Annotated in this window: 61 protein-coding genes, 1 tRNA gene and 5 pseudogenes (1 of these 67 cut by a window edge); 18 read left to right on the top strand and 49 right to left on the bottom strand. The window is 37.9% G+C overall.

Annotated features, from left to right (window positions below):
* Positions 1-16: 16 nt before the first annotated feature.
* The 3 pseudogenes from AC6H0J_RS06920 to AC6H0J_RS06930 all read right to left on the bottom strand — a co-directional run.
* Positions 17-160 (bottom strand): annotated as a pseudogene (locus tag AC6H0J_RS06920) (PP2C family protein-serine/threonine phosphatase); the annotation flags it as partial.
* Positions 160-312: pseudogene (locus AC6H0J_RS06925) on the bottom strand (NAD-dependent deacetylase); the annotation flags it as partial. The pseudogenes AC6H0J_RS06920 and AC6H0J_RS06925, both read right to left, overlap by 1 nt.
* A 4-nt stretch (positions 313-316) precedes the next feature.
* Positions 317-433 (bottom strand): annotated as a pseudogene (locus AC6H0J_RS06930) (DNA translocase FtsK); the annotation flags it as partial.
* 217 nt (positions 434-650) lie between these two features.
* Here AC6H0J_RS06930 and AC6H0J_RS06935 point away from each other — a divergent pair.
* Positions 651-1,652: pseudogene (locus AC6H0J_RS06935) on the top strand (virulence RhuM family protein/type II toxin-antitoxin system death-on-curing family toxin).
* 51 nt (positions 1,653-1,703) lie between these two features.
* Here the strand turns inward: AC6H0J_RS06935 and AC6H0J_RS06940 are convergent.
* The 8 genes from AC6H0J_RS06940 to AC6H0J_RS06975 form a co-directional block, all read right to left on the bottom strand.
* On the bottom strand, positions 1,704-2,414 hold the full coding sequence (locus AC6H0J_RS06940) for an SIR2 family NAD-dependent protein deacylase (protein ID WP_005628684.1): 711 nt from the start codon (positions 2,412-2,414) through the stop codon (positions 1,704-1,706).
* Between the two features lie 3 nt (positions 2,415-2,417).
* Positions 2,418-3,308 (bottom strand): 5' nucleotidase, NT5C type, encoded by an 891-nt coding sequence (locus AC6H0J_RS06945; protein ID WP_005628682.1) that lies wholly within the window; start codon positions 3,306-3,308, stop codon positions 2,418-2,420.
* A 58-nt stretch (positions 3,309-3,366) separates the two neighbouring features.
* Positions 3,367-4,320, bottom strand: coding sequence for a helix-turn-helix transcriptional regulator (locus tag AC6H0J_RS06950; protein ID WP_005628680.1), 954 nt, complete (start codon positions 4,318-4,320; stop codon positions 3,367-3,369).
* A gap of 64 nt (positions 4,321-4,384) precedes the next feature.
* Positions 4,385-4,870, bottom strand: coding sequence for a C40 family peptidase (locus tag AC6H0J_RS06955; protein ID WP_005628678.1), 486 nt, complete (start codon positions 4,868-4,870; stop codon positions 4,385-4,387).
* A 52-nt stretch (positions 4,871-4,922) separates the two neighbouring features.
* Positions 4,923-5,213: an integration host factor subunit alpha gene (locus AC6H0J_RS06960; protein WP_005628676.1), complete on the bottom strand. Its 291-nt coding sequence runs from the start codon at positions 5,211-5,213 to the stop codon at positions 4,923-4,925.
* 1 nt (position 5,214) lies between these two features.
* The gene (pheT, locus tag AC6H0J_RS06965) at positions 5,215-7,602 is read right to left on the bottom strand and encodes a phenylalanine--tRNA ligase subunit beta (RefSeq protein WP_118816847.1); all 2,388 of its coding nucleotides are present in this window, start codon (positions 7,600-7,602) and stop codon (positions 5,215-5,217) included.
* A gap of 33 nt (positions 7,603-7,635) precedes the next feature.
* Complete coding sequence (gene pheS, locus AC6H0J_RS06970) at positions 7,636-8,625, bottom strand: phenylalanine--tRNA ligase subunit alpha (RefSeq protein WP_032825725.1); 990 nt, start codon at positions 8,623-8,625, stop codon at positions 7,636-7,638.
* Positions 8,626-8,772: 147 nt separating this feature from the next.
* A complete protein-coding gene (locus tag AC6H0J_RS06975) occupies positions 8,773-9,450 on the bottom strand; it encodes a hypothetical protein (RefSeq protein ID WP_005628671.1) in 678 nt (225 codons plus the stop codon).
* Positions 9,451-9,498: 48 nt separating this feature from the next.
* Here AC6H0J_RS06975 and yfaE point away from each other — a divergent pair, with 48 nt between their 5' ends.
* Positions 9,499-9,747, top strand: a complete 249-nt coding sequence (gene yfaE / locus AC6H0J_RS06980; protein WP_032825724.1) for a class I ribonucleotide reductase maintenance protein YfaE — start codon at positions 9,499-9,501, stop codon at positions 9,745-9,747.
* On the opposite strand, the gene dapB is transcribed toward yfaE, so the two are convergent.
* The 6 genes from dapB to ribH form a co-directional block, all read right to left on the bottom strand.
* Positions 9,742-10,554, bottom strand: coding sequence for a 4-hydroxy-tetrahydrodipicolinate reductase (gene dapB, locus AC6H0J_RS06985; protein ID WP_005628667.1), 813 nt, complete (start codon positions 10,552-10,554; stop codon positions 9,742-9,744). The genes yfaE and dapB overlap by 6 nt on opposite strands.
* Before the next feature lie 16 nt (positions 10,555-10,570).
* Positions 10,571-11,200 (bottom strand): LysE family transporter, encoded by a 630-nt coding sequence (locus AC6H0J_RS06990; RefSeq protein WP_005628665.1) that lies wholly within the window; start codon positions 11,198-11,200, stop codon positions 10,571-10,573.
* A complete protein-coding gene (locus AC6H0J_RS06995) occupies positions 11,200-11,691 on the bottom strand; it encodes a phosphatidylglycerophosphatase A family protein (protein ID WP_005628663.1) in 492 nt (163 codons plus the stop codon). Before AC6H0J_RS06995 ends, AC6H0J_RS06990 begins: the two co-directional genes overlap by 1 nt.
* Entirely contained in the window at positions 11,688-12,674 is a 987-nt protein-coding gene (gene thiL / locus AC6H0J_RS07000) for a thiamine-phosphate kinase (protein ID WP_118816844.1), read from the bottom strand. Before thiL ends, AC6H0J_RS06995 begins: the two co-directional genes overlap by 4 nt.
* 65 nt (positions 12,675-12,739) lie before the next feature.
* Entirely contained in the window at positions 12,740-13,174 is a 435-nt protein-coding gene (gene nusB / locus AC6H0J_RS07005) for a transcription antitermination factor NusB (RefSeq protein WP_005628659.1), read from the bottom strand.
* A gap of 3 nt (positions 13,175-13,177) precedes the next feature.
* Complete coding sequence (ribH, locus tag AC6H0J_RS07010; protein ID WP_497513339.1) at positions 13,178-13,651, bottom strand: 6,7-dimethyl-8-ribityllumazine synthase; 474 nt, start codon at positions 13,649-13,651, stop codon at positions 13,178-13,180.
* Positions 13,652-13,877: 226 nt separating this feature from the next.
* Here ribH and asnS point away from each other — a divergent pair, with 226 nt between their 5' ends.
* Together asnS and can are read left to right on the top strand one after the other, a co-directional pair.
* A complete protein-coding gene (gene asnS / locus AC6H0J_RS07015) occupies positions 13,878-15,281 on the top strand; it encodes an asparagine--tRNA ligase (RefSeq protein WP_005628655.1) in 1,404 nt (467 codons plus the stop codon).
* A gap of 75 nt (positions 15,282-15,356) precedes the next feature.
* Positions 15,357-16,046, top strand: coding sequence for a carbonate dehydratase (can, locus tag AC6H0J_RS07020; RefSeq protein ID WP_005628653.1), 690 nt, complete (start codon positions 15,357-15,359; stop codon positions 16,044-16,046).
* Positions 16,047-16,074: 28 nt separating this feature from the next.
* On the opposite strand, the gene AC6H0J_RS07025 is transcribed toward can, so the two are convergent.
* The 4 genes from AC6H0J_RS07025 to AC6H0J_RS07040 all read right to left on the bottom strand — a co-directional run bounded on the left by AC6H0J_RS07025 (position 16,075) and on the right by AC6H0J_RS07040 (position 20,740).
* A complete protein-coding gene (locus AC6H0J_RS07025; RefSeq protein WP_005628651.1) occupies positions 16,075-18,018 on the bottom strand; it encodes an ABC transporter ATP-binding protein in 1,944 nt (647 codons plus the stop codon).
* Positions 18,019-18,112: 94 nt separating this feature from the next.
* Positions 18,113-19,498 (bottom strand): anti-phage deoxyguanosine triphosphatase, encoded by a 1,386-nt coding sequence (locus tag AC6H0J_RS07030; protein ID WP_005628648.1) that lies wholly within the window; start codon positions 19,496-19,498, stop codon positions 18,113-18,115.
* Between the two features lie 92 nt (positions 19,499-19,590).
* Positions 19,591-20,286 (bottom strand): CidB/LrgB family autolysis modulator, encoded by a 696-nt coding sequence (locus AC6H0J_RS07035; protein WP_005628646.1) that lies wholly within the window; start codon positions 20,284-20,286, stop codon positions 19,591-19,593.
* Between the two features lie 22 nt (positions 20,287-20,308).
* Positions 20,309-20,740 carry a CidA/LrgA family protein gene (locus tag AC6H0J_RS07040; protein WP_005628643.1) on the bottom strand — a complete coding sequence of 144 codons (432 nt, stop codon included), beginning with the start codon at positions 20,738-20,740 and terminating at the stop codon, positions 20,309-20,311.
* Positions 20,741-20,858: 118 nt separating this feature from the next.
* Here AC6H0J_RS07040 and AC6H0J_RS07045 point away from each other — a divergent pair, with 118 nt between their 5' ends.
* The 5 genes from AC6H0J_RS07045 to queF are packed head-to-tail and all read left to right on the top strand — an operon-like array spanning position 20,859 to position 24,589.
* The gene (locus AC6H0J_RS07045) at positions 20,859-21,353 is read left to right on the top strand and encodes a thermonuclease family protein (RefSeq protein WP_005628640.1); all 495 of its coding nucleotides are present in this window, start codon (positions 20,859-20,861) and stop codon (positions 21,351-21,353) included.
* Positions 21,343-22,542, top strand: coding sequence for a cysteine desulfurase (locus AC6H0J_RS07050; protein WP_005628638.1), 1,200 nt, complete (start codon positions 21,343-21,345; stop codon positions 22,540-22,542). The genes AC6H0J_RS07045 and AC6H0J_RS07050 overlap by 11 nt, the downstream gene beginning before the upstream one ends.
* Positions 22,539-22,919 (top strand): SufE family protein, encoded by a 381-nt coding sequence (locus tag AC6H0J_RS07055; protein WP_005628635.1) that lies wholly within the window; start codon positions 22,539-22,541, stop codon positions 22,917-22,919. Before AC6H0J_RS07050 ends, AC6H0J_RS07055 begins: the two co-directional genes overlap by 4 nt.
* Positions 22,910-23,695 (top strand): Zn-ribbon-containing protein, encoded by a 786-nt coding sequence (locus AC6H0J_RS07060; RefSeq protein ID WP_005628632.1) that lies wholly within the window; start codon positions 22,910-22,912, stop codon positions 23,693-23,695. The genes AC6H0J_RS07055 and AC6H0J_RS07060 overlap by 10 nt, the downstream gene beginning before the upstream one ends.
* 54 nt (positions 23,696-23,749) lie before the next feature.
* Positions 23,750-24,589 carry an NADPH-dependent 7-cyano-7-deazaguanine reductase QueF gene (gene queF, locus AC6H0J_RS07065; protein ID WP_032825722.1) on the top strand — a complete coding sequence of 280 codons (840 nt, stop codon included), beginning with the start codon at positions 23,750-23,752 and terminating at the stop codon, positions 24,587-24,589.
* Between the two features lie 85 nt (positions 24,590-24,674).
* Here queF and truB read toward each other — a convergent pair whose 3' ends face one another.
* The 8 genes from truB to AC6H0J_RS07105 all read right to left on the bottom strand — a co-directional run bounded on the left by truB (position 24,675) and on the right by AC6H0J_RS07105 (position 31,922).
* Complete coding sequence (gene truB, locus AC6H0J_RS07070) at positions 24,675-25,595, bottom strand: tRNA pseudouridine(55) synthase TruB (protein WP_005628628.1); 921 nt, start codon at positions 25,593-25,595, stop codon at positions 24,675-24,677.
* On the bottom strand, positions 25,595-25,981 hold the full coding sequence (rbfA, locus tag AC6H0J_RS07075) for a 30S ribosome-binding factor RbfA (protein ID WP_118816843.1): 387 nt from the start codon (positions 25,979-25,981) through the stop codon (positions 25,595-25,597). The genes truB and rbfA overlap by 1 nt, the downstream gene beginning before the upstream one ends.
* Before the next feature lie 211 nt (positions 25,982-26,192).
* On the bottom strand, positions 26,193-28,727 hold the full coding sequence (gene infB, locus AC6H0J_RS07080; RefSeq protein ID WP_065264836.1) for a translation initiation factor IF-2: 2,535 nt from the start codon (positions 28,725-28,727) through the stop codon (positions 26,193-26,195).
* Positions 28,728-28,738: 11 nt separating this feature from the next.
* Complete coding sequence (nusA, locus tag AC6H0J_RS07085; RefSeq protein ID WP_005628607.1) at positions 28,739-30,226, bottom strand: transcription termination factor NusA; 1,488 nt, start codon at positions 30,224-30,226, stop codon at positions 28,739-28,741.
* A 17-nt stretch (positions 30,227-30,243) separates the two neighbouring features.
* Positions 30,244-30,699, bottom strand: coding sequence for a ribosome maturation factor RimP (rimP, locus tag AC6H0J_RS07090; protein WP_005628605.1), 456 nt, complete (start codon positions 30,697-30,699; stop codon positions 30,244-30,246).
* A gap of 186 nt (positions 30,700-30,885) precedes the next feature.
* Positions 30,886-30,962 (bottom strand) — tRNA-Met (locus AC6H0J_RS07095).
* 103 nt (positions 30,963-31,065) lie between these two features.
* Entirely contained in the window at positions 31,066-31,200 is a 135-nt protein-coding gene (locus AC6H0J_RS07100) for a hypothetical protein (protein WP_005628603.1), read from the bottom strand.
* A complete protein-coding gene (locus tag AC6H0J_RS07105) occupies positions 31,200-31,922 on the bottom strand; it encodes a BUD32 family EKC/KEOPS complex subunit (RefSeq protein WP_118816842.1) in 723 nt (240 codons plus the stop codon). The genes AC6H0J_RS07100 and AC6H0J_RS07105 overlap by 1 nt, the downstream gene beginning before the upstream one ends.
* A 79-nt stretch (positions 31,923-32,001) precedes the next feature.
* On the opposite strand from AC6H0J_RS07105, the gene AC6H0J_RS07110 reads away from it, so the two are divergent.
* Positions 32,002-32,565, top strand: a complete 564-nt coding sequence (locus AC6H0J_RS07110; protein WP_118816841.1) for a YceB family lipoprotein — start codon at positions 32,002-32,004, stop codon at positions 32,563-32,565.
* Positions 32,566-32,676: 111 nt separating this feature from the next.
* Here the strand turns inward: AC6H0J_RS07110 and fabA are convergent, their stop codons facing one another.
* Together fabA and AC6H0J_RS07120 are read right to left on the bottom strand one after the other, a co-directional pair.
* Positions 32,677-33,210 (bottom strand): bifunctional 3-hydroxydecanoyl-ACP dehydratase/trans-2-decenoyl-ACP isomerase, encoded by a 534-nt coding sequence (gene fabA / locus AC6H0J_RS07115; RefSeq protein WP_005628867.1) that lies wholly within the window; start codon positions 33,208-33,210, stop codon positions 32,677-32,679.
* A 168-nt stretch (positions 33,211-33,378) separates the two neighbouring features.
* Positions 33,379-35,154 (bottom strand): AAA family ATPase, encoded by a 1,776-nt coding sequence (locus tag AC6H0J_RS07120; RefSeq protein ID WP_005628869.1) that lies wholly within the window; start codon positions 35,152-35,154, stop codon positions 33,379-33,381.
* A gap of 126 nt (positions 35,155-35,280) precedes the next feature.
* Between AC6H0J_RS07120 and matP the strand changes: the two genes are divergently transcribed.
* The gene (matP, locus tag AC6H0J_RS07125; protein ID WP_005628871.1) at positions 35,281-35,727 is read left to right on the top strand and encodes a macrodomain Ter protein MatP; all 447 of its coding nucleotides are present in this window, start codon (positions 35,281-35,283) and stop codon (positions 35,725-35,727) included.
* 67 nt (positions 35,728-35,794) lie between these two features.
* Here matP and cspD read toward each other — a convergent pair whose 3' ends face one another.
* The 5 genes from cspD to thiI form a co-directional block, all read right to left on the bottom strand.
* Complete coding sequence (cspD, locus tag AC6H0J_RS07130; RefSeq protein ID WP_005628872.1) at positions 35,795-36,013, bottom strand: cold shock domain-containing protein CspD; 219 nt, start codon at positions 36,011-36,013, stop codon at positions 35,795-35,797.
* 144 nt (positions 36,014-36,157) lie between these two features.
* Positions 36,158-36,316 (bottom strand): YoaH family protein, encoded by a 159-nt coding sequence (locus AC6H0J_RS07135; RefSeq protein WP_497513346.1) that lies wholly within the window; start codon positions 36,314-36,316, stop codon positions 36,158-36,160.
* Positions 36,309-37,028, bottom strand: a complete 720-nt coding sequence (gene truC, locus AC6H0J_RS07140; protein WP_005628877.1) for a tRNA pseudouridine(65) synthase TruC — start codon at positions 37,026-37,028, stop codon at positions 36,309-36,311. The genes AC6H0J_RS07135 and truC overlap by 8 nt, the downstream gene beginning before the upstream one ends.
* The gene (locus AC6H0J_RS07145; RefSeq protein WP_005628878.1) at positions 37,022-37,342 is read right to left on the bottom strand and encodes a YqcC family protein; all 321 of its coding nucleotides are present in this window, start codon (positions 37,340-37,342) and stop codon (positions 37,022-37,024) included. Before AC6H0J_RS07145 ends, truC begins: the two co-directional genes overlap by 7 nt.
* Before the next feature lie 14 nt (positions 37,343-37,356).
* Entirely contained in the window at positions 37,357-38,814 is a 1,458-nt protein-coding gene (thiI, locus tag AC6H0J_RS07150) for a tRNA uracil 4-sulfurtransferase ThiI (protein ID WP_118816839.1), read from the bottom strand.
* Positions 38,815-38,972: 158 nt separating this feature from the next.
* On the opposite strand from thiI, the gene xseB reads away from it, so the two are divergent.
* From xseB to dxs, 3 genes are read left to right on the top strand one after another with little or no spacing between them, the layout of a single operon-like run.
* Positions 38,973-39,212, top strand: coding sequence for an exodeoxyribonuclease VII small subunit (gene xseB, locus AC6H0J_RS07155; protein WP_005628882.1), 240 nt, complete (start codon positions 38,973-38,975; stop codon positions 39,210-39,212).
* Complete coding sequence (gene ispA / locus AC6H0J_RS07160; protein WP_005628884.1) at positions 39,212-40,102, top strand: (2E,6E)-farnesyl diphosphate synthase; 891 nt, start codon at positions 39,212-39,214, stop codon at positions 40,100-40,102. Before xseB ends, ispA begins: the two co-directional genes overlap by 1 nt.
* Positions 40,103-40,156: 54 nt before the next feature.
* Complete coding sequence (gene dxs, locus AC6H0J_RS07165; protein ID WP_118816838.1) at positions 40,157-42,034, top strand: 1-deoxy-D-xylulose-5-phosphate synthase; 1,878 nt, start codon at positions 40,157-40,159, stop codon at positions 42,032-42,034.
* Between the two features lie 35 nt (positions 42,035-42,069).
* Here the strand turns inward: dxs and AC6H0J_RS07170 are convergent, their stop codons facing one another.
* The 4 genes from AC6H0J_RS07170 to rplM all read right to left on the bottom strand — a co-directional run bounded on the left by AC6H0J_RS07170 (position 42,070) and on the right by rplM (position 44,172).
* Positions 42,070-42,522 (bottom strand): ClpXP protease specificity-enhancing factor, encoded by a 453-nt coding sequence (locus tag AC6H0J_RS07170; RefSeq protein ID WP_114909054.1) that lies wholly within the window; start codon positions 42,520-42,522, stop codon positions 42,070-42,072.
* Entirely contained in the window at positions 42,522-43,160 is a 639-nt protein-coding gene (gene sspA, locus AC6H0J_RS07175; RefSeq protein WP_005633569.1) for a stringent starvation protein SspA, read from the bottom strand. The genes AC6H0J_RS07170 and sspA overlap by 1 nt, the downstream gene beginning before the upstream one ends.
* A 174-nt stretch (positions 43,161-43,334) precedes the next feature.
* Positions 43,335-43,727, bottom strand: coding sequence for a 30S ribosomal protein S9 (gene rpsI / locus AC6H0J_RS07180; RefSeq protein WP_005631594.1), 393 nt, complete (start codon positions 43,725-43,727; stop codon positions 43,335-43,337).
* 16 nt (positions 43,728-43,743) lie between these two features.
* A complete protein-coding gene (rplM, locus tag AC6H0J_RS07185) occupies positions 43,744-44,172 on the bottom strand; it encodes a 50S ribosomal protein L13 (protein ID WP_005628896.1) in 429 nt (142 codons plus the stop codon).
* 310 nt (positions 44,173-44,482) lie between these two features.
* Between rplM and metF the strand changes: the two genes are divergently transcribed.
* Complete coding sequence (gene metF, locus AC6H0J_RS07190) at positions 44,483-45,364, top strand: methylenetetrahydrofolate reductase (RefSeq protein ID WP_118816837.1); 882 nt, start codon at positions 44,483-44,485, stop codon at positions 45,362-45,364.
* Between the two features lie 85 nt (positions 45,365-45,449).
* Here metF and bioD read toward each other — a convergent pair whose 3' ends face one another.
* From bioD to rlmE, 8 genes are all read right to left on the bottom strand, one after another.
* A complete protein-coding gene (gene bioD, locus AC6H0J_RS07195; RefSeq protein WP_118816836.1) occupies positions 45,450-46,178 on the bottom strand; it encodes a dethiobiotin synthase in 729 nt (242 codons plus the stop codon).
* 101 nt (positions 46,179-46,279) lie between these two features.
* Entirely contained in the window at positions 46,280-46,546 is a 267-nt protein-coding gene (locus tag AC6H0J_RS07200) for a YcgL domain-containing protein (RefSeq protein ID WP_005631587.1), read from the bottom strand.
* 78 nt (positions 46,547-46,624) lie between these two features.
* Entirely contained in the window at positions 46,625-47,089 is a 465-nt protein-coding gene (locus AC6H0J_RS07205) for a hypothetical protein (RefSeq protein ID WP_497513351.1), read from the bottom strand.
* Positions 47,090-47,309: 220 nt separating this feature from the next.
* Positions 47,310-47,807: a phosphohistidine phosphatase SixA gene (gene sixA / locus AC6H0J_RS07210; protein ID WP_118816834.1), complete on the bottom strand. Its 498-nt coding sequence runs from the start codon at positions 47,805-47,807 to the stop codon at positions 47,310-47,312.
* A 59-nt stretch (positions 47,808-47,866) separates the two neighbouring features.
* A complete protein-coding gene (gene glmM / locus AC6H0J_RS07215; protein ID WP_497513353.1) occupies positions 47,867-49,201 on the bottom strand; it encodes a phosphoglucosamine mutase in 1,335 nt (444 codons plus the stop codon).
* A gap of 37 nt (positions 49,202-49,238) precedes the next feature.
* Positions 49,239-50,066 carry a dihydropteroate synthase gene (gene folP / locus AC6H0J_RS07220; protein WP_497513354.1) on the bottom strand — a complete coding sequence of 276 codons (828 nt, stop codon included), beginning with the start codon at positions 50,064-50,066 and terminating at the stop codon, positions 49,239-49,241.
* 123 nt (positions 50,067-50,189) lie between these two features.
* Positions 50,190-52,082, bottom strand: a complete 1,893-nt coding sequence (gene ftsH / locus AC6H0J_RS07225; protein WP_497513590.1) for an ATP-dependent zinc metalloprotease FtsH — start codon at positions 52,080-52,082, stop codon at positions 50,190-50,192.
* Positions 52,083-52,171: 89 nt separating this feature from the next.
* Positions 52,172-52,801, bottom strand: a complete 630-nt coding sequence (gene rlmE / locus AC6H0J_RS07230) for a 23S rRNA (uridine(2552)-2'-O)-methyltransferase RlmE (RefSeq protein WP_005633548.1) — start codon at positions 52,799-52,801, stop codon at positions 52,172-52,174.
* Positions 52,802-52,927: 126 nt separating this feature from the next.
* Between rlmE and yhbY the strand changes: the two genes are divergently transcribed.
* Positions 52,928-53,227 (top strand): ribosome assembly RNA-binding protein YhbY, encoded by a 300-nt coding sequence (yhbY, locus tag AC6H0J_RS07235; RefSeq protein WP_005628915.1) that lies wholly within the window; start codon positions 52,928-52,930, stop codon positions 53,225-53,227.
* Between the two features lie 38 nt (positions 53,228-53,265).
* Here yhbY and greA read toward each other — a convergent pair whose 3' ends face one another.
* A complete protein-coding gene (greA, locus tag AC6H0J_RS07240; protein WP_005637913.1) occupies positions 53,266-53,742 on the bottom strand; it encodes a transcription elongation factor GreA in 477 nt (158 codons plus the stop codon).
* Positions 53,743-53,905: 163 nt separating this feature from the next.
* Between greA and dacB the strand changes: the two genes are divergently transcribed.
* Both dacB and AC6H0J_RS07250 read left to right on the top strand, forming a co-directional pair.
* Positions 53,906-55,345: a serine-type D-Ala-D-Ala carboxypeptidase gene (gene dacB, locus AC6H0J_RS07245; RefSeq protein ID WP_497513356.1), complete on the top strand. Its 1,440-nt coding sequence runs from the start codon at positions 53,906-53,908 to the stop codon at positions 55,343-55,345.
* A 64-nt stretch (positions 55,346-55,409) separates the two neighbouring features.
* Positions 55,410-55,969: pseudogene (locus tag AC6H0J_RS07250) on the top strand (ABC transporter ATP-binding protein/permease) (its annotated part continues 770 nt past the right edge of the window); the annotation flags it as partial.

Here is a 55,969-nt window from a genome sequence, read left to right on the forward strand (position 1 = left end):
AATAAAAATGAAAGGAAAAGTGCGGTCGGTTTTCAAGGCGTTTTTCAGCCGTTTTGAGTTTATATTGAAACACCGCCTCGCCATTAAAAAGGGCATCTTGGTTGTGTCGCTTGTTGCTGCCAATTTGTTGGCAGAAGGTAATTTCGCAAAAATTTTCCATTATTCAATCGCTTGTTGAGAAGGGTTTAGAAGGCAATCAATCGCTTTTAGTGCATCTAATGCTTTCATTTCTAGACTTTAAAAGTGCATTTTCGGCACACCTGCATCTTGCGGGTTAATACGAATAAATCCGCCTTTTTTTGCTTTCGCCGTACTTAAAACCCAACATAAATCTGCGTTGAATCACCGAGCTAGATGCAACTTTTTGTTGTTTCACAAATTTTTTTACATCCTCAAAAAGTGGATCTCTTGCCATAATTACTTTCATTGCCATTATTTGCTCCTTTTATTGATTAAAGGCTTGATAGATATGTAAGAAGTAAAAAATCTCCCTTTATGGAAAAATTATATGAAAGGAAGCGACAACTTGTGTCGTTTGTGAATATTGAAAGCGGTTATTTTTAGAAGATTTTTTGCAAATAAGATAATCTGTATTGCAATATGTATATTTATCTGGTTATATATACATATAAATTATTAAGGAAAATAATATGAATAACCCAAACCCGATTGAAATTTACCAAGCTCAAGATGGCACAACTCAAGTGGAAGTGAGATTTTAAAATGACACCGTTTGGCTTTCTCAGGCGCAGATGGCAAATATTTTTGATACTAGCTCAGATAACATAAGCCTACACTTAAAAAATATTTTTAATGAAGCAGAACTTGATGAAAATTTAACTACCGAGGATTTCTCGGTAGTTCGACAAGAAGGGAAAAGACAAGTTACTCGTAAGGTTAAACATTATAATTTGGATGCTATAATTTCTGTAGGCTATCGAGTGAAGTCTAAATCTGCAACAAATTTTAGAATTTGGGCAACTGCACGTTTAAAAGAATATCTGACTCAAGGCTATACTATTAACCAAAAACGTTTACAACAAAATGCTCACGAATTAGAACAAGCACTTGCGCTTATTCAAAAAACGGCAAATTCATCGGAATTAACGCTAGAAAGTGGTCGTGGATTAGTGGATATTGTCAGCCGTTATACGCATACGTTTTTATGGCTACAACAATATGATGAAGGTTTACTTACCGAACCACAAACACAGCAAGGCGGTACATTACCGACTTATATTGAGGCCTGTTCTGCACTAGCAGAGTTAAAATCACAGCTGATGGCAAAAGGTGAAGCAAGCGATCTCTTTGGGCGTGAACGAGATAACGGCTTATCTGCGATTCTAGGCAATTTAGATCAAAGTGTATTTGGTGAACCTGCTTATCCAAGCATTGAAGCAAAAGCGGCACATTTGCTTTATTTTGTCGTCAAGAATCATCCTTTTACAGATGGTAATAAACGTAGTGGTGCATTTTTATTTGTGGATTTCTTGCATAGAAATGGGCGTTTGTTTGATCATAATGGGCATCCAGTTATCAATGATACTGGGCTTGCAGCACTCACTTTATTAGTTGCAGAATCTGATCCGAAACAAAAAGAAACGCTTATTAGACTTATTATGCATATGCTTAAACATAAGCAAGATAAATAATGATAAATAGCGACCGAAGTTGCTATTTGTTTAAAAAGTGCGGTCAGTTTTCTATGATTTTTTAATTTTCTCCAATAACTCGGCGACCACTTTAGGAACGCCCTCACCCGCTTTTTCTTTTATTGCAATCACTTTCTTATGAACAAATCCTGTATTGGGATTAGGATCGATCAAATAGATAAGTGAACCGTATGGAGCTAGATTTACCAATCCATTAGCTGGATAAACTTGTAATGAAGTGCCAATAACAATCACAATATCTGCCTTTTTTACTAACTTTTCTGCTTTAGGAAACATGGGTACATTTTCCCCAAAAAAGACTATATGTGGACGCATTGGATGACCGTGATTATCCTTATCCTCTAACAGTTGATCACCCAAACATGGAACAATGTAATCGGTATTAAAACTGCTGCGAGCTTTATTCAATTCACCATGTAAATGGAGTACGTTAGTACTTCCCGCTCGCTCATGTAAATCATCCACATTTTGAGTGATTATATGAACTTCATAAAACTCTTCCAATTCAACCAAAGCTAAGTGTGCAGCATTAGGCTCTGCAGCTTTAGCATTACGACGTCGTTCATTATAAAACGCCAATACTTTTGCACGGTTTTTCTTTAAGGCTTCTGGCGTGCAAACTTCTTCTACTTTATGCCCTGCCCACAAGCCATCTTCCGCTCTAAAAGTAGGAATACCACTTTCGGCACTAATGCCTGCGCCGGTTAATACTACGCAAATTGGTTTATTTTTCTCTGTCATTTTTCAGGCTCCTTTTTGTTCTAAAATTTCATCAACCTGTCTATCTCTCGCCATCATGCCAAATATATTCCCTGCTTTATAAAGTGGTTGATAATTATAGCTTTCAATATGTAAGAATGACTTATCTGAAAGGCGTTGGAAATATTGTTTTAGCTGTGATTTTGAGCGTAATAGCACTTCATATTCAGATTGAATATGAGCGCACATGGCATCAATACGCAATTTAAATTCATCACTGTGATAAGGACTGATAATTAAATAGACCGTTTTGTGTTCGGTTGCTGTTTCATCCGCATAAACACAGGCTAAATTAAACACTTGCCATTTATAACGATCTGCAAAAGCACCAATGATTCGGCTTTGCTCCTCAGTTTCAACTTGCACGAGGGCGGCTGGCTTTTTCAAGCAATCTTGCAAAATATCACTTGGCGTAAAAGGCCCACAGTCTAAGTAAGATAAGACGCAATTCCAGTTAGCAAATTGTTCTGTACCAAAATGAACATGTTCACCTTGAAATTTGCCAGCGCCATTTTTAGTACGATCATCAATTAAATAATCGCCTTGGTTGAGATTTTTATGATGGGATAAAATCAATCGTTTGTATAAGGCTGAACCTTTTTCTTCACCGAAATAATGTTGAATCCATTTTACTTTATCACTCCAAGCGGAAGGATTATGCCAAGGAGCAGTAGAAAGTACATAAATATGATATTTTTTCATCAATTTATGCACAGCAGAAATCGCATTCGGCATGGGCTCCATTAAGCTAAAAATACCCTCAACTTCATCATATCGACCTTCATATTCTCGCTTGGTTTTATCATCTAGTTTTGCAATACCCGATGGAAAATCTACCATCACATTATCCATATCAATGTACACAATCTGTTTCATTTGAATGTCCTTTCTTCAGATAGATTTATCATAAAGCACAAAGCGACAATTTATGTCGTTATACTGTTTCTTCTAAATATACACGCTCAATTTCTTGATAATTTTCACCAAAGTGAGCTATCCACCATTCCAGCATTTGACTTTCGATCACAGTTGCTGAAATTTCATAATCATCCCCAGAATCTTTTACTGTTTGATAGGTTGATAATGGTGTTTCTGTTAAAAAGCCACCAATATCTTTATTAATGCGGAAAGTTAACCGGATTTTTCGACCATAGGTAAAACCAAACTTTTGGCTTTCTACATAAGATTTCAAATTGAAATCAGGGCGTTCAAATATCATTGTACTTACTGTTACCTTAAGCAAGCGATGCAAAGCCAAGTGTAAAATATCGCCATTCTCATATTGTGCGACTAAATAGCTACTTGGCCCTTGTTGTACCAAAGCCAATGGCTTGACCTGAGCCTTATGTTCTTTACCGTGAATACTCCGATAATGCACCTGTAAAAATCGATTTTGATAAAGTGCGGTGCTAATTTGAGAAAAAATTTCTGGATTGATTTTGGCAGGTAATAACGGCTGACTAGTGGGCGCAATAGCAACTTTATTAAGCCATTCAGCCCCTGATTTTTTATGGCTGTCATAAACCAAATTATATTCGGCCTGTTGAAAGAACGCTTCCATTGAGCTCATAATGCTAGAAGGCAAAATACCATTGAGATATTGTTTAGCAAGCATAAGCACAAGTGATTGCTGTTCATTTAAAATCGGTAAATCCAAGCCTTTAGCATTTGATTTCCATCGGTAGCCATAAGGTTTATCACGCATATCACGTTCAATTTCAAACTGTTGAGATAAGTTTTCTAGCTGGCGTTGAATTGAACGAATATCACGTTGAACGCCAATATCAGCAAGTTTTTGTAAGATTTCTTCGGCGGTAATGAAACGTGTTTTCGGAATAAGGCGTAAAATTTCAAGTTGAATTTGAAGTGCGGTTAAGTTTGAGGACATTTTATCTCCCAAATTTGAAAAAAATCATTATAAAAAATGCTGGAAAATTCCAGCATTATACTTTCTAAATCCGTCTGACTTGCCAGAAGGCTTTCGACCAATAAGGGTTATTCATTGAAGAATAGACAACTCCCCCTTTGGTGGAAGCATGAAGGAATTTGTCTTCTTTTACATAAATTCCCACATGATAGCCATTAGGGCCACGACCAGTTTTAAAGAAAATTAAATCACCCGTTTGAATATCTTCTTTGCGTATATGTTTACCATAATTGGCTTGTTCAGTTGTACTTCTTGGCAAACGAAGATTAAAACGCTCGAAGAAAGTTTTCTGCACAAAACCGGAACAATCTACGCCACGACGTGAAACACCACCGAGCACATAAGGTGTACCCGCCCATTCATGTTGTTGTTCGCTCAACATGGCTATGGCCATAATAGGATCGCCGATTTGACCTTTATAGTTCATCGCATAATCATCGTTTTGAAAACTAGAACAAGCGAATAAAAACAGCGAGGCAGTAGCGATTAAAAATGATTTATATATTTTCATACCTTTTCATATGAAAAGTGCGGTAGAAATTCACCGCACTTTTTGTTGCTTACTATTTAGTTTTTTCTACACGAGCACGTAACTTTTGCCCTGGTTTAAATGTCACCACTCGGCGAGCAGAAACTGGCACAACATCACCAGTTTTCGGGTTACGACCTGGGCGAGATGACTTATCACGTAGTTCAAAATTACCAAATCCTGATAATTTCACATCATGACCAGATTCTAGCGATGAACGAATCTCTTCTAAAAAGTTCTCCACCACATTTTTCGTATCGTGTTTAGATAACTGATATTTATCACTTAAATATTCAATAATATCAATTTTGGTTATCGTAGCCATATTAATCCCTTAATTCAGCATTAAAGCGTTGTTTTACCTCCGCTAATACTGCTGAAATCACTGCATTAATTTCTTCATCTTCAAGTGTTTTTTCATTATCTTGGACAGTTAAGCTAATAGCTAAACTTTTATAGCCTTCAGCGACGCCCACACCTTGATATACATCGAACAAGTTCACTTGCACCAATTTTTCGCCGCCTGCTTGTTTACAGGCTGCAATTAATTCCCCTGCTGGTACGCTATCTGCTACAACTAAAGCTAAATCACGACGGTTTGCTGGGAATTTAGAAATTTCTTTTGCTTGCACCACATTACGTGCCGCAATTGTATTCCAAAGAATTTCAAATACAAAAGTTTTGCCATTTAAGCCAAGTTTTTGGCTAATAGATGGGTGAATTGCACCAATAAAACCAATTTCTTGACCATCTAATTCAATAGAAGCAGATTGGCCAGGGTGTAATGCATCAAATTGTTTTGCAACAAAACGAACTCTATTACCACCTTCTGTTAAAGAAAGTACTGATTCTAAATCGCCTTTAAGATCAAAGAAATCAACAGACTCTGCTTTGCCTGCCCAATGTTCAGGTTTTGCCGTTCCAGTAATTACCGCACTTAAAACAAATTCTTGACGCACGCCAAATTCAGCATTGGCATCTGGCACAAAACGCAATCCAGTTTCAAATAAACGAACGCGAGATTGTTGGCGATTTTGGTTATACAGCACAGCACCTAATAAACCACTAATCAAAGACACGCGCATTGCTGACATTTCCACAGAAATAGGATTTGGCAATACAAGTGCTTCTTGATGTGGATGTAATAAACTTTGAATTTTTGGATCCACAAAGCTATAAGTAATGGCTTCTTGATAATCAGCATCCACAAGTGCGGTCTTAATTCGAGCTAAATCTAAATCAGACTCTTTGTGCTCACGCATGCGGAGATGCGCTAGTGGCGCATTGTTTGGAATGCTGTTATAACCATAAATACGCGCCACTTCCTCAATTAAATCTTCTTCGATTTCAATATCAAAACGCCAGCTTGCAGAAGTTACCGTCCAAATATCATTAGCATAAGTAACATCGAAACCAAGACGGTGGAAAATTTCTGTTACGCTTTCTGTGTCAATATGATGACCTAAAAGTGCATCTAATTTACTACGGCGAAGTTGAACGGTATTGACTTTAGGAAGATGAGTTTCACTGCTTGCTTCACAAATCTCACCCGCTTCACCACCACAGATTTCAAGCAATAATGCGGTTGCTCGTTCCATTGCTTTACGGGCTAATTCAAAATCCACACCACGTTCAAAACGGTGTGATGCATCAGTATGTAAACCATATTGTCTTGCACGGCCTGCAATAGCTAATGGAGCGAAAAATGCGGATTCTAAAATCACATCTTTCGTTTCGCTATTCACGCCACTCGCTGCACCACCAAAGATCCCTGCCATTGCTAAAGGCCCATTTTGGTCGGCAATTAATAAAGTATTTGATTGAAGTTTTGACGTTGAACCATCTAATAATACTAATTCTTCACCTTCTTTTGCGAAGCGAACTTGAACAGGTTGTGCAACTTTGGCCGCATCAAACGCGTGCATTGGTTGACCAAGCTCAAGCAAAATGTAGTTAGTAATATCAACAATAGGATCAATAGAACGAATACCACAACGACGCAATTTTTCTTGCATCCACATTGGTGATTGTGCTTTTACATTGACGTTCTTTATCACACGTAATAAATAACGCGGGCACACTTCTGGCGTTTGTAAATCAATTTGAACTTTATCAGAAATTGTTGCTGGCACCACTTCAAAGTGCGGTTGATTTACAGGATGTTTATTTACCACACCAATTTCACGCGCAATACCCGCAATGCTCAAACAATCCGCACGGTTTGGCGTTAAGCTAATTTCAATAGCATTGTCATCTAGACCTAAATATTCACGCAAATCTGTACCGATTGGAGCATCAAGTGGCAGTTCAATAATGCCATCAGCTTCAACATCAATACCTAATTCAGAAAATGAACAAAGCATTCCTTCTGATGGTTGACCGCGTAATTTCGTTTTCTTAATTTTGAAATCGCCAGGTAATACCGCACCTTCTGTTGCGCAAGCCACTTTTAAGCCTTGACGACAATTTGGTGCGCCACACACAATATCCAATAAACGATCACCGCCTACGTTCACTTTAGTTACACGTAATTTATCCGCATCTGGATGTTGTGCACATTCTACCACTTCACCCACAACGACACCATTAAATGTACCCGCAACGGCTTCTACCCCATCCACTTCTAAGCCAAGCATGGTAATTTGCTCGCATAATTGCTCGGTTGAAACGGATGGATTCCCCCATTCTCTTACCCACTGTTCACTAAATTTCATTTGTTGTTATCCTTTTAATTCAAATCCGAGAAATTACTTAAATTGTTTTAAGAAACGTAAGTCGTTTTCAAAGAACGAACGTAAATCTGTTACGTTATAACGTAACATTGTTAAACGCTCAACGCCCATACCCACTGCAAAACCAGAATATTCATTTGGATCAATACCAACGTTACGCAACACATTTGGGTGCACCATACCGCAGCCCAACACTTCTAACCATTTACCGTTTTTACCCATCACATCCACTTCGGCTGAAGGTTCGGTGAATGGGAAATAAGATGGACGGAAACGCACTTGTAAATCCTCTTCAAAGAAAGCACGTAAGAAATCGTGCAATAAGCCTTTCAATTCTGTGAAATTTGCTTTTTTATCCACATAAAGCAATTCAATTTGGTGGAACATTGGTGTGTGCGTTTGATCGTAGTCATTACGATATACACGTCCCGGAGCCATAATGCGAATTGGTGGCTGCATGTTTTCCATAGTACGAATTTGCACGCCAGAAGTTTGAGTGCGAAGTAATAATTCTGGATTAAACCAGAAAGTATCGTGATCCGCACGTGCTGGGTGATGTTTAGGAATATTTAACGCATCAAAGTTATAATAATCACTTTCAATTTCAGGGCCATTTTCAACTGAAAAGCCAAGTTCTGAGAAAAATTTTGTTACACGATTAATCGTCATGGTAACTGGGTGTAAGCCACCGGTTTCAACTTTGCGACCTGGTAAACTGACATCTATACGTTCTTTTTCTAATTTTGCGTTAAGTTCAGCCTGTTCCCACTCCGTTTTTTTTGCATTTAAAGATTCTAACGCAGCTTGTTTTGCTTCGTTAATTTTTGCGCCCATCGCAGGACGTTCTTCTGCTGACACATTACGCAATTCTTGCATTAATTGAGTAAAATGCCCTTTCTTACCAAAATATTCGACCCGGATTTCATCCAAAGCCGTTAAACTTTTATCCTGAATGGATTCAATCGCTAATTTTGCTTTCTCAACAAGCTCGTTCAGATGTTGCATAGTTTCCCCTGCTTCTCTTTTCTCTATAAAATAAAAACCGAGTAATGATAATACCAAGTACTTAAAAAGTAAAAGAATAATACGAAAAATCATTGGTTTATCAAAAATAAAAATGGAATAACGTTATCGATATTCCATTTTTTCTTGTTACCAACAAAATCGTTCATTCACAAAATTTTCTGACCGCTCTTTTTGCCATTTTTCTTTATTTTTTGGATTAGCAAAAAAACGTGCTTGTTCCTGTAAACGTTGGACTAATTTTTCTTCTGCTTCTTTTAACGCTTTTTGACGATCTGCAAATTTTGCGGGTAATGCTGGTAAGAAAATAACTTCATAAGGATGCGCAATTGTCCATTTCACCGCATTTTCGGCAGCACGACTTTGTTTATCAAAATTGCAAAACGCATAAGCATTAACAAACTGCCCCACTACATGGCTGAACCCTGTATTATCCTGCACCGTTTGTTTTGGTAAATCCAACACATAAAGTGCGGTGATCAAGCGATTTTGTCCACGATAAAACCAAGTAACGGCTTCATCTCTTAAGCCAAAATCATAAGCCCTAGCGGCTAACGTGAACATCGTCATTGGTGAAATACGGGCCGGATTTTCTTCTACAAATTTCACCGCACTTTTATAACCTTTTATCGTATTTTCACGTAGCATAGGATCAATTTCTTTATGTACAAATACATTTTCTGCTTTTCCATTTTCAGCAGAATAATAAGGTTTGATATAAACATCCACCGTCTTCACTGGTTCTTTACTAATAGAACTACAAGCAGTAATAAAAAGTGCGGTTATAAAACACAGTATTTTTAACATATGGATTTTCCTTATATAATGTCCAGCAAATTTCACTGCATTGTTATTATGAAAATTCATCTAATCTACAGTAAAACCACATTAGAATTCAATAATGAAACAAGTTTACTTGAGCATCTCGAGAAAAATAATATTCACCATGAATATCAATGCCGTAGTGGCTATTGTGGTTCTTGTCGTGTGAAGATCAAAAAAGGCAAGGTATCCTATAAAGATACGCCCCTTGCCTTTATTCAACCTGATGAAATTTTATTATGCTGTTGTCACGTAGAAAGTGACATTGAAATTGATTTATAAATTATTTAAATCTAATACATCGGTCATATCAAATAAGCCATTCGCCTTATTTTCTACCCATTTACCAGCACGCACTGCACCATTAGCGAAAGTCATTCGGCTTGATGCTTTATGGGAAATTTCTACACGCTCACCAATATCTGCAAACCAAACCGTATGTTCTCCTACTACATCCGAAGCACGAATAGTAGAAAAACCAATTTCATCGCGTTTACGTTCGCCTGTGATTCCTTCACGACAGAAGACTCCGTGAGTTTTTAAATCGCGACCTAAGGTTTTCGCGATATGTTCGCCCATAGAAAGTGCGGTGCCTGATGGCGCATCGACTTTATGACGGTGATGTGCTTCGATCACTTCAATATCGCAATAATCCCCCATCACTTTTGCCGCTTTTTCTAAAAGTTTGAAGACTAAATTCACGCCGACACTGAAATTTGATGCAAACACAATAGCAATTTTATCTGAAGCTGCTTTAATAGCCACTTTACCATTTTCATCAAAACCAGTTGTACCGATCACCATTTTTTTATTATTCGATACGCAAAATGCAATATGTTCAAGGGTTCCTTCTGGTCGAGTGAAATCGATTAATAAATTGAATTTATCTTTTTGGCTTTCAAGATCGTCCGAAACTGTTACACCAAGTTGACCAATTCCCGCCAATTCTCCCGCATCTGTCCCGACTAAAGATGATCCTTTGCGTTCAAAAGCCGCACCTAGTTCCACGCCTTCCGCAGAATGAACCGCTTGAATTAATTGACGCCCCATTCTTCCGCCAGCACCAGCGATTGCAATTTTTAATGTCATGTTACTTCCTTTTTTATTAATGAATTATTTCGTTGAGGCCGCTATAAACAAGCACACAACCAAAAAATAAAAATACAATACCCGCCATATTATCAATATAACGGCTGTATTGACTGTATAAACGCTTGGCAATATTACGTGAAAAAATCAATGAAATCACATAAAAATAACAAAATGTTTCTACCACAATCACCATAAAACCCAAGATAATTTGCCACATTTCAGTGATATTTACTAAGACAAGCGACATCACGCTACTAAAATACACCACGACTTTTGCATTGGATAAATTCACTAAAAGCCCTTTCAAAATTTCTTTTTTGATTGTGGTTTGCTGATTAAATTCAATATCAGAGTGCGGTTCAAATTTAGCGTATTTTTTGCTGCGAGCCATTAAAAAACCGATATATGCTAGGTAACTACCGCCTAGCAACATAATCACGCCATGTAATGCAGGAATAGTAACGAATAACACCGCCAATCCCAACATAGAAAGCATTCCCCAAAAAGCGATGCCAAGCGTTATGCCTAAAATGCCACAAACTGTATTACGACGAGAGTTACTTGCCGCCATCCGACTTACATAGAAGAAATCAGGTCCCGGCGTCATTAATCCAAATAAATGTACAATGATTAAATTTAGCATCACGACATCCAATACTGAATAGCCAATACGACAATCACGGCATAAATTGCCGCTAATACATCATCGACCATAATGCCAAAACCACTTTCGAGTTTTTCGTCCAAATAACGAATTGGGAACGGTTTTAAAATATCGAAAAAGCGAAATAACACAAAAGCAGCCAAAATCCATTGCCAAGATAATGACGGTATCGCCGATAATACAATAAATACACCGACAAATTCATCCCAGACGATAGAACCATGATCGTGCACGCCCATATCTGCAGTAGTTTTTTGGCAAAGGTAGCAACCGAGTAGAAAACAAAGTGCGGTAAAAATTAAAAAGGTTTTTACACCTAACAAAGAAAGCAAAATCACGCCTAAAATTGTTCCAGCTAAGCTCCCCCAAGTACCGGGAGCAGGATGAATTAAGCCCGAGCCAAAACCAACGGCAAGCAAATGAATAGGATTTAAAAGAGAGATTTTTTTAAGAGGATTATTTTCTGTCATTTTGATTCCTTAAAATGATCGAAACCGCTTGAAAATGTAATATTCACAAGCTTTCCATCCCGTAAAAAACGGGGAGAAAAGTCGCCGCACTTTTCATTAATTTTACCAATATAAGTGCAAGGCACGTTCAGTTTTTTCAAGCGTAATTCTAATTCATCTTTATATTCGGGCGGTATGGTAAAACAAAGTTCATAATCTTCTCCACCACTTAAGGCAAATTGTTCCGCTTGAGTGCGATCATATTTATTTAAAATCGATGATGAGAGAGGTAATGCAGTCAGTTCAACTTCAGCACTACATTGGCTTCGCTCAAGAATATGCCCTAAATCAGAGATTAACCCATCGGAAAGATCAATGGCTGCATGAGCGATGCCAATTAACGCCCGCCCAAGTTCAATTCTAGGTGTGGGTCTAAGATGTCGTTGTTGCAAAAAAACATCATCTGAATCAACCGCACTTTTGCCCAATAAAATTTGTGTTAAACCAGCCGCACTATCGCCTAAAGTGCCTGAAACATAAATTAAATCGCCAACTTGCGCTTTATGACGACAAATCCCTTTACCTTTTTCGACAAAGCCTTGTGCCGTAATGGTAATAGATAAGTTGCCTTTTGTGGTATCGCCACCAATTAATGTGACGTTGTATTGTTTTAACGTGTGCAATAAACTTTGACTAAATGTTGAAATCCAATTTTCATCTACATTTGGCAAAGTTAATGCCAGAGAAACCCATTTGGGCTGTGCCCCCATTGCAGCAAGATCACTTAAATTTGTTGCAACCGCCTTATAAGCTAAATCTTCAGGTGAAATGGTTGGTAAAAAATGCGTATTTTCCACCATTGTATCCGTCGTAATGGCAAGCTGATAATTCTCTGGCACGGAAACCAGCGCACAATCGTCGCCAATAGATAATTGAACGGAATCATCAACTAATATTTGTTGCTGAAAATATTGTTTAATTAAATCAAATTCACCCATTGCCATTTTCACCTATCTTATAAAAGAAAAGGCACGCGTTAAAAACGCGCGCCATTTTCAGTTTAAAAGGATTATTTACGTCCTAATGCTGGTGCGATTTTATCAAGTACGCCATTGATATATTTATGGCTTTCGTCTGCACCGAATACTTTTGCCACTTCAATCGCTTCATTGATAACCACTTTATATGGCACATCTAACTCAAAGCGCAATTCATAAACGGCTAAACGTAAAATTGCAGTTTCAATAGGATCAAGCTCATCAAAAGCACGGTCAATATAAGGCGAAATAGAAAAATCAACGGTTTCAATATTTTCTACTGTTTGACGAAATAATTTACGGAAGTAAGGTTTATCTACGCCATCCATATCTTGATCTAACACAAAGGCTAATTCAACTTGTTCTGCAGTATTGCCCGATACAGCCCAAGAATACAAGGCTTGAACAGTACATTCACGCGCACGACGACGAGCAGAAGGCTTTTTAACTTGTTTTTGTTCTGTCATGATTTATGCCGCATCAATTTGTTGAATAAGATTAACCATTTCAAGTGCGGTTAAGGATGCTTCTGCACCTTTATTACCTGCTTTAGTACCAGCACGTTCAATCGCCTGCTCAATATTTTCTGTGGTTAATACACCAAAAGCGACTGGGATTTCAGCATCCATTGCAACCTTTCCTAAACCGCTGCTTGCTTCCCCTGCTACATATTCAAAGTGCGCAGTACCACCACGGATAACTGTACCTAAAGCTACAATCGCATCAAATTTTTTACTTTCAGCTAAACGACGAGCAACTAATGGCAACTCATACGCACCCGGAGCACGCACGATAGTGATATTTTCATCTTTCACTTGGCCGATACGTTTTAATGCATCAATTGCACCTTCTAATAAACTTTCATTAATAAAACTGTTAAAACGAGCAATTGCTACTGCAACTTTTGCATTAGGTGCTGCGACTGAGCCTTCTAAAACTTTCATATTTTTTCCTATTATTAGCCATAATGATTTTGGCCCGAGATTTTAGCATAAAATCGCGTATATTCAATATTAATAAGGCTTTACCCTATTTTATTTAGGGCTCATTTTTAAGACTATTTTATTGTTCATAGCCCGCACCAACACTATATTTTTATGGAAAATTTCCTTCATTAAGGTAAACTATCGGCAATTTTATGTGAATTACATTCAGTTACAGAGGTTTAATATGTCTAAAGTGGCATCAATTGTTGATGTATTACAAGGGAAAGTGGCGATTGGTGAAACCGTCACTGTGCGTGGTTGGGTGCGTACCCGTCGCGATTCTAAAGCAGGTTTATCTTTCTTAGCGGTTTATGACGGTTCTTGCTTTGATCCAATTCAAGCAATTATTAATAACGATATTGAAAATTACGAAAGCGAAATTTTACGTTTAACAACAGGCTGTTCTGTAATTGTAACAGGTAAAGTCGTTGAATCACCTGCAGAAGGACAAGCAGTTGAATTACAAGCAGAAAAAGTAGAAGTGACAGGGTTTGTTGAAGATCCAGATACTTACCCAATGGCAGCAAAACGCCACTCTATTGAATATTTACGCGAAGTGGCTCACTTACGCCCTCGTACCAATATTATTGGTGCGGTCGCACGTGTTCGCCATTGTTTATCTCAAGCAATTCACCGTTTCTTCCATGAGCAAGGTTTCTACTGGGTGGCAACCCCATTAATTACTGCATCAGATACTGAAGGTGCGGGTGAAATGTTCCGTGTTTCTACACTTGATTTAGAAAATCTTCCACGTGGTGAAAATGGAAAAGTTGATTTCAGCCAAGATTTTTTCGGTAAAGAATCATTTTTAACGGTTTCAGGTCAGTTAAACGGCGAAACCTATGCTTGTGCATTAAGCAAAATTTATACTTTCGGCCCAACATTCCGTGCAGAAAACTCGAATACCACTCGTCACTTAGCTGAATTCTGGATGGTTGAACCAGAAGTTGCATTTGCAACTTTAGCGGATAACGCAAAACTTGCAGAAGATATGTTGAAATACGTATTCCGCGCAGTATTAGCAGAGCGCAAAGACGACTTACAATTCTTTGAAAAACATGTAGATAAAGATGTTATTACTCGTTTAGAAAACTTTGTAAACTCAGATTTTGCGCAAATTGATTATACTGATGCCATCGATGTGTTATTAAAATCTGGTAAGAAATTTGAATTCCCAGTTTCTTGGGGTATCGATCTTTCTTCTGAACACGAACGTTTCTTGGCGGAAGAATATTTTAAATCACCAGTTGTAGTAAAAAACTATCCAAAAGATATTAAAGCATTCTATATGCGTTTAAATGATGATGGAAAAACTGTGGCGGCAATGGACGTGTTAGCACCGGGAATTGGTGAAATTATCGGTGGTTCACAACGTGAAGAACGTTTAGACGTGCTTGATAAACGTATGGAAGAAATGGGATTAAATCCAGATGATTATTGGTGGTATCGCGATCTGCGTAAATACGGCAGCGTTCCACATTCTGGTTTTGGTCTTGGTTTTGAACGCTTAATTGTCTATGTAACTGGCGTGCAAAATATTCGTGATGTAATTCCATTCCCACGCGCGCCAAGAAATGCGAATTTCTAATTCAATTTAACTTTAATATTGACCGCACTTACCTAAAAGTGCGGTTAATTTTTTAAAAATTTTAAGGAAAGCAAAATGGATAAAATTAAACAACTCTTTGCCAACAATTACAGTTGGGCGCAAAGAATGAAGGAAGAAAATTCTACTTACTTCAAAGAGCTTGCGGATCATCAAACGCCACATTACCTTTGGATTGGTTGCTCTGATAGCCGTGTGCCCGCTGAGAAATTGACGAATCTTGAACCTGGTGAATTATTTGTTCATCGTAATGTTGCTAACCAAGTGATTCACACAGATTTTAATTGCCTTTCTGTTGTGCAATATGCCGTCGATGTGCTTAAAATTGAACATATTATTATCTGTGGCCACACCAACTGCGGTGGTATTCATGCCGCTATGGCAGATAAAGATTTAGGGCTTATCAACAACTGGCTTCTTCATATTCGCGATATTTGGTTCAAACACGGTCATCTTCTCGGTAACCTTTCCCCAGAAAAACGTGCGGATATGTTGACTAAAATTAACGTAGCAGAACAGGTTTACAATCTAGGTCGCACTTCAATTGTAAAAAGTGCTTGGGAACGCGGACAAAAACTCTCATTACACGGCTGGGTATATGATGTAAATGATGGATTTTTAGTGGATCAAGGCGTAATGGCAACCAGTAGAGAAACCCTTGAAATTTCTTACCGTAATGCTATCTCACGCTTATCAACGCTTGATGAAGAAAGTATTTTGAAAAAAGATCATCTTGAAAAGATCTAAAGAAAACGCCCTTTCGGGCGTTATTTTTTTAAGCTTTACCGTCAGCCAAATTTTTCTTTTCTTCCAATTCTTCCCAGCGTAAAAATGCTGTTTCTAATTCGGCTTCAGTATCTGCCAATGCTTTTAATTTAGCATCGGTAATATCATGAGCCTGTTGGAAAAATACTGGATCGGCTATTTCAGCTTGCAGTACGGTGATTTTAGTTTCCAACTCTTCCAAAAGTTGTGGAAGTTGTTCTAACTCACGTTGTTCTTTATAAGAGAGTTTCACTGATTTAGGCTTAGAAGTGCGGTCATTTTTCACCGCACTTTCTTCTTTTAGTGGTTCAGATTTCTTCGCCTTAGCCTGTTCTTCTGTCGCTTTGCTTGCCCAGAAATTAGCTTGTTGCTGTTTAGCATCAAAGAATCCACCTACATACTTATTCAAACGCCCTTCACCTTCGAATAAATAACATTCTGTCGCAGTGTTATCGATAAATTGACGGTCATGGCTTACAATTAACAATGTGCCCTGATAATCAGTCAAAATTTCTTCTAAAAGCTCCAATGTTTCTACGTCAAGGTCATTAGTTGGTTCGTCAAGAATCAATAAATTGTTTGGTTTGAGCAACAATTTTGCGAGTAATAAACGATTTCGTTCCCCCCCCGATAAGGCTTTAACTGGCGTCATTGCTCGTTTTGGTGGGAATAAGAAATCTTGCAAATACCCTAGTACATGGCGTTTTACACCATTGACTTCAATATCTTGTTTACCATCTGCCACATTATCCATTACAGTTTTTTCAGGATCTAAATCAGCACGGTATTGGTCAAAATAAGCAATGTCTAATTTGGTACCACAACGAATTTTGCCTGATGTTGGCTGAATTTCCCCCAGTAATAATTTAATGAAAGTGGTTTTCCCACAGCCATTTGGTCCAACAAGCGCAATTTTATCTCCACGTAAAATCGTTGTTGAAAAATCTTTTAACAAGGTTTTTCCTGCGATTTCATAGCTCACATCTTCCATTTCAAAGACAATTTTGCCAGAACGACTTGAGGTATCTAACTGTAATTTAGCTGTTCCCATTACGTCACGGCGTTGGCGGCGTTCCTCACGCATCGCTTTTAATGCTCGCACTCGCCCTTCATTTCTTGTACGGCGAGCCTTGATACCTTGTCGAATCCACACTTCTTCCTGTGCAAGACGTTTATCAAATAATTCATTTTGCAAGGCTTCAACACGTAGATTTTCTTCTTTCGTAGTTAAATATAAATCGTAATTGCCTGGATAAGACACTAATTGACCGCGATCTAAATCCACAATCCGTGTTGCCATTTTTCGAATAAAAGAACGGTCATGGGAAATAAATACAATGCTACCCTGGAAATCCAATAAGAAATTTTCCAACCATTCAATAGCTTCCACATCCAAGTGGTTGGTTGGTTCATCAAGTAATAACACATCAGGATCGCACACTAATGCGCGTGCTAGTGCCGCTTTGCGTAACCAACCGCCCGAAAGTGCAGATAATTTTGTGTTTGGATTCAAGCCTAGTTTTAACAGCACTTCATTGATTTTATTTTCAAATCGCCAGCCATCCGCGTGTTCTAATTTAGCCTGAACTTGCTCTAGTTGACTTAAAATTTGATCACTGTAATTTTCTTCCAATTGAACAGAAATATGATGATATTCTTTCAATAAATCCGTTAAATGCCCAACACCTTCCGCGACATAATCAAAAATATTGCCTTGCGCATTACGCGGTGGGTCTTGCTCTAAACGAGAAACCACAAGATCTTTTTCGTATTGGATTTTGCCATCATCCATGAGCACATCGCCTGCGATGATTTTCAATAAAGTTGATTTACCTGCGCCGTTACGCCCAACTAAACAAACACGTTCATTCGGTTCAATATGTAGTTCTGCGTGATCCAACAAAGGTGCATCACTAAAGGAAAGATATCCATTGGTTAAACTAATTAATGCCACAGCTGCCCCATAAAAATTCAGTGAAAATTAACCGCACTATTCTATACGGTTTGGCATAAAAAATCCCATCAATTCGATGGGATTCTCTCTTAAATCAAAGTTGTTGATATACCCGCAATGCGTGTGCATCCGACATGCCTGCAATATAATCGCAAATAATCCGTTTCTTCCCTTCGTCTGGTGCATTACGCCAACGATTTGCAGTATTTCGCGGTAATAAACGCTCTGGATCAGATTCAAAAATCTGGAACATTTCTGTCAGCATTCTCTGCCCTTTATATTCGATTCGTTGAGTAGCCACATTGCGAATAACATAATCCCAAACGAACTTTTTAAATACACCAAGTGCAGCAATCACTTCTGGTGGCAATTCCGCGTTATAACGTAACAAAGGTTCATCAAAATTTGCCGTTAATTTCCACCGCACATTAGTAATAAAAAAGTTCACTAATGCGCCAATCGCCTGTTTGCGTTCAAAATGTTTATCCGAGAAAAGTCGTTGGCTAATTGAATCAATATTTTCATGCAACCAAGCTGATGGAATTTGTTTCAATGTAGCATGTGCTGCTTGCCATTGATGAGGATTTACCACGCCAGTCACAATCGCATCTTCTAAATCATGCACACCATAGGCAATATCATCTGCCAATTCCATAATGCTGCAATCCAGCGATTTAAACCGAGTATGTAAAGATTCAGCTGGATTTTCCCGCACTTTTTTAAATTGACAGAATAAAGTGCGGTCATTTTCAGAAAGATTTTCCAGCAACCAATTAAACATTTTTAAATCATCGCGGAAAATGCCTTTTCCCGGAATCCAATCATGAATACGCACAAAACGCGGATCAATATTGCGAGAAAAATTAAGTTCTGCATATTGAGGCGAGGCCACATCTAACAACGTGGGATATTTCACTACACCCAATAGTGTTCGACGCGTTAGATTCATCCCTGCGTTTTCAGTGTAAGGCTCAAGTTTCGTTAAAATTCTAAAGGTTTGTGCATTGCCTTCAAATCCGCCCTGCTCTGCCATCATATAATTTAATGCCGTTTCGCCACCATGCCCAAAAGGCGGATGCCCAATATCATGAGCAAAACACAAACTCTCAATAAGATCGTTACTCGGCAATAAAGGTTTTAATTGTTTTTGCAACTCGTTTTTATCAATATTTAATGCTTGAGAAAGGCTTTCAAAGGTTTCTAAAAATTTAAGTTGTGCAACGAGACTGCTGCCAATCTGGGCGACTTCTAAAGAGTGAGTTAAGCGAGTGCGATAAAAATCATTTTCACCAATCGCGTGAATTTGAGTTTTCGCTTGTAAACAACGAAAGGCGGCAGAATGTAGAATCCGCCCGCGATCGCGACGAAATGGTGGGCGATTATCTTTTTCGCGTGGAGGATCGGGAAGAAAACGTTCTGTCCAAGAAGAATCAATGATAAGTGGTTTCATATCGCTTTGTTTTATTTGGTTTTTCTGCATTATCTAATCATTTAGCGCAAAAAACAACCGCACTTTATCTGGAACAAACACAATCTAGAATGAATAAAGTGCGGTTGAATTTTTATTGATATTTAAACAAAGAAATAAATCAGCTTAAATACAAATGGCGCGAGAATAGAACTAATAATCCCACAAAGCACAAGAGAAATAGAACTGTAACTTCCCGCTGTTGGATTAGTTTCCATACAGCTTACTGTGCCAAGTGCGTGGGATACCGCCCCGACAGATAATCCAATCGCTTCCTGATATTTAACGCCTAATTTTTTCAACACTAAATAACCAAATACAGAGCCTTGCAAGCCTGCAACAACGACCCCAACTGCAGTGACAGCAGGGATTCCCCCTAGATTATGCGAAACTTCCATCGCGATTGGTGTAGTGATTGATTTTGGTAATACCGTCGCCACCATTTCAGGTGATGCGCCAAGTATGAGTGCTAATACCGCCCCGCTTAACATCGAGAAAAAAGACGCAATCACCACAATAGATAAAATAATCTTCCATTGTTTAGCAATTTGGCGAAGTTGTTCATAAAGAGGTAATGCAAGAGCGACGATACTCAAGCCAAGTAGATTATTAATAGGCGCATTTCCTACCATATAATCATCATAAGGAATCTTGCCTATCACTAAAATCGCAACCAAAATTAATACTGTTAAAATAAAAGTATTAAAAATCATTGATTTCCAACGTTTGCTAATTTGTAGTGCGAGCCAAAATCCGAAAATTGTCAAAAATGTATAAAGATAAATAATGTACTGCTGCATATAAAACTTTCCCACTATATAATTAAGCTGATTCATTCATTTGTTTAGCTTGGTTCTCACGACGTTTAATCACTTTTTTACGTTTATGTGTAAAAGATTGCAAATGGAATAAATGATTCCCTAACAAGCCCATAACGACCAAAGTTACACAAGTGCTGACAACATTAGGAATCAGTAAAATATTCACTTGTTCTATTAATAAATCTGAATATTTAATGATTCCAACGCTCACTGGTACAAAAAGTACCGCCATAAAACGAATCAATAAGCTCGCGCCTAAATAAATCCAATCTAAATGAATTAATCGTGTCGTTAAACCTAAAAAGAGCAATAACAATCCCCAAATACTCCCAGGTACACCGGCCGGCACATAATGAGCGATAAGATTTCCGAGATATAACATAATGTATAAAATGACCAACGAACGGGCCAATAAAAATGATTTTTGAATCATATACAACCTTTTTTTCAACTTTTCTCATAATGTTTCAAAATTATTTTACGCTTTTTTTTTCTGAATTGACCAGTTTTTTTCGGTAAAATAACCAGACTTAGAACAAGAACCTAGCAAAATGATAAATCGAAAATCGCTATTTGCTATTTTATTACTAATTTTTACCGCACTTTCGGCGTGCTCTAGCGAAGAAAATACTTGCCGTGTCGTTGGCATTAGTGACGGTGATACGCTTACCTGCCTTGCGAAAAATAATCGACAAATCAAAGTGCGACTAGCTGAAATTGATGCGCCAGAGAAAAAACAAGCTTTTGGACAAAAATCTAAAAAGGCGTTATCTGATATGGTTTATCTTCGTGATGTACGTCTTTCTTTAAAAGGCCAAGATCGCTATCAACGCACATTGGCGATTGTTTATTATCAAGATAAAAATATTAATTTAGAAATGGTTAAACAAGGTATGGCATGGGCTTATAAGCAATATTCCCATGATCCGATTTATCTTCAAGCGCAAGAAAATGCACAAGCCAAACGAATTGGTCTTTGGGCGGACAATAATCCGATTGAACCAAGTCAATGGCGCAGACAAGAGAAAAATCAATATGGCTTTTGATTATCAAACTTTCCGTCAAGAATTTCCTTATTTCCAACGTGAAGATGCGGTTGTTTATTTAGATAACGCCGCCACCGCGTTGAAACCTCAAGTGTTAATTGATCGCACTGCTGAATTTTATGCGTCTGCAGGTTCGGTGCATCGCAGCCAATATGATGCTGCCCAAACAGCGCAATATGAACAGGCTCGCACACAAGTTAAAGAATGGGTTAATGCTGAAGATAAACGCGCTGTTATCTGGACTTCTGGTACAACTCACGCGATTAACTTAGTGGCAAATGGATTACTACCACAATTAAACGCAGAAGATGAAATTCTGATTAGCCAAGCAGATCATCATGCTAATTTTGTCACTTGGTACGAAACGGCACAAAAGTGCGGTGCAAAAATTCGAGTTTTACCGATTTTAGATAATTGGCTAATTGATGAAAATGCACTTATTTCTGCTCTTTCTGAAAAAACCAAACTCGTTGCGCTGAATTTTGTTTCAAATGTCACAGGCACTGAACAGCCGATTAAACGCCTGATTCAACTTATTAGAAAACATAGTCGTGCGTTGGTTTTAGTAGATGCTGCACAAGCGATTAGCCATATTAAAATCGATTTACAAGATTTAGATGCAGACTTTCTCGCATTTTCTGCCCATAAAATTTATGGCCCAAATGGGCTTGGTGTTTTAACAGGAAAATTGACCGCACTTTCTCAACTTCAACCGCTCTTTTTCGGTGGAAAAATGGTTGATCGTGTATCAAATGATCGTATTACTTTTGCCGAATTGCCTTATCGTTTAGAAGCTGGCACACCTAATATTGCTGGGGTTATTGGCTTTAATGCCATACTGAATTGGCTACAAAAATGGGATTTTACCGCAGCAGAACAGCACACTATATCCTTGGCTGAATCCGTCAAAGTGCGGTTAAAATCTTACGAGCATTGCCGATTATTCAATTCTCCTCAAGCAAGCACTGTCGTTTGTTTTGTATTTGAAGGCATTGACTGTTCTGATCTTTCTACACTTTTGAGCGAACAAAATATTGCGCTCCGAGTCGGCGAACATTGTGCTCAACCTTATTTAGCACGCTTAGGCGAACGCACCACATTACGCCTGTCTTTTGCGCCTTATAATACGCAGGAAGATGTGGAGGCATTTTTTACCGCCTTAGATAAAGCACTGGATTTATTACAATGATAGAACAATTAAAACAAACTAAAAATTGGGAAGATCGCTATCGCCTGATTATTCAAGCTGGCAAAAATTTATCTCGCCCAAGCGACGATGAACTCGCTCAAATGCACTCTATTACTGGCTGCGAAGCACAAATGTGGTTTCAAATTATGCCTAAAAATGACCGCACTTTTCAATTCAACGGATTTAGTGAAGCCAGAATTATGAATGGCTTACTTTGGATTTTACTCAATCAAATCAATGGCAAAACAGCGGATGAATTGAATAAATTTGATATTACTGCCTTTTTTAGCGAGCTCGGCATTTCACAACGTTTAAGCGAAACACGTTTAAACGGCTTAAACCAAATCGGACAGCAATTAAAAAATTTATGTATTTAATCGAAACCTATTTTCGCCTGACTGCGCTCGAAAATAATATTGAATCACAAAGTCGTTTACTCAATGCAGTGATCGATCAATGGCGGTATAACGGGCAAATTATCGGACGTGAAATCCCTTTATATTTAGCGGAAGAAGATGGCGCACAAGGCTTTGCTATGCGTGTCATTTGCCCTGAGCAAGATAGTCTTTTCCCGCAAAATAATAACGCAGAAGTGAATCGCGCATTACAAGAAGCAGAAAAGTGCGGTGTAATTTTTGATGGTTTTCAACTTGTGGGCGATGATCTCAATTCAGATCAAACGGCAGAAAATGTATCTCCCGCTTGGCAAGTGCTTTATACAACCCATTTACAAAGCTGCTCGCCGATTCATAGTGGAGAAAATTTCGCACCAATCCCTTTGTATAAACAGTTGAAAAATCAACCGCACTTAAGCCAAGATCTGATTAAATGGCAAGAAAATTGGCAAGCCAGTGATCAACTACAAATGAATGGTGCGGTATTAGAACAACACTCTTTGGCAGAAATTTCTGAGCATCAAAGCACACTTTCAAAACATGGGCGTTATTTAGCCCAAGAAATAGAAAAAGAAACCGGCATACCGACTTACTATTATTTATATCGTGTAGGTGGGCAATCTTTAGAATCTGAAAAATCTCGTTGCTGCCCTTCTTGTGGTGCAAACTGGGCGTTAAAAGACACGGTTTTTGATACCTTTCATTTTAAATGTGATGCTTGTCGATTAATTTCGAATCTATCGTGGAATTTTTTGTAATTAATTTATAAAGTGTCGAAATTTGCAAAAGTCGAACACCTAATCGGAGAAAAGATGAATTACCAAGACAACAGCTTAAAATCCTTAAAACTCGGTCAAAAAACAGAATACGCCTCTCTATATGACCGCACTTTATTACAGCCAGTGCCACGCGCGTTAAATCGTGATGGATTGGGCATTACTCAAAATCAACCATTTACTATCGGCGCCGATATTTGGACGGCTTATGAAATCTCGTGGCTCAATGAAAAAGGCTTGCCACAAGTGGCTATCGCAGATATTTATCTGGATTATCAAAGCCAAAATTTGATTGAGTCAAAAAGTTTTAAACTTTATTTAAATAGCTTCAACCAAAGCAAATTTGCCGACTTCAATACCGTTCAACAAACTATGCAACGCGATTTAATCGAATGTGCGCAAGGCGATGTAAAAGTGCGGTTAAATCCAGTGGTAGTTTATGATTCTCAAAAAATTAATTATTTACAAGGCGATTGCATTGATGAACAAGATATTGAAATTACTAGCTACGAATTTAACGCTAATTGGCTGAAAGATTGCGTATCAGATGAAATTGTCGAAGAAAAATTAGTCAGCCATTTGTTGAAATCTAACTGCCTCATTACCAATCAGCCAGACTGGGGCACCTTGCATATTCATTATGTTGGTAACAAAATCGATCACGAAAAATTATTACGTTACGTTGTATCGTTCCGTCAACACAATGAATTCCACGAACAATGTGTCGAGCGCATTTTCTGCGATTTAATGCACTACGCAAAACCAGAAAAACTCACTGTTTACGCGCGCTATACCCGACGCGGTGGCTTAGACATTAATCCATTCCGCTCTAATTTTGAGAATTTACCTGAAAATTTAAGATTGGCGAGACAGTAAAAAACTGCGGTGAAATTTCACCGCAGTTTTTCTACATTTAGATTACAAATAAGAGGTCTAGAATTTTATAAGAAAGGCAATGAAGTTATGCAGATTGTGTAATTAAGCGTTGAGGGCGAATAATATTTCCATCGATTAAGGCTACGCCTAAGAATAAATTCTCCGCTGAAAATAACCGCACTTGGCCACTTAATTGCTGTTCGTTAGCAAATTTCACTCGCTGACCAAAACTAATGGCTTTACTCTGCTCTGCATCCAAACGTAAAGCAGGCAATTTACTTACAGCGGTATCGGTTGGCAGTAATAGACGATCTAATTCGCTTAATGGAAAACTTTCAGCGAGCAGTTGTAACTCATCGATTGGCATCATTTCTGCTACAGGATAATCCGCTACGGCTGTACGACGTAACATTGTCACATGAGCGCCACAACCTAGCACTTCACCCAAATCATCTACTAAGGTGCGAATATAAGTACCTTTTGAACAATGCACTTCTAAGGTTAAAAAAGGCGCATGATATTCAATAAAATTAAGTTCAAAAATCGTAATTGGACGTGCCTCACGCTCAACCGTAATACCTTGGCGCGCATATTCATAAAGCGGTTTACCGTTATGTTTTAGTGCGGAAAACATTGTCGGCACTTGCAAAATATCGCCACGAAATTGTTCAAGTGCGGTCAAAATTTGTTGCGTTTCAATATGAACTTCACGAGTTTCCACGATTTGCCCTTCCGCATCGGAAGTATCGGTACGTTCGCCTAATTTTGCCGTAACAAGATAACGCTTATCGGCATCAAGCAAAAATTGTGAAAACTTAGTTGCTTCACCCAAGCAAATCGGCAACATTCCCGTTGCCAACGGATCGAGCGCACCAGTATGCCCAGCTTTGTTCGCTTGAAATAAACGCTTCACCTTTTGCATGATGTCATTTGATGACATGCCTTGTGGTTTATCCAACAAAAACACACCATCAACATCACGCCAGCGTTTACGAGGTCTAGACATTAGTTGCTTTCCTCAACGTGTTTTTTCTCATCTTCACGCACAATATTTGTTACAAGATTTGACATACGCATCCCTTCCACTAAGGATTGATCGTAAATAAAGCGAATCTCTGGCACGATACGTAAACGCATCGCTTTGCCTAGTAACGAACGAATATAAGGCGATGCTTTTTCTAAGCCTTTCATGCCTTGCTCAATTGCCGTTTCATCGTGATCAAATAAAAAAGTCACGAAGATTTTTGCGTAAGATAAATCACTCGATACTTCCACATCAGAAACCGTCACCATCCCAATACGGGGATCTTTCACTTCACGTTGTAAGATTACCGCTATTTCTTTTTGTATTTCTTGAGCGACGCGATCGCTACGTTTAAATTCTCTTGCCATAGTTATTCCTTATTTATAAAAGCGCCTCATTCTACTGGAAATCATTGGATTTAGCACGCAAAAATCCCTTTCAGCATGATGCTGTTTGTAAAGAAATTGAATATAACCATAAGAAATACTTTTATCTAAAATAAGATTCTTTCATAAGGCTGATACAAAAAGGGCGGTTAAAAACCAGATGATTCTTAACCGCCCTTTATTTTGTTAAAAGTTAGATTGAACGTTTAACCTCAACCACTTCAAACACCTCGATTTGGTCGCCGACTTTTACATCGTTGTAGTTTTTCACGCCGATACCACATTCCATACCGTTGCGAACTTCAGATACATCGTCTTTGAAACGACGAAGAGATTCTAATTCCCCTTCAAAGATAACGACGTTGTCACGTAATACACGGATTGGGTTGTTACGTTTCACTACACCTTCGGTTACCATACAACCTGCGATTGCACCAAATTTCGGATGACGGAATACATCACGAACTTCAGCTAAGCCAATAATTTCTTGTTTAAATTCAGGCTCTAACATACCGCTCATTGCTGCTTTAATTTCATTTAACAATTCATAGATGATTGAGTAATAACGTAAATCAATGTTTTCTGCTTCAATGACACGACGCGCAGATGCATCAGCACGAACGTTAAAGCCAACAATGATAGCATTAGATGCTGCAGCTAAAGTTGCATCAGTTTCAGTAATACCACCTACACCTGAACCAACAACTTTAACTTTTACTTCATTGGTAGAAAGTTCATTTAACGCTTGAACAATCGCTTCCACAGAGCCTTGTACATCTGCTTTCACAATAACGTTCAATTCAGCCACATCGCCTTCAGACATATTGCTAAACATATTTTCAAGTTTCGCTTTTTGCTGACGAGCTAATTTCACTTCACGGAATTTACCTTGACGATATAACGCCACTTCACGTGCTTTTTTCTCATCACGTACAACGGTTGCTTCATCACCCGCTGCCGGCACGCCTGAAAGACCTAATAATTCAACTGGAATTGAAGGACCTGCTTCATCAACTTCTTTCCCGTTTTCATCGCGCATTGCACGCACACGGCCGTATTCAAAACCACAAAGTACAATATCGCCTTTACGTAGTGTACCTGATTGCACCAAGATAGTTGCCACAGGACCACGACCTTTATCAAGGTAAGATTCAATCACCACACCACTTGCCATGCCGTCTTTTACAGCGGTCAATTCAAGCACTTCTGATTGAAGTAAGATTGCATCTAATAAATCATCAACCCCTGTACCTTTCTTCGCAGATACTGGAACGAATTGCACATCACCACCGAATTTTTCAGAAATTACATCATGTTGTAATAATTCTTGCTCAACACGGTCTGGATTTGCTTCTGGTTTATCGATTTTATTTACTGCAACCACTAAAGGTGCACCAGCCGCTTTTGCGTGTTGAATCGCTTCAATAGTTTGAGGCATCACACCATCATCGGCAGCAACAACAAGAACAACGATATCTGTAGCTTTTGCACCACGTGCACGCATAGAAGTAAACGCAGCGTGTCCTGGAGTATCCAAGAAGGTGATCATTTTTCCATCATCCATTTCTACGTGATACGCACCGATATGTTGGGTAATCCCCCCTGCTTCGCCTGCAGCAACTTTCGCTTTACGAATATAGTCAAGTAAAGAGGTTTTACCATGGTCAACGTGGCCCATGATGGTTACAACTGGCGCACGCGTTACTTTTTCTGCGTTTACATCGCGATCGCCTAATACCGCTTCTTCAAGCTCATTTTCATTACGAAGAATCACTTTATGGCCAAGCTCTTCTGCTACTAATTGAGCGGTTTCTTGGTCGATAACTTGGTTAATAGTAACCATTTCGCCCATCTTCATCATCGTTTTGATGATTTCAGTCGCTTTTACAGCCATCTTATTCGCTAATTCAGCAACGGTAATGGTTTCACCAATTACAACATCTGCTTTTACAGCTTGAACTGGTTTAGTAAAGGCTTGTTGAAGTGCGGCACCTTTTTTGCCGTTTTTACCTTTACCAAACTTAGCGTCTTTTTGATTTTTACGATTAGATTCGCGCTCGTTTTTCGAGTTTTTGCTATTTTCATCGTCGCGACCGCCTTTTTTCGCTTTCGCTACTTTATTTTTGCCACGGCCACGATTTTCGTTACGGCGATCTTCTTCATCTTCTGCTTCAAGTGCATATCTTGAACTTAAGTTGTAATCAGAATAGTCTTCAGAAGAAGATTCATTGTCTGAATCATCAGCTTCAGCATAACGTTTCGCTTCTTCTGCTGCACGACGAGCTTGTTCTTCTGCTTTTTGACGAGCTAATTCTTCAGCTTTACGACGAAGTTCTGCTTCTTCTGCTTTACGTTTCTCTTTTTCAGGATCAACAGATTTAGCTTTAGAATCTACCGCACTTTTTGCTGGCTTAGCTGTTTCTGCTTTCGCTTTTTCAGCTTTTGCTTTTTCATCAGCTTCTTTCTTAGCTGCCGCTTTTTCAGCTTCTAAACGAGCTTTTTCTTCTGCTGCTTTTTGTTCAGCAATTTTTTTAGCTTCCGCTTCTTGCTGTGCTTTTAATTTTGCTTCTTCTTGTTGAGCAATATCAGTTTTTACTGTGCGTTTTTTACGTACTTCTACTTGTACTTCTTTGCTTTTACCACCAGTTGTAGTGCTGCTCACTGTTGTTTTTGTTCTGCGTTGAATGCTTAATTTTTTTGGCGCATCAGCCTTAACATCTTCAGTCATTACTACTCTCCTTATTCTTCGCCAAACCAACAGATATTACGTGCAGCCATAATTAAATCTGCTGCCTGTTCTGCTGTTAATTCTTCAATATCTGCTAAATCATCTACACCCTGTTCGGCGAGTTCTTCGAGAGTAGTAATTTGTTTTTCAGCTAATTTGAATGCCACATGGCGATTCATACCATCTAAATTCAATAAGCGATCTTCAATATTCGCTTTTTTCAATGCTTCTTCTTCAGCTACTGCTGCGGCTGTAATCGCATTTTTAGCACGAGTTTGAAGCTCTTCTACAAGATCTTCATCTTCTAAACCATCAATTGCTGTCAATTCATTCATTGGCACATAAGCAATTTCTTCTAAACTTGTGAAGCCTTCTTCTACAAGGATTTGTGCAAATTCTTCATCAAGTTCTAATGCGTTCATAAATAAGTTTAAAACTTTGTTATCTTCTGCTTGATGTTTTGCATTTAAATCATCAGTAGTCATTACGTTTAATGTCCAACCTGTTAATTGTGTTGCTAAACGTACGTTTTGACCATTACGGCCAATTGCTTGCGCCAGGTTAGCTGCTTCAACAGCAATATCCATAGAATGATTATCTTCATCAACGATGATAGAAGACACATCAGCTGGTGCCATTGCATTGATCACAAATTGTGCTGGATTATCATCCCAAAGCACGATATCTACGCGCTCACCACCAAGTTCATTGGTAATGGCTTGAACACGCGCACCACGCATACCCACACAAGCGCCAACAGGGTCAATACGTTTATCGTTTGATTTAACTGCAATTTTAGCGCGAGAGCCAGGATCACGAGCCGCACCACGAATTTCAATCATTTCCTCGCCAATTTCAGGCACTTCAATACGGAATAATTCGATCAACATTTCTGGTTTAGAACGTGTCACAAATAATTGTGCAGTTTTGCCTTCAGGATTTACTTTATAAAGCACACCACGAACACGGTCACCTGGACGGAAATTTTCACGTGGCAACATATCTTCACGAGCAATCATCGCTTCTGCTTTGTTGCCAAGATCTAAGATGATGCTGTCACGACTTACTTTTTTCACAGTACCCGTTACAATTTTTCCTTCTTCAGCGCGGAACTGTTCTACAACTTTTGCACGCTCAGCTTCACGGATTTTAGTGCTGATTACTTGGCGTACAGTTTGCATTGCAATACGATCAAATGCGATAGATTCGATTTGATCTTCTACATAATCGCCAATTTGAAGATTGGGATCTTCAAATTGTGCTGCTTCTAAAGTGATTTCTTTCGTTGGCACTTTGACTTCGTCAACAATTAACCAACGACGGAAAGTATCAAAATCACCTGTTTTTGGGTTGATTGATACACGAATATCTGTTTCATATTCATATTTTTTCTTGGTAGAAAGCGCAATTGCACTTTCTAACGCTTCAAAAATTTTTTCACGTGGTAATAACTTTTCATTGGATACGGCTTCTGCCGCCAGTAAAATCTCTTTACTCATTTTTTCTTTTTCTCCTTTTAAAATTTTGCAACAACATTCGCTTTTTGAATGTTACCAAAGACTAAAACTTGTTCCTGTCCATCAACGATTAAAGTAACCATATCGTTTTCAATACGCTCTAGCTTACCTTGCCATTTACGGCGTTCCATCACTGGAATTCGTAAATGCACTGCGATATCTTGCCCAATATAGCGTTCAAATTGTGGTAAGGTAAATAGCGGACGATCTAAACCTGGTGACGACACCTCTAGATTGTATTTATCCGCAATCGGATCTTCTACGTCTAAAATTGCGCTCACTTGGCGACTTACATCTGCACAATCATCGACGGTCACACCACCTTCTTTATCAATAAATAAACGCACAGTCATAAAACGGCCTGCACGTTGACATTCAATACCCCAAAGTTCACAGCCTAAATCCTCTACTGCGCCTTGTAGCATTTCTTGTAAATTTTGTTCTAATGTAGCCAATTTCTACTCCTATACTGTAGTGTCAGTTTTTAGTCAAAATAACTTCTTTTAATTAATCTAAAAACTTCTACAAAAAATTTTAGGCATAAAAAAAGGGTTAGGTTCACAGGAACCTAAGCCCAGTTTTTATTAAATTTCTTATAGAAAAAAACCCCAATACTGGGGTTCTTTTACTGAACTTATTATTGGTTGCGGGGGCCGGATTTGAACCGACGGCCTTCGGGTTATGAGCCCGACGAGCTACCAAGCTGCTCCACCCCGCGTCCGAAATATGGGGTGCATTATAGTGATAAAAATTTAAAATGCAAGAAGTTTTACTAGATTCCTTAAAAACTTTGCTAAAACTTACCGCACTTTTCATCATCACTAGAATCGAATACCAGAGCCAATCCCTAGTCCTAATCCAACGCCGTTACTTCCGCCACCAGCGCTAACACCACCACCTACAGCACAAGCAGCTAATATGCTTGATAATACAATAATAAAAAGTGTTTTCTTCATCATTTTTCCTTTATTAATAAAATTTCAAATAAACGATAAATTGCTATTAAATCTGTCTTTGCAATAGGTTTAAAAGGTAACAAAAGATAGTAAATCCAGCGAAAACGCTTCAAGTATACAATCATATTATGCCAATTTTGTACCTCACAATGTGCTTGATAATACAAGACCACTTTTTGAATAAAATCGTCTGAAATATCTTCTTCTCGACATAAACTATCAAAGAAAAACAACATATCTCGAACGATTAACCAATTTCGATTTTGACTACTTGAACGAGATTCAAAATCAAGAAAAGTAACCTTTCCCTTATCCCAAGTGATATCTCTAATAGCAGGACGACCATGCACCAAATTTTTAGCATGTAAATTAATCAAAGCAAAACAAACGTCATAAATAATCGAAAATTTTTGCTGATTATCGATATCCTTATTACATAGCCATTGCGATGAAGTGATTCCCGCATCTTCTAAAACAAAAAAATCCTCATCATGATAAGAGACTATTGGAACAGGTGCATTTTTTTCAGTAAGATTCAATAAAGTTTGTAATTCATTTTTGAAAGATTGCTTAGGTCGAGGTTTTAATAATAGCCAAATCCCTTTCAATTTTTCAGGTTGCTTCAACCAAAATTTCTTGCCTTCATATTGAAAAGGATAAATTCTTTCATCACGATGTGCTATAACTAATTGATTAACATATTCTTTAAATTCAGGGCTCATTACGACATCACTCCATTGCTATTTGTGGTATATTTGTCCACCATTTTTATTTTGCTTTTAACTTAACTAAAAATTAAATATGAAAAAAATTAAATTATTATTTCTTACGTTAACGTCTATTTTAGCGATATCCCCTAATATATCGGCCTCACCTTTTTCAATAACTGAATCTCAAATTAATCAATATCTACAAGAGAAAGGAGCTATTGCGGATAAATTTGGCTTACCAGGATTATTTTTTCTTGATTATCAAGTAAGAAATTTGAGTACCAAAATTGGGCAAACTAATGATAAACGCGTAGAAATGAGCGGTACTTTAGAGGGTTTATTTCAATTTGGCAATAAAAAATTGCCTGGAAAATTAAATCTGACCTTCGATACAATTCCTTATTATAATCCTGAAGAAGGCGCGATTTATTTAAAGAAAATGCGTATTTTACGTTGGTCAGGAGAACCACAGCAATATATGCAACAAATGCAAACAATCATGCCTTTTTTAAATGAAAATGTCGCTAAATTACTGGAAAATATTCCTATTTATACATTAGATAAAAACAATATGCGTGATGTGCTTATAAAAAAATTTGCTAAAGAAATCCGTATAGAAAAAGGGCAACTTTCCTTAGAGACTAGCATGTTCTAATAACATTTATATGATGTAATTGAACGTTGCTTATTGATAGAAAGATAAAAAGAGCGGTGAAAATCTAAGAAAAATTTTCACCGCTCTTTTGTATGAATTAATAAAGAAAAATTAAAATGCTGAGGTATCCTGGAATAGTCCAACTTTTAAATCTGTTGCTGTATAAATAACGCGACCATCTACTTCAACTTCACCATCAGCCATTCCCATAACCAGTTTACGATTAATAACTCGTTTCATATGGATTCGGTACACTACTTTTTTAGCCGTAGGCAAAATTTGCCCTGTGAATTTTACTTCCCCAACCCCTAATGCTCGCCCTTTTCCTTTGCCACCAATCCAGCCTAAATAAAACCCAACAAGCTGCCACATAGCATCTAATCCTAAACAACCAGGCATCACTGGATCGCCAATGAAATGACAACCAAAAAATGGCAATTCAGGTTTAATATCAAGTTCAGCTTCAATATACCCTTTACTAAAAGCACCTGTTTCCTCATTCATTTCAATAATGCGATCCATCATCAGCATGCTCGGCGCGGGTAATTGTGGCCCTTCTTTGCCGAATAATTCGCCGCGACCTGACGCGAGCAAATCATCATAAGAATAGCTACTTTTTTTATTAGGTGTACAAGTGTTTTGCATTTTAGGTTCCTTTATATATGATGAATTCAGTTTTAAACTGATATAAAACATTCTAAAGAGAACATAGCAAAGTGTAAATAGCTAACACTTGTTCGCAAAACTTGTCGGAGCAGTCACTTTGATAGATTATAAAAGAAATAAAAGCGAACAAATGTTCGCTTTTATCTATTAAAGTCGGAAGAAATTCCAAAAACCTTTCCTTTCTAAATCAGCTCTCCCCTCAATTCGACGTTGAATGAGACGAGATAAAGGCTCAGTTTTTTCTGTATAATCTTTGTTTTCATCTAGCAAATCACGATTAAATAATAATTCGCAAGCTTGATAAATATCTTCTACAGGATAAATAAAAAATTCACCATTTTTTACCGCACTTTTCACTTCATCAGATAAACTCAGTTGCTGAATGGTCGTCATTGGAATAATTACACCTTGTTTTCCGGTCAAACCACGACGTTGGCAAATAGTAAAAAAACCTTCAATCTTATCATTCACCCCACCAACAGAATGAACAAGTCCAAATTGATCAATCGATCCTGTAATTGCGATATTTTGAGGCAAAGGCAAATCCGCCAAAGCACTTGCTAGCACACAGAAAATCGCCAGAGATGCACTATCACCATCAATTTCACCATAAGACTGTTCAAACACTAATGAGGCAGAAAATGGCAATTGCGATGGAAAATCTAATATATTGGAAAGGCAAGCTTGCGCAATCATCATGCCTTTACCATGAATATTTCCCGCTAGTTCATTTTTTCTTTCAACATCGATCACTTCCCCTTCGCCGAATTGTACAATACAACTAATACGCGAAGGCTCGCCGAAACATACTGGTGTACCAGGATATTCAATTACTGAAAGGCCATTAATTTGCCCAACAATTTCCCCTTGAGTTTCAACATAAACTTGCTCATTTAAAATATCGGCATAAGTTTGTTCTTTTAGGAAACCATATTGCGCCAATTTTTGTTGAAAAATATCCTCAAAATCCTCCGCACTTAATGCTATTTTTTCAGCAAAAGTTGAAGCATCCTGTAATATTTCTTTTAATTTAAGAGGTGATGCGTTAATTAAAAAGCGATCTTCACTTTCACGAACTAATAATTGATAGAGTTTATTTAACGCCGAAAAATCTAGCTCAATATTTTGCTCTTGAGCCATTTGTTGTACATAACCCGCCCAAGTTTTTTGTTCTTCCACTTCAGCCACAGAAACATAACTTTCAATTTCAGCATAATCGGCGAAAGAATAAAGGTTTTCTTCTAACTCAGCCAAAGTAGCTAATTCAGTACGATTACCAAGTACAATTACTTTTAAGTTCAGCGCATAGCTTGGTATATCACAAGGTAAATTTTTAAATGGATGGGCTGAATACCAATCAAAAGTTTGGGTTTGCAGAATTTGTTTTAATCGCCCCCATAAGTCAAATTGAGATAACAATGTTGCCGCACTTAAAATCAAAACTCCGCCATTAGCTTTATGCACTAATCCTGGCACTAATTGAATATCTTGTGAACTTGGATGAATCCGAAAACTACCAAAAAGCTGGAATTGATCGCAATACAATGCGCTTAACGCCTCACCTTGACTGGCAAAATTATCATCTAAAGATTTTGCTGGCTCAGTATAAACATGAGGAAAAGAAAAAGAGTCGCCCTGCTCTATCGCATAATTTACACCGAAAATTGACCGCACTTTATGATGGTTTTTCGATATAAAATTTTGTAATAATTCCGCATATTCAACCGGCTCACCTACTTTCATCATCAATAAGGAACGCGTTGGATGGTGTAAAAATAAATCGATAGCCTGCGTGACATTTGGTTGTAATGCCCAAAAATCCACTGGTTCTAAAGGAAAATCTTGAATTGCCAAATCAGGTTGCAATGCCTGCCAATTTAAAGATTGCTCAATAGCTTGTTGTTGAGAAAATAATGAACTCACGGCTAGTCTCTTTCTAGAAAAATTGACCACATTATCGCATATTTAATAGCCTTGTGAAAATCCACTAGAAAATCGTCATAAAAACACGTATATTAATACAGTTACCACGTCACTCAATGATAAAAAATGAAATACCAAAAACTCGAAAATCAAGAAGCAAATTGGAAATGGATTTACCTAATTCGTAAACATCGCGAAGGGGAAAATATCACGCGTTATGAAGAACGCAGTTTGCAAGAAGCCAAAGCCCAAGAATTATTAGAATCCCAAAATTATCCAGAAAAAATTGAAGAATGGATTAAGAATCATCTTTCTCCAGCCTTACCGATTAAGCTCGATCAGGCCATTCGTGCCCGCCGTAAACGCTTTTTTAATGGGGAAAAACAACATACAAAGAAAAAATCCATTGATTTAGAATATGCGGTTTGGCTACGTCTTTCTAAATATTCTAGAAAAATGAAAATGACACTTTCGGAAACAATTACCTATATGATTGACGAAAGAGAAAGCAAAGCACAATTTGAAAATCAAATGGCAGCAATGAAAACCAGTTTAAAGAATTTATTAAAATAAAAAAGACAAGCTGCAATTCTTGTCTTTTTGAGTTAGGACTAATAGAGAAAAATTTAGAGTATTCGCATTACTCTTGATTATCCACAAGTGGAATTATTTTCGTGGCATGAGATCCTTTGTCTCCGTGGATAACTTCAAATTGCACCTTTTGACCAGCTTTTAATGAACGATAACCGTCCATTTCAATCACTGAATAATGTGCAAAAATATCGGCGTCCACGCCTTCTGCGGAAATGAAACCAAATCCTTTTGCATTATTGAACCATTTCACAACACCAATTTCCATAAAAGACCTCTCTAGGCTTCGCCTACTAAAACAATAAATCAATAAGACTCTCGCCTTATCACCTCGTATGGACGTTATATTCAAATATTTTGATCGGTTATGCAATGAGCAATATTCAAAAATGATAAGTAGATCACAAAAAATTTAATTTTCTGGAGTTTTTTTATCATTTTTATTAATTTCTCGTAGTGCTTTCGCCACTATTTGAATCGCTTCTCCGCTACTAATCCCTTTTGCCATAAGTTCTTGAATTTGTTCAACTGCTTTTTGTTGCTGTTCGTGTGTTAAGTTAATATCAAACATTTTCCCATCCAAATTGATTCATTAATTGATGCCATTGTTCATCTAAACCTGCTGTAATTGTTATTTGCTCTTTCATTATTGGATGAATAAAAGACAACCTATTAGAATGTAAAAATAACCGAGAACAGCCAAGATGCAACGTTAACGCGCGATTTTGGTGCAAATCACCATATTGCGTATCACCTAAAATTGGGTGAAAAATATGTTTCATATGACGACGTAATTGGTGTTTTCTGCCTGTATGAGGGATTAATTTAACTAAAGAATAACGCGCCGTTTGATAACGCCCAGCAGGATAAGGCATTTCGACTATTTTTAATCCTTCATAATCAGTAATAGCTTCTTGAGGCTCTTTATCTTCTTGAGAAAATTTATCTGCAATTTTATCCAATTGAATTTTTAGTGGATAATCTATCCGCTCTTTTCCCTGTAGATACCCTCTTACTACAGCCAAATAAGATTTCTGAATGCACTTTTGTTCAAACTGTTCACACATTAGGTTCGCAATTTCACTGCTCAATGCAAATAACAACACGCCAGATGTCGGTCGATCTAAACGATGAATAGGAAATACATGTTGACCAATTTGATCTCGTAACGTTTGCATCACAAATTGAGTTTCATGAGGATCTAACCAACTACGATGAACTAACATACCAGCAGGCTTATTCACCGCAACGAGAAACTCATCTTGATATAAAATTTCTAACATTCGTTCTTGTTCAGAAGTTCTTCTAAAGCAACCAAAGGAGTTAATAGTTTTTGTAACTCATCAAATTCCTTCATTGCTTCTTCAATATAAGGAGAAATAGCAATTTTATTTGGCAAGGCTGAACCACTTTCTAACAATGCCTGCATGCGTGGAATAAATACCCACTGTAGCCACTCTTCGGCAGACATCGTATCAATTGAAAAAGGTTCTTCACTTAAAAAGGCCTCTGCAGCAGGGGGCATCGTTTGCCATAAATTAAGCTGCTGCATGGTAATTTGGAGCTGTTCAAGATGCCGTTTAGTTTGATTACGCATATTTTATATCCTAATTAATGAATGTTTTTTGCAAATACACGCACATTTGAAAAACCATTTTCTTTCAAATATAAGGCTTGTAATTTGCTCATCACACCACGTTCACAATACAACACGTAATTTTTACTTTGATCAAGGCCACCAAATTGAGAGGAAAGTTTGTAGAACGGCATTTGAATGACGTCATGTGTATCTGATTCAAATGGATTTTCATCAGTTTCTTCTGGGCTACGAATATCCAAAATCACTTCATTTTCACCCAATACAGAAATTGCCTCGACTTCTACGACTTCTTTTTCTGTTTCTTCTGCGATCTGGCGAATATCTAAATATTTCGCATTTTGTACCGCACTTTCAAGAATCTCAAAATTAAAATGCCCTTCTTCTTCAAGAATCTTTTCACGAACAGCTTTGATCGTAGGATTTTTTGAAATTACCCCACAAAATTCAGGCATCGATTTTGCAATATCGTCGGTACCAATTTCTTTCGCCATCGCGATAATTTGTTCTTTATCATGCGTAATTAACGGGCGTAATACTAAGGTATCTGCAGCTTCATCAATCAAGCGTAAATTGGTTAAAGTTTGGCTAGAAACTTGCCCTAATGCTTCCCCTGTCACAATTGCTTCAATATTAAAACGTTGAGCGACTTTACTTGCGGCTCGCACCATCATCCGTTTTAATACAACACCCATTTGGCCGTTATCGACTTTCTCTAAAATCTCACCGACAACTCCCTCAAAGTTAATCGCAATAAAGCGTACTTTATGTGAAGCGCTATAGCGTTGCCAAATATGATAAGCCATTTGTTTAACGCCAATTTCATGGGCTGCGCCGCCAAGATTAAAGAAACAATAATGAACTCGGGAACCACGACGAATCAACATGTAACTCGATACACCTGAATCAAATCCCCCCGAAATTAAAGAAAGTACATCCTCTTGCGTCCCAATCGGATAACCGCCAATCCCTGCGTGACGTGCTTTAACTAACATCATTTTGTCATCTTCAATATCAATACGAACAGTCACATCTGGATTTTTCAACCGCACTTTTGCGCTTTCAATATGTTGATTTAATCCACCGCCGATATAACGTTCCGCTTCAATAGAACTAAATTTATGTTTACCCTTACGTTTTACTCGAACGCAAAAGGTTTTGTCTTGAAGTTGTTGTGCGACATCAGCAAGCGTCAATTCAAAAATATGATGTAAATCGGTAAACGGTTTTTCTTCAACTTCTAAAAAATGATGAATACCAGGAATACGTTGTAACAAGGCGATTAATTCTTCACGATTTTCTTCATTTTTTGACCGCACTTCAATGTAATCCCAGTGACGTACAACTGCAGTTTCTTCATCATATTTCTGTAAAATATTGCGGATATTAGAGGTTAAAATTTTTGCGAAACGTTTACGCACAGTTTCGCTTTTAATCATAATTTCAGGGAAAAGTTTAACGATAAATTTCATATGAATAGCTTAGGTATTTCTTGGGTATTTAAAGTGGCGAGTATTTTACGCAAAGATAGTGAAAAGTCCACTGGTCCTAGCTTGAAATAATTTTTTAACAACTCAAGTAAAATACAGTACAATGGCAAGCAATTTTTACCGTGAAAAAGGATGATTCCATGGCGCGTAAACCCGCATCTTCACAAGATTTTGAAACAACGTTAGCGCAGTTAGAAAATATTGTTACACATTTAGAAAATGGCGATCTACCATTAGAAGAAGCGTTAAAAGAATTTGAACAAGGTGTGCAATTAGCCAAGCTAGGACAAGAACGTTTACAACAAGCAGAACAACGTATTCAGATCTTATTGCAAAAAACAGAAGATGCCCCACTGAATGATTATGAAGGAAATGCTTAATGGGTAACTTTTCTGAAGAATTACAACAGGTTCAAACTCGTATCAATCGCTTTTTAGAAACTCAATTTGAGGGCATTGAAAGTCATAATGCGCCTTTGCTTGAGGCGATGAAATACGCATTATTACTTGGTGGCAAACGGGTTAGACCTTTTTTAGTTTACGCAACAGGTCAAATGCTTGGCGCAGAGAAACAAACCTTAGATTACGCTGCTGCGGCCATTGAAGCCATTCATGCCTATTCCTTAATTCACGATGATTTACCTGCAATGGATGATGACAATCTACGTCGTGGGCACCCTACTTGTCATATCCAATTTGATGAAGCTACGGCTATTCTTGCAGGTGATGCCCTTCAAAGTTTTGCTTTTGAAATGTTAACTAAAACGCCAAATATTTCTTCTGAACAAAAACTGGCTTTAGTTCAAATTTTAGCTAAAGGCTCTGGCGTACAAGGAATGTGCTTAGGGCAAAGTTTAGATCTTATTTCTGAGCATAAACAAATTAGTTTAAGCGAATTAGAATTAATCCATCGTAACAAAACGGGCGCATTGCTGATTGCTGCATTAAAATTAGGTTTTATTTGTTCTCCGCATTTTGCTGACAAAACGTTAGAACAATCCTTAACACAATATGCGGAAGCCATTGGCTTAGCCTTTCAAGTTCAAGATGATATTTTAGATATTGAAGGTGATAGCGCAGAAATTGGCAAACAAGTCGGCGCTGATCTTGATTTAGATAAAAGTACATATCCAAAATTACTTGGGTTAAGCGGCGCAAAACAAAAAGCGCAAGATTTATATCAAAGTGCTTTGTCTGAATTAGAAAAAATTCCTTTTGATACGACCGCACTTCGTGCATTAGCTGAATTCATTATTACTAGAAAAAGTTAATACCGACCGCATCAATGCTCACAAAGTGCGGTCAAAAATTATAACGTTTTTAAAATGACTAACAATATGAACAATTACCCCTTATTATCTCTAATTAATTCACCAGAAGATTTGCGTCTTTTAAATAAAGATCAGCTACCACAACTCTGCCAAGAATTACGCGGTTATCTTTTAGAATCTGTTAGTCAAACTAGCGGGCATTTAGCATCAGGTTTAGGTACTGTAGAGCTAACCGTTGCACTACATTACGTATATAAAACACCATTTGATCAATTAATTTGGGATGTTGGACATCAAGCTTATCCACACAAAATTTTAACGGGTCGTCGAGATCAAATGTCCACAATTCGCCAAAAAGACGGTATTCATCCTTTCCCTTGGCGTGAAGAAAGTGAATTTGACGTATTAAGCGTTGGCCACTCCTCTACTTCTATTAGTGCTGGATTAGGTATTGCTGTCGCCGCAGAACGAGAAAATGCTGGTAGAAAAACGGTATGCGTAATCGGAGACGGGGCAATTACTGCAGGAATGGCTTTTGAAGCGCTGAATCACGCAGGTTCTGTTCACACTGATATGTTGGTCATTTTAAATGACAATGAAATGTCTATTTCAGAAAATGTTGGCGCGTTAAATAATCACCTCGCTCGTATTTTTTCTGGTTCTATCTACTCAACATTACGAGATGGAAGTAAAAAAATTCTCGATAAAGTTCCACCTGTAAAAAACTTTATGAAAAAAACCGAAGAACATATGAAAGGGGTGATGTTCTCGCCAGAAAGTACATTATTTGAAGAACTCGGTTTTAATTATATTGGCCCGGTGGATGGGCATAATATTGATGAATTAGTGGCAACACTTACGAATATGCGTAATCTGAAAGGCCCACAATTCTTACATATAAAAACGAAAAAAGGTAAAGGATACGCGCCCGCAGAAAAAGATCCTATTGGTTTCCACGGCGTACCCAAATTTGATCCAATCAGTGGTGAATTGCCTAAACACAATACTAAGCCAACTTATTCAAAAATTTTCGGTGATTGGTTATGCGAAATGGCAGAAAAAGATTCAAAAATTATTGGTATCACACCAGCAATGCGTGAAGGCTCTGGCATGGTGGAGTTTTCTCAGCGTTTTCCAGAACAATATTTTGATGTGGCGATTGCAGAACAACACGCCGTCACATTTGCCACTGGACTCGCTATTGGCGGATATAAACCCGTAGTTGCAATTTATTCGACATTTCTACAACGTGCTTACGACCAATTAATTCACGATGTTGCGATTCAAAATCTCCCTGTATTATTTGCGATTGATCGAGCAGGTATCGTAGGGGCTGATGGCCCAACACATCAAGGGGCATTTGATCTTAGCTTTATGCGTTGCATTCCCAATATGATCATCATGACACCAAGTGATGAAAATGAATGCCGTCAAATGCTCTATACAGGTTATCAATGTGGAAAACCTGCGGCTGTGCGTTATCCTCGCGGAAATGCCATTGGTGTTGAACTAGCACCTTTAGAAATGCTTCCTATCGGTAAATCACGTTTAATTCGAGAAGGTCAAAAAATTGCGATTTTAAATTTTGGTACCCTATTACCATCCGCTTTAGAGGCTGCAGAAAAACTCAATGCAACAGTTGTCGATATGCGTTTTGTGAAACCGATTGATATTGAAATGATTAATGTTCTTGCACAAACTCATGATTATTTGGTCACATTAGAAGAAAATGCAATTCAAGGTGGAGCGGGATCTGCTGTTGCGGAAGTGCTAAATTCGTCTGGAAAATCGACCGCACTTTTACAGCTTGGTTTACCTGATTATTTTATTCCTCAGGCAACACAGCAAGAGGCCTTGAAAGATTTGGGATTAGATTCAAAAGGAATTGAAGAAAAAATTCTTAACTTTATTGAAAAACAAGGTAATTTATAAAAATAAACGCGATGATAACTTCATCGCGTTTTTTCTTAATCAACAATTCTTAAATGAGAAACTGATTTTGTTTTCTTTTTTTCTTCTCGTTTTCTAGGGCTATCTACAGCCTCATGAAAACCAGTTGGTTGTTCAGTATCTGGCTCAGAATTAAGTTCATCGTAAACCTCTTCTGGTTCAAACATCACACCATCACCATTTTCACGAGCATAGATCGCAAGCGCTGCGCCCATTGGAATATACAATTCACGAGAAACACCTTTAAATCGGGCATTAAACTGGATGAAATCATTTGTAAGTTGTAAATTGCCCGTAGCATTAGCAGACAAGTTCAATACAATCTGCCCATCTTTTACATATTCGACAGGAACATTCACACCTAAGTAAGTCGCATCAACAACTAAATAAGGCGTGAAACTATTATCCACTAGCCAATCATAATAGGCGCGTAATAAATAAGGGCGCTTAGGGGAAGCTTTGTATTCCATTATTTATCATCCATTAAATTTTTTGGTGCGGCCTCACCTACAGACTGCAAGAATGAATCTCGACTAAATACACGATCCATATATCCCTTAATCGGTTTACTACCTGGACCTGTAAATTCCACGCCTAAATGTTTTAATTTCCATAACAATGGAGCAACATAACAGTCCACTAAACCGAACTCTTCATTCATGAAATAAGGTGTTTGCTGGAAAACTGGTGTAATCGCTAAAAGTTCTTCTTTTAATTGTTTAAGCGCTTCAGCTTTTTCACTTTCTGTACCATTTTCTGCTTTTTTGAGAGTTGGATACCAATCTTGTTCAATTCGTAACATCAAAAGACGATCTTTTGCTCGAGAAACTGGATACACTTGCATTAATGGTGGATGCGGAAAACGCTCGTCAAGATATTCCATAATAATTCGTGAACTAAACAAAACAAGATCACGATCAACTAACGTAGGCACAGTAGCATACGGATTTAATTCCATTAAATCTTCTGGTAATGCTTGCAAATCAACTTCTTCGTTCTCATAAAGTACACCTTTTTCAGCTAAAACAATTTTTACCTGATGACAGTAAATATCATCCTTATTTGAAAAAAGGGTCATTACTGAACGTTTACTTGATGCGCTGGACATTTATTCCTCCGAAGATCCAAAAATATTCTATATTTTATATAGGGGTGTGTATTCTACCACAAAGCGTAAGCCATTTGCCAAATAATTCTTTTTTATTGTTTTATAATCAATAAGTTATATAACAAAAAAGCAGAGATTTCTCTCTGCTTTTCTTTTTCGAAACGAAAATAAAAATTAACGTTTTGAGTATTGTGGACGACGACGTGCTTTGTGTAAACCCACTTTTTTACGTTCAACGCGACGTGCGTCACGAGTAACGAAACCAGCTGCACGAAGTGCTGGGCGTAACGTTTCATCGTATTCCATCAATGCACGAGTGATACCGTGACGGATTGCACCCGCTTGACCAGAAATACCACCACCTTTAACTGTGATGTATAGGTCTAATTTATCAGTTAACTCAACCAATTCTAATGGTTGACGTACTACCATGCGCGCAGTTTCACGGCCGAAGTAAACGTCTAATTCACGTTGGTTGATAGTGATTTTACCACTGCCCGGTTTGATAAATACACGAGCTGAAGAGCTTTTGCGGCGACCTGTGCCGTAGTTTTGATTCTCTGCCATTTTCTAAACCTCGTGATTAAATATCTAATACTTGTGGTTGTTGTGCAGCGTGTTGGTGTTCAGCACCCGCGTACACTTTTAATTTACGGAACATTGCACGGCCTAATGGACCTTTTGGCAACATACCTTTAACCGCAATTTCAATCACTGCTTCAGGACGGCGAGCGATCATTTCTTTGAAAGTCGCTTGTTTAATACCACCTACATAGCCAGTGTGCCAGTAGTAAAGTTTATCTGTTTCTTTACGACCAGTTACTGCCACTTTGTCTGCGTTAATAACGATGATGTAATCACCTGTATCTACGTGTGGAGTGTACTCAGCCTTGTGTTTACCACGAAGGCGACGTGCTAATTCAGTCGCTAAACGACCTAAAGTTTTACCTGTCGCATCTACTACGTACCAGTCGCGTTTAACCGTTTCTGGTTTTGCTACAAAAGTTTTCATTAATTAATTACCAAAAATTAGTTTGATACCCAGTGTTCTTATGAACACAACCATTGATCTTAATCGCCACCCCTTCGAGTGAGATCTCGATAAAATAATGTACGATGGGAATTCGCACATTTACAGGGTCGGTGTATTATACATATTTATTTCATGAATGCTAATTTTTTATGCAATATTTTAGTATTTTTGCTGAAACCTATTTACATTAACTAAATTAATGTTTTTAATGAATTTATTAAAATTGACTCATACATAAAGTTATTTTATTGTTAACTCAAATATCATCATACTAGCTATAGGAATTTTTATGAGCTACGCTAAAGAAATTGACACACTTAATCAGCACATCGCTGACTTCAATAAAAAAATTAATGTTTCTTTTGAATTTTTCCCACCCAAAAATGAAAAAATGGAAACGCTTTTATGGGATTCTATTCATCGTTTAAAAGTGTTAAAACCCAAATTTGTTTCTGTTACTTACGGCGCGAACTCTGGCGAGCGTGACCGTACTCATAGTATTGTAAAAGCAATCAAACAAGAAACTGGCTTAGAGGCTGCTCCGCATTTAACTGGTATTGATGCTACCCCTGAAGAATTAAAACAAATTGCTAAAGATTACTGGGACAGCGGTATTCGTCGCATCGTTGCGTTACGCGGTGACGAACCAAAAGGATATGCTAAAAAATCATTTTATGCATCAGATCTGGTGGAATTACTCCGTTCTGTCGCTAATTTTGATATTTCTGTAGCAGCTTATCCTGAAGTTCATCCAGAAGCAAAATCAGCACAGGCAGACTTGATTAATTTAAAACGTAAAATTGATGCTGGTGCAAATCATGTTATCACTCAATTTTTCTTTGATATTGAAAGCTACCTACGTTTCCGTGATCGTTGTGCATCAATTGGTATTGATACTGAAATCGTGCCGGGCATTTTACCCGTAACTAACTTTAAGCAATTACAAAAAATGGCTTCTTTCACTAATGTGAAAATTCCTGCATGGCTTGTTAACGCTTATGAAGGATTAGACGATGATCAAACTACTCGTAATCTTGTAGCCGCAAGTGTGGCGATGGATATGGTGAAAATTTTATCTCGAGAAGGCGTGAATGACTTCCATTTCTATACGCTAAATCGTAGTGAACTAACTTATGCAATTTGTCATATGTTAGGTGTAAGACCAGAATAACTTAAAGATAAGATATTTTTCTTCCATGAAATAAGGGCGTTGTTTACGCCCTTATTTAAATATAAAAAACTTTAACCCCACTTTATTATTTGACTAACTCCGTTTGCATATACATTAATCGATCAATATCCTTCAAATAATGTCCCAATTCTTGCTCTTCTGGTTTATGCAAATAAGGAATTTTACCTAAAAGCGGCGCATCAATATGCTCAACAAGCAAATCAACAATTTCTGCATAATGGCTTAATAATGGATTAACACGGTTAGCTATCCAGCCCAATAACGGCACGCCTAGCTGCTGAATCGCTTGCACAGTTAACAACGCATGATTCACACAACCATCTTTAATACCAACCACAAGAACCACAGGCATTTTCCGTTGTGCAACCCAATCAGCAAAACTTTTTCCTTCCGCCATTGGTGTCATTAAACCAAACGAGCCCTCAACCACCACAGACTGATAATTTTGATTTAATCGAGTTAAATCATGATTAATTTTATCTAACTTAATACGCGTCCTATCTTGTGTCAGCATCGGTGCGCTATGGCTAAAGGTATAACTATTAATATCCTTGTAGGACACATTTTCTTTGGTTGAATCCATTAATGTTAATACATCTGAATTTGATAAATTATCATAATCTGATGTATTTTCTTCTTGCATCACTGGATAAATACTTTCCTCACCACAACAAGCAATGGGTTTATAACCCACCACTTGCACACCTTGCTTTTGCAAGGCTTGAATAATCGCGCGGGTTGCTGTGGTTTTTCCCACATTTGTATCTGTCCCCGCAACAAAAAAGCTACTCATTTTTCTCTCCTTTAAAAAGTGCGGTGGATTTTAAAAGAATTTTTTCTTTAAAAATTTGAGATAACGCAAATTTTCTCTTTTTCGTATCAAAAATAAACAATTTATTTGATCTCACTCAAGCTATTAAATAAACCATCATCTTGTTTTGGTATTTGCAAATAAAATCCTTGTTGTTTAATTTTTTCCAATACCTCATTACTATCTACATTATGTAGCGGCTTGCTCCCAAGTAAATTAAACATCATGACTAATTCTGGTTTTCCAAAGTGGCTCAGTAACACTTCTGGCACTTGAGAAAAATCCTCTCTTTTTGCGATATACAGATAGCTTCCTGGTTTCTTTTTACTTTTATAAATTGCACATAACATATTTTGTTTTCCTAAATAAAAAATCCCTATTAAATTTCTTTAACAGGGATTTTATCATTTATTAAATTAATTAAAGCATTATTTTGCAGCTTCTTTTACTGCATCAGCTGCTTGAGTTGCTTTTTCAGAAACGGCTTCTTTAACTTCAGTCATTTTAGAAGTCGCAGCATCTTTCATTGCATCAATTTTAGAGGTTGCAGCATCTTTCATTGCATCAATTTTAGAGGTTGCAGCATCTTTCATTTCGCTTACTTTAGCTGCTGCATCTTTTACTTGTTCAACTTGTGCCATTGCTGCATCTTTAACTTCAGCAGCTTTCTCTACTGCAGTGTTTTTCACTTCAGTTGAAGCTTGTTTAGCAGCATCTTTAACATCAGCTACAGCATTAGTTGCTGCGTCTTTTGCTTCAGAAACCATTGATGTTGCCGCTTGTTTAGCTGCGTCAACTTTTTGTGCAGCTTCTTCTTTATCGAAACAACCAGTTACCGCTAAAGCTGAACCTAAAACTAATGCTAGTGTTAATTTTTTCATAATTTTCTCCATAGAATAAATCTTGATTACGGCAAAGCCCTATTGCTCTGATGTGGCGTAGTTTACGGAAATTTTATTAAAATAAAATAGCTAATATAAAAATTTACATTCCTGATAAATACATAAGTGTAAAAAAGAGCATTAACGCATTGATATTAAATATATTTTAAAAAAGTTCCATAGAAAAATTTTATTTTTTGTAAAGAAATATATATGAATATATGTTTTAGATTTAATCAATCTTATGAATTTCTCTAGATGCTTGATGCATCAATATTTCTGATTTATTACCATCCCATAATAATTGAGCAATCGTTGCAGGATAAAATGGTATTGGATTTCGTTTTCCATACAGTTCAGCAACGATCTCTCCAACTAAAGGTAAATGAGAAATAATCAATACAGACTTAACCCCATCATGTTTCAGCACTTCTAAATAATCAATGACGGAATGCGCATGGCCATAAGGGGTTATACCCTCCCAAGTTTCAAGTTTATTTTCTAACTCCAAATCAAACGCTTGATTAACTTGATGAAAGGTTTCTTGAGCTCTGACATAAGGGCTCACTAAAATACGATCTAGTGAATTAATTACTAGCGTGCTTAAATACTGTTTTAACCATTCTCCTTGAGAAAAAGCTTGTTTAATACCATAAGCAGTTAAGCGACGAGCTTTATCACTATTAGCCATTACTTCAGCCTCGCCATGACGCATAATAAAAATATTCATTTTGCTTTCCTAAATATTTGATAAAAATAAACCGCACTAAATAAAGTGCGATTACAAAATTAATGAGATTTAACTGCTTCTGCAATTTCTTCTGCACATTGTTGTGCAAGTTCAGCATCTTGGCATTCCACCATAACGCGAATTAGTGGTTCCGTACCCGATTTACGCAATAAAATACGACCTTTGCCTTCTAAACGTTTTTCAACGTCTGCGGCAACAGATTTTACAGCGTCACTTTCAAGTGGATTATCCCCACCTGCAAAACGTACATTGATTAACACTTGTGGGAATAATTTAACCGCACTCGCTAATTCATTTAATGATAATTTATGCTGTGCCATTGCCGCCAATACAGCTAATGATGCAACAATGCCATCACCCGTTGTATTCTTATCCGCAATGATAATATGTCCAGAATTCTCACCACCAAGCGTCCAATCATTTTCAACCATTTTTTCCAATACATAACGGTCGCCCACGTTTGCACGTAAGAAAGGAACGCCAAGCATTTTCAACGCAATTTCTAAGCTCATATTACTCATTAATGTGCCAACGACACCACCTTTTAATTGACCTGAGCGCAATGCTTCACGCGCAATAATAAAGAGAATTTGGTCGCCATCGACTTTATTTCCTAAATGATCGACCATCATAATTCGGTCACCATCGCCATCATAAGCTAAGCCAACATCAGCTTTAGTTTCAACAACCTTAGCTTGCAATGCAGTCACGTCAGTTGCACCACATTTTTCATTAATGTTTAAACCATTTGGATCTGTACCAATTTCAATGACTTCCGCACCAAGCTCTCTCAATACGTTAGGCGCAATATGGTAGGTTGCACCATTTGCACAATCTACCACGATCTTATAACCTTCTAAGCCTAAATGAGCGGGGAATGTACCTTTACAAAACTCAATGTAGCGTCCTGCAGCATCATTAATACGGCTTGCTTTACCTAATTCAGCAGATTCCACACAATCCATCGGTTGCTCTAACATCGCTTCAATGGCTTCTTCAATTTCATCAGGCAATTTAGTGCCTTTTGCTGAAAAGAATTTAATGCCATTATCATAATAAGGATTATGAGAGGCTGAGATCACAATACCCGCTTCAGCACGAAAAGTTCTGGTCAAATAAGCAATAGCAGGTGTAGGCATAGGGCCGGTAAATGCAGCAGATAATCCCGCCGCGGCTAAACCTGCTTCAAGGGCTGATTCCAACATGTATCCAGAAATTCGGGTATCTTTACCGATTAGAACCATTTTCGAACCTTGAGAAGCCAATACTTTCCCCGCGGCCCAGCCTAATTTTAATGCGAAATCTGGTGTGATTGGATAAATACCCACTTTTCCACGTACACCATCTGTTCCAAAATATTTACGATTTGCCATAATAAAATTCCTTTAATTTTTTATCGTTATAAAACCATCAGGCATTTTCTGTTGCCTGCCAAACTTTGAGCATATCTGATGTTGCAGCAACATCATGTACGCGTAAAATTTTTGCGCCTTTTTGCGCTGCAATCAGCGCACCTACCACACTACCTATCACTCGCTGATCGACGGGTTTATCAAGCACAGCGCCAATCATTGATTTGCGAGATAATCCCGCTAATACTGGATAGCCTATCCGACAAAATTCATTTAGATTTTGTAATAATTGATAATTATGCTGTACAGACTTACCAAAACAAAATCCCATGTCCCAAATTAAGTTTTCTTTTTTAACACCAGCAGAAAGACATTCATTAGTGCGTTTCTGTAAAAAAGCCAATACATCTTGTACGACATTTTCATAATGAGGATTTGCCTGCATCGTTCTAGGTTGACCTTGCATATGCATAATGCAAACAGGTAAAGCAAGTTTTACCGCCGTTTCTAACGCATTAGGCTCTTGCAAAGCACGAATATCATTAATCAAATCCATTCCAACACTTGCTGCTTCACGCATCACAACTGCTTTTGAAGAATCAACAGAAATCCAGCAATCGAAACGGCTTCGCACCGCCTCCACGACTGGCACAACACGATGCAATTCCTCTTGTTCAGATACCTCATCCGCATTAGGGCGAGTAGATTCACCACCAATATCAATAATTGCCGCCCCCTCTTCCAACATTTTTTCAACTTGAAAAAGCGCTCTATCCAAGCTAAAAAACTGTCCGCTATCAGAAAAAGAATCAGGCGTAAAATTAAGGATTCCCATAATTTGAGGCACGCTTAAATCAAGACATTTATTGTTCGAGTAAAGTTTCATAAAGTGCGGTGGATTTTTAGATTGATTTTAATCGGGCGATTATAGCGGAATACGCTCAAGAAAAAAATCATTAGGAAAAAATAAAGCCTTTCCGAAGAAAGGCTTTGTTGATTAAAGAGTTGATCAGGAATTAGAATCTGAAGAATTTTCACCCGCACTTTGAGCATTATTGCTATTTGCATAAGCAGCTTGCCCGGTGTGCTCTTCCCATCCAGATGGTGGTGTGACTGGTTCACGATTCATCAATTGTTTGATTTGTTCTTCTTCAATGGTTTCATATTTGACTAATGCATCTTTCATCGCATGAAGAATATCCATATTATCAATCAAAATCTGTCTTGCTCTCGCATAGTTACGATTTACAATTGCACGAACTTCTTCATCAATAGCATGAGCCGTTTCATCTGACATATGTTTTGCTTTCGCCATTGAACGACCTAAGAAAACCTCACCCTCATCTTCCGTATAAAGAATTGGACCTAATTTGTCAGAGAATCCCCATTGCGTCACCATATTACGCGCGATATTAGTCGCTACTTTAATATCATTTGATGCACCCGTTGAGATATTTTCCTCACCATAAATCAAATCTTCTGCTAAACGCCCCGCATACAAGGTAGAAAGCTTACTTTCTAATTGTTTTTGGCTAATACTAATTTGATCACCCTCAGGCAAGAAGAATGTCACACCCAACGCTCGACCACGAGGAATAATAGTCACTTTATGTACAGGATCATGTTCAGGGACTAAATAACCCACAATCGCATGGCCTGCTTCATGATAAGCAGTCGACTCTTTTTGTTTATCCGTCATAATCATGGTACGACGCTCTGGCCCCATATTGATTTTATCTTTCGCTTTTTCAAACTCAAGCATGGTTACCGTACGTTTATTTACTCGAGCAGCAAATAAGGCAGCCTCATTCACTAAATTTGCTAAATCTGCACCGGAATAGCCAGGCGTACCACGCGCCAATGTCATTGCATCAACATCTTGTGCTACAGGCACTTTGCGCATATGTACTTTTAAGATTTGCTCACGACCTTTTACATCAGGCAGACCAACAACAACTTGTCGGTCAAAACGGCCTGGACGAGTTAAGGCTGGATCAAGTACATCTGGACGGTTAGTCGCTGCAATAACAATTACACCATCATTACCGCTAAATCCATCCATTTCAACTAGCATTTGGTTTAAGGTTTGTTCACGCTCATCATGTCCACCGCCTAAACCTGCACCGCGTTGACGCCCCACAGCATCAATTTCATCAATAAAGATTAAGCAAGGTGCATTTTTCTTAGCCTGTTCAAACATATCACGTACACGAGATGCCCCAACACCCACAAACATTTCTACGAAATCAGAACCAGAAATAGTGAAGAATGGAACTTTTGCTTCCCCTGCAATAGCACGAGCCAATAAGGTTTTACCAGTACCAGGAGGACCAACCATCAGAATACCTTTTGGAATTTTACCGCCCAAGTTTTGGAATTTATTCGGATCACGCAAGAAATCAACTATTTCGCCCACTTCTTCTTTTGCTTCATCGCAACCAGCAACATCAGCAAAAGTAACCTTAATCTGATCTTGATTCAGCATTTTTGCACGGCTTTTGCCAAAGCTCATCGCTTTGCCGCCACCGCCTTGCATTTGGCGCATAAAGAATACCCATACACCAACAAGGAATAACATTGGGAACCAAGAAATTAAAATTTGGGACAAGAAACCACGTTTTTCAAATGGCGTACCTTCCACTTTCACTTTTTTGCTTAACAAATCATCAAGCAATTTTTTGTCTTCAAGTGGTGGCATTACGGTTGAATATTTAGAACCATCCGTTTTCGTTACCGTAATTTCATTGGCATCAAAACGTGCTTCTGTCACTTGTCCGTTGCTTACATCGTAAACAAAGGTTGTATAATCAGTAGAATTATCTACCGAAGAGGAATTAAAACTCTGGTATGCTGTCATCATAATGACCGCGACTACCACCCAAAGCACCAGATTTTTGACCATATCGTTCAAAGTCCAACCTACCTTTCCTAAGTTAAAAAATTTTTTACAAGATACTACACATCATTAGCGATGAAAAGCTATCAAAGCAATTAGCCTTTATAGCCTGTCGCCACAATATATACTTCACGAGAGCGTCCGCGTGATGCTTCAGGCTTACGCACTTTCACTACATTAAATAAAGAACGAATTTCTCTTAAATATTCATCAAAGCCTTCACCTTGGAAAACTTTAACAACAAAGCTTCCTTTGGTTGCCAAGACCTGTTTACACATGTCTAAAGCAAGCTCGACCAAATACATTGCACGTGGAATATCCACTGATGGCATTCCACTAAAATTTGGAGCCATATCAGACATTACCACATCAACTTTAGCTTCGCCCACGCGATCTAACAAAGCATTCAAAACATTTTCATCACGGAAATCGCCTTGTAGAAAATCAACGCCTACAATGGGATCCATTTCTAAAATATCACAGGCAATCACTCGACCTTTGCCACCAATTTGCCCCACCACATATTGCGACCAACCGCCCGGTGCTGCGCCGAGATCGACCACAGTCATTCCTTGTTTAAATAATTTATCCGTTTGCTGAATTTCATCAATCTTAAAATAAGCGCGTGAACGCAACTTTTGCTTATGCGCTTTTTGCACAAATTGATCACTAAAATGTTCATTTAGCCAGCGAGAAGAACTCGCTGAACGTTTTTTCTTTCCCATAATTTTCTATTTTTGGTAGTAGTTTTGCTTATATTTGGTTACAATCTGCCGAATTCAAGCCGAGACTGATTGAAATCAGTGAAAAACATTGAGAAAATCAACCGCTCTTTTTAATTAGGAATCCTTATGACAACCTTATCAACCAAACAAAAACAATTTTTAAAAGGTCTTGCACACCATCTTAACCCAGTAGTTATGCTTGGTGGAAATGGCTTAACCGAAGGCGTACTTGCTGAAATTGAAAATGCACTTAATCATCACGAACTCATTAAAGTAAAAGTTGCTGGTGCAGATCGCGAAACAAAACAACTTATTATCGATGCGATTGTGCGTGAAACTAAAGCAGCACAAGTACAAACTATCGGGCATATTTTGGTGCTTTATCGCCCAAGCGAAGAAGCAAAAATTCAGCTTCCACGCAAATAACAACAAAAGTGCGGTCATTTTTAGCCGCACTTTTTTATTTAAATATAATTCACTTCAATAATATCAAACTCAACGACACCGCCAGGCGTTGTAATATTAACGGTATCATCTAATTCTTTACCAATTAAACCTCGCGCAATGGGAGAATTAACCGAAATCAAACCAGATTTAATGTCCGCTTCATCATCGCCTACAATGCGATAAGTGACTTCTTCGTCTGTATCAGTATTTACAAGCACAACCGTTGCACCAAAAATAACTTTACCGTTATTTGGCATTTTTGTTACATCAATAATTTGAGCATTACCAAGTTTACCTTCAATCTCTTGAATACGCCCCTCACAAAAACCTTGTTGCTCACGAGCCGCATGATATTCTGCATTTTCTTTTAAATCACCGTGCTCGCGGGCTTCTGCTATCGCTTTAATAATTTCTGGACGACGTACATTTTTTAAGAAATCCAATTCTTCACGTAATTGTTCTGCGCCACGCACAGTCATTGGAATTTGTTGCATTGTTTTTCCTTTTACTAAATAAAACAAAAACCACGGCAAAATCCTAAAATCTTGCCGCAGTATTATTAAAAATAAACTTGAAATGAGAAAATGATTTACTCAATTTCATTCGGGGCTTATTATTGTTCGTCTAAAAAAAAATAGCAACCATAACAAACCTAATATGAAAAAATTATCTTCAATATCCACCGTACTTGGATCCTTTTTACTTTCCGTAAGCTTTAGCCTTCCAACCTTCGCAAACATTAATGTTTCAGACTTGACACAACAATTGCCTGAAGGCTCTAGCGTAGGTTTTATCGCAAAAAATATAAATCAAAACCAAATTATCGCGGATTATAATGGCTCAACCTTTATGCTTCCTGCGAGTACACAAAAAGTTTTTACTGCCGTTGCCGCTAAACTTGCATTAGGCGATCAATTCCAATTTGAGACGGCTCTTTTGAGTAATGGAAAAATTCAAAATGGGAATTTAGATGGTCACTTAATCGTACGTTTCACAGGTGATCCTGATCTCACAAGTGGTCAGCTTTATAGCTTACTTGCAGAATTAAAAAAACAAGGCATCAAAAAAATTAATGGCGATTTAGTATTAGATACCTCTGTTTTTTCTAGTCACGACCGAGGATTAGGTTGGATTTGGAACGATCTGACCATGTGTTTCAACTCTCCGCCATCCGCTGCAAATATTGATAACAACTGTTTCTATGCGGAACTAGATGCGAATCAAAATCCAGGTGAAACAGTAAAAATCAATGTACCTGCACAATTTCCAATTCAAGTGTTCGGACAAGTTTATGTAGCGGATAGCAATGAAGCGCCTTATTGTCAGCTCGATGTTGTTGTACACGATAATAATCGCTATCAAGTAAAAGGATGTTTAGCCCGTCAATCTAAACCTTTTGGTTTAAGCTTTGCCGTGCAAGATACGGATGCTTATTCTGCCGCGATTATTCAACGTCAATTAAGACAATTAGGTATTGAGTTTAATGGCAAAGTCATGCTGCCCCCAAAACCACAACAAGGTCAGCTATTAGCTAAACATTTATCAAAACCATTACCAGATTTATTGAAAAAAATGATGAAAAAATCGGATAACCAAATTGCCGATTCATTATTCCGAGCGGTGGCATTCAATTACTATAAACGCCCAGCGTCCTTTCAATTAGGCACATTAGCGATTAAATCTATATTGCAAAAACAAGGAATTCGTTTTGGCAACAGTATTTTAGCCGATGGTTCGGGCCTGTCTCGCCATAATCTTGTGGCACCTAAAACGATGCTGTCCGTTTTAGAATACATCGCCAAAAACGAAGATAAATTGCATTTAATGGAAACTTTTCCGATCGCAGGTGTAGATGGCACGATCAGTGGGCGAGGTGGATTAATTAGCCCACCATTAGTCAAAAATGTGATTGCTAAAACTGGCTCTTTGAAAGGGGTTTATAACCTCGCTGGCTTTATGACAAATGCTCGAGGGGAAAAAGTGGCCTTTGTTCAATTTATTAATGGCTACTCAACTGGTGATTTGGAAAGCAAAACCAAACGAGCTGCATTAGTACAATTTGAGAGTGGCTTATATAACGAAATCTATAAATATTGATAAAACCTTCTAAAAAACACCGCACTTTACCATCAAAAGGCGGTGTTTTTTTATAGCCTTTTAAAAATGCTATCGCCTAAAATACGAACGAGATTTACCAGATAATATCGATCAACGTATTGAACAAGATGCGAGAGAATTTATTACCAGTACGGAATTGTACGAGGCATGATTAAATCGGTGCTCACGACCATTGAATTTACGATTATTTTATGGTCAGTTTCTGGTGTGTTAACTTTATTTGGATTTAATATTGAAAAAGGCGTCGTTTTCTTCATTTATGCCTTTATTATTTTTGCAACACTCATGTCCGTGTGAATTGGCCGCCCACTAATCAAGTTAAATTTTACAAAAGAAAAACTCAATGGCGATTATCGTTATTCCTTAATCCGTGTACGAGACAATGCAGAAAGCATTGCTTTTTATAATGGCGAGCCAAAAGAACAAACTTTCTTACAACATCAATTCCATCAAATTATCCATAACCGTTGGTCCATTGTATTAAAAATGTTGGGCTTAAATAGTTGCAACTCTGGGGTAACTCGCGTGGCTAAATTATTGCCTTTAATGTTACAAGCACCACGTTTTTTTCTGGTCAGATAAAACTAGGAGATATGCATCAAA

This window comes from Haemophilus sp. THUN1691 (assembly GCF_059704425.1).

What these genes read in the sequence shown, in the direction of transcription:
- AC6H0J_RS06940 (WP_005628684.1), bottom strand. Translation starts at nt 2,414, where the DNA reads ATGACAGAGAAAAATAAACCAATTTGCGTAGTATTAACCGGCGCAGGC.
- AC6H0J_RS06945 (WP_005628682.1), bottom strand. Translation starts at nt 3,308, where the DNA reads ATGAAACAGATTGTGTACATTGATATGGATAATGTGATGGTAGATTTT.
- AC6H0J_RS06950 (WP_005628680.1), bottom strand. Translation starts at nt 4,320, where the DNA reads ATGTCCTCAAACTTAACCGCACTTCAAATTCAACTTGAAATTTTACGC.
- AC6H0J_RS06955 (WP_005628678.1), bottom strand. Translation starts at nt 4,870, where the DNA reads ATGAAAATATATAAATCATTTTTAATCGCTACTGCCTCGCTGTTTTTA.
- AC6H0J_RS06960 (WP_005628676.1), bottom strand. Translation starts at nt 5,213, where the DNA reads ATGGCTACGATAACCAAAATTGATATTATTGAATATTTAAGTGATAAA.
- pheT (WP_118816847.1), bottom strand. Translation starts at nt 7,602, where the DNA reads ATGAAATTTAGTGAACAGTGGGTAAGAGAATGGGGGAATCCATCCGTT.
- pheS (WP_032825725.1), bottom strand. Translation starts at nt 8,625, where the DNA reads ATGCAACATCTGAACGAGCTTGTTGAGAAAGCAAAATTAGCGATTGAA.
- AC6H0J_RS06975 (WP_005628671.1), bottom strand. Translation starts at nt 9,450, where the DNA reads ATGTTAAAAATACTGTGTTTTATAACCGCACTTTTTATTACTGCTTGT.
- yfaE (WP_032825724.1), top strand. Translation starts at nt 9,499, where the DNA reads ATGAAAATTCATCTAATCTACAGTAAAACCACATTAGAATTCAATAAT.
- dapB (WP_005628667.1), bottom strand. Translation starts at nt 10,554, where the DNA reads ATGACATTAAAAATTGCAATCGCTGGTGCTGGCGGAAGAATGGGGCGT.
- AC6H0J_RS06990 (WP_005628665.1), bottom strand. Translation starts at nt 11,200, where the DNA reads ATGCTAAATTTAATCATTGTACATTTATTTGGATTAATGACGCCGGGA.
- AC6H0J_RS06995 (WP_005628663.1), bottom strand. Translation starts at nt 11,691, where the DNA reads ATGACAGAAAATAATCCTCTTAAAAAAATCTCTCTTTTAAATCCTATT.
- thiL (WP_118816844.1), bottom strand. Translation starts at nt 12,674, where the DNA reads ATGGCAATGGGTGAATTTGATTTAATTAAACAATATTTTCAGCAACAA.
- nusB (WP_005628659.1), bottom strand. Translation starts at nt 13,174, where the DNA reads ATGACAGAACAAAAACAAGTTAAAAAGCCTTCTGCTCGTCGTCGTGCG.
- ribH (WP_497513339.1), bottom strand. Translation starts at nt 13,651, where the DNA reads ATGAAAGTTTTAGAAGGCTCAGTCGCAGCACCTAATGCAAAAGTTGCA.
- asnS (WP_005628655.1), top strand. Translation starts at nt 13,878, where the DNA reads ATGTCTAAAGTGGCATCAATTGTTGATGTATTACAAGGGAAAGTGGCG.
- can (WP_005628653.1), top strand. Translation starts at nt 15,357, where the DNA reads ATGGATAAAATTAAACAACTCTTTGCCAACAATTACAGTTGGGCGCAA.
- AC6H0J_RS07030 (WP_005628648.1), bottom strand. Translation starts at nt 19,498, where the DNA reads ATGCAGAAAAACCAAATAAAACAAAGCGATATGAAACCACTTATCATT.
- AC6H0J_RS07035 (WP_005628646.1), bottom strand. Translation starts at nt 20,286, where the DNA reads ATGCAGCAGTACATTATTTATCTTTATACATTTTTGACAATTTTCGGA.
- AC6H0J_RS07040 (WP_005628643.1), bottom strand. Translation starts at nt 20,740, where the DNA reads ATGATTCAAAAATCATTTTTATTGGCCCGTTCGTTGGTCATTTTATAC.
- AC6H0J_RS07045 (WP_005628640.1), top strand. Translation starts at nt 20,859, where the DNA reads ATGATAAATCGAAAATCGCTATTTGCTATTTTATTACTAATTTTTACC.
- AC6H0J_RS07050 (WP_005628638.1), top strand. Translation starts at nt 21,343, where the DNA reads ATGGCTTTTGATTATCAAACTTTCCGTCAAGAATTTCCTTATTTCCAA.
- AC6H0J_RS07055 (WP_005628635.1), top strand. Translation starts at nt 22,539, where the DNA reads ATGATAGAACAATTAAAACAAACTAAAAATTGGGAAGATCGCTATCGC.
- AC6H0J_RS07060 (WP_005628632.1), top strand. Translation starts at nt 22,910, where the DNA reads ATGTATTTAATCGAAACCTATTTTCGCCTGACTGCGCTCGAAAATAAT.
- queF (WP_032825722.1), top strand. Translation starts at nt 23,750, where the DNA reads ATGAATTACCAAGACAACAGCTTAAAATCCTTAAAACTCGGTCAAAAA.
- truB (WP_005628628.1), bottom strand. Translation starts at nt 25,595, where the DNA reads ATGTCTAGACCTCGTAAACGCTGGCGTGATGTTGATGGTGTGTTTTTG.
- rbfA (WP_118816843.1), bottom strand. Translation starts at nt 25,981, where the DNA reads ATGGCAAGAGAATTTAAACGTAGCGATCGCGTCGCTCAAGAAATACAA.
- infB (WP_065264836.1), bottom strand. Translation starts at nt 28,727, where the DNA reads ATGACTGAAGATGTTAAGGCTGATGCGCCAAAAAAATTAAGCATTCAA.
- nusA (WP_005628607.1), bottom strand. Translation starts at nt 30,226, where the DNA reads ATGAGTAAAGAGATTTTACTGGCGGCAGAAGCCGTATCCAATGAAAAG.
- AC6H0J_RS07100 (WP_005628603.1), bottom strand. Translation starts at nt 31,200, where the DNA reads ATGAAGAAAACACTTTTTATTATTGTATTATCAAGCATATTAGCTGCT.
- AC6H0J_RS07105 (WP_118816842.1), bottom strand. Translation starts at nt 31,922, where the DNA reads ATGAGCCCTGAATTTAAAGAATATGTTAATCAATTAGTTATAGCACAT.
- AC6H0J_RS07110 (WP_118816841.1), top strand. Translation starts at nt 32,002, where the DNA reads ATGAAAAAAATTAAATTATTATTTCTTACGTTAACGTCTATTTTAGCG.
- fabA (WP_005628867.1), bottom strand. Translation starts at nt 33,210, where the DNA reads ATGCAAAACACTTGTACACCTAATAAAAAAAGTAGCTATTCTTATGAT.
- matP (WP_005628871.1), top strand. Translation starts at nt 35,281, where the DNA reads ATGAAATACCAAAAACTCGAAAATCAAGAAGCAAATTGGAAATGGATT.
- cspD (WP_005628872.1), bottom strand. Translation starts at nt 36,013, where the DNA reads ATGGAAATTGGTGTTGTGAAATGGTTCAATAATGCAAAAGGATTTGGT.
- AC6H0J_RS07135 (WP_497513346.1), bottom strand. Translation starts at nt 36,316, where the DNA reads ATGTTTGATATTAACTTAACACACGAACAGCAACAAAAAGCAGTTGAA.
- truC (WP_005628877.1), bottom strand. Translation starts at nt 37,028, where the DNA reads ATGTTAGAAATTTTATATCAAGATGAGTTTCTCGTTGCGGTGAATAAG.
- AC6H0J_RS07145 (WP_005628878.1), bottom strand. Translation starts at nt 37,342, where the DNA reads ATGCGTAATCAAACTAAACGGCATCTTGAACAGCTCCAAATTACCATG.
- thiI (WP_118816839.1), bottom strand. Translation starts at nt 38,814, where the DNA reads ATGAAATTTATCGTTAAACTTTTCCCTGAAATTATGATTAAAAGCGAA.
- xseB (WP_005628882.1), top strand. Translation starts at nt 38,973, where the DNA reads ATGGCGCGTAAACCCGCATCTTCACAAGATTTTGAAACAACGTTAGCG.
- ispA (WP_005628884.1), top strand. Translation starts at nt 39,212, where the DNA reads ATGGGTAACTTTTCTGAAGAATTACAACAGGTTCAAACTCGTATCAAT.
- dxs (WP_118816838.1), top strand. Translation starts at nt 40,157, where the DNA reads ATGACTAACAATATGAACAATTACCCCTTATTATCTCTAATTAATTCA.
- AC6H0J_RS07170 (WP_114909054.1), bottom strand. Translation starts at nt 42,522, where the DNA reads ATGGAATACAAAGCTTCCCCTAAGCGCCCTTATTTATTACGCGCCTAT.
- sspA (WP_005633569.1), bottom strand. Translation starts at nt 43,160, where the DNA reads ATGTCCAGCGCATCAAGTAAACGTTCAGTAATGACCCTTTTTTCAAAT.
- rpsI (WP_005631594.1), bottom strand. Translation starts at nt 43,727, where the DNA reads ATGGCAGAGAATCAAAACTACGGCACAGGTCGCCGCAAAAGCTCTTCA.
- rplM (WP_005628896.1), bottom strand. Translation starts at nt 44,172, where the DNA reads ATGAAAACTTTTGTAGCAAAACCAGAAACGGTTAAACGCGACTGGTAC.
- metF (WP_118816837.1), top strand. Translation starts at nt 44,483, where the DNA reads ATGAGCTACGCTAAAGAAATTGACACACTTAATCAGCACATCGCTGAC.
- bioD (WP_118816836.1), bottom strand. Translation starts at nt 46,178, where the DNA reads ATGAGTAGCTTTTTTGTTGCGGGGACAGATACAAATGTGGGAAAAACC.
- AC6H0J_RS07200 (WP_005631587.1), bottom strand. Translation starts at nt 46,546, where the DNA reads ATGTTATGTGCAATTTATAAAAGTAAAAAGAAACCAGGAAGCTATCTG.
- AC6H0J_RS07205 (WP_497513351.1), bottom strand. Translation starts at nt 47,089, where the DNA reads ATGGAGAAAATTATGAAAAAATTAACACTAGCATTAGTTTTAGGTTCA.
- sixA (WP_118816834.1), bottom strand. Translation starts at nt 47,807, where the DNA reads ATGAATATTTTTATTATGCGTCATGGCGAGGCTGAAGTAATGGCTAAT.
- glmM (WP_497513353.1), bottom strand. Translation starts at nt 49,201, where the DNA reads ATGGCAAATCGTAAATATTTTGGAACAGATGGTGTACGTGGAAAAGTG.
- folP (WP_497513354.1), bottom strand. Translation starts at nt 50,066, where the DNA reads ATGAAACTTTACTCGAACAATAAATGTCTTGATTTAAGCGTGCCTCAA.
- ftsH (WP_497513590.1), bottom strand. Translation starts at nt 52,082, where the DNA reads ATGGTCAAAAATCTGGTGCTTTGGGTGGTAGTCGCGGTCATTATGATG.
- rlmE (WP_005633548.1), bottom strand. Translation starts at nt 52,801, where the DNA reads ATGGGAAAGAAAAAACGTTCAGCGAGTTCTTCTCGCTGGCTAAATGAA.
- yhbY (WP_005628915.1), top strand. Translation starts at nt 52,928, where the DNA reads ATGACAACCTTATCAACCAAACAAAAACAATTTTTAAAAGGTCTTGCA.
- greA (WP_005637913.1), bottom strand. Translation starts at nt 53,742, where the DNA reads ATGCAACAAATTCCAATGACTGTGCGTGGCGCAGAACAATTACGTGAA.
- dacB (WP_497513356.1), top strand. Translation starts at nt 53,906, where the DNA reads ATGAAAAAATTATCTTCAATATCCACCGTACTTGGATCCTTTTTACTT.